We start from the raw sequence: 56,110 nt of genomic DNA, 5'->3' as shown, positions 1-56,110 counted from the left end.
CGCGTCCTCGATCTGGGCGCGCACGAGGGCGGCCTTCGCGTCGACGTCGAGGCCGGTGAGGACGAACACGACCTCGTTGCGGTGCCCGCCGACGCGGGTGAGCCCGGCCTTGAGGGTGGGCGGCGGCGCCTCGCCCCGCACCCCGTCGACGCGGACGCGGTCCCGGCCGACCTGGGTGAGGCGGACGGTGTCGAGGCGGGCGGTGACGTCGGGCCCGGCGTAGCGGGCGCCGGACGTCTCGTACAGGAGCTGCGCGGTGACCGTGCCGACGTCGACGACTCCGCCCGTCCCGTCGTGCTTGGTGATGACGCAGGAGCCGTCGGCGTGCACCTCGGCGAGCGGGAAGCCGGGGCGGAGCAGGGACTTGGGGTCGAACTCGTGGAAGAAGGCGTAGTTGCCGCCGGTGGCCTGGGTGCCGCACTCCAGGATGTGACCGGCGACGACGGCGCCCGCGAGCCGGTCGTGGTCGCCGGGTCCCCAGCCGAAGTGGGCGGCGGCGGGCCCGGTGACGAGGGCGGCGTCGGTGACGCGGCCGGTGACGACGATGTCGGCGCCCGCGCGCAGCGCCTCCGTGATGCCGAAGCCGCCGAGGTAGGCGTGCGCGGTGAGGGCGTCGCGGAAGCGGGGGCCGAGGTCGTCGCCCTCCACGTGGGCCACGCGCACGTCGAGGCCGAGGCGTTCCGCCAGCTCCCGCAGCTGCTCCGCGAGGCCCGCCGGGTTGAGGCCGCCCGCGTTGGCGACGACCCGCACGCCCCGGTCGAGGGCCTCCCCCAGGCACTCCTCCATCTGCTTCAGGAACGTCTTCGCGTATCCCCGGTCCGGGTCCTTGAGGCGGTCCCGGCCGAGGATGAGCATCGTCAGCTCGGCGAGGTAGTCGCCGGTGAGGACGTCCAGGGGGCCGCCGGTGAGCATGTCCCGTACGGCGGTGTGACGGTCGCCGTAGAAGCCGGAGGCGTTGCCCACGCGGAGGGGTTCTCGGGTCTTGGCCGGACGGTGGGCGTCTCCGGCACCGCCCCCAGGCCGACGGCCCTCGTCCCCGGCCCTCACGCCCCGCCCTCCTCGGCGTCCTTCGTGCTCGCCCGCCCCTCCCCCGGCGGCCCCGCGAACGCCTGGGCGATGGTGAGCCAGTGCTCGGCGTCGGGGCCCTCCGCCCGTAGCGCCAGGTCGTCGGGGTGGGCGCGGCGGGTGGCGAGGAGGCAGAAGTCGAGGGCGGAGCCGGTGACGCGCTGGGCCGCTTCTTCCGGCCCGTACGTCCACACGTCGCCGCTCGGCGCGTGGAGTTCGACGCGGAACTCCTCTGCGGGCGGGGTGAGTCCGCGTACCGCGTACGCGTAGTCGCGTGCCCGGACGCCGATGCGGGCGACGTGCCGGAGGCGGTCGGTGGGGGCGCGCCGGACGCCGAGGGTGTCGGCGACGTCCTGGCCGTGGGCCCAGGTCTCCATGATCCGCGCGGTCGCGACGGAGGCGGCGGACATGGGCGGCCCGTACCAGGGGAAGCGGGCCCCGGCGGGCGCCGCCCGCAGCGCGCCCTGCAACGCCTCCCGCCCGTCCCGCCACCGCGCGAGCAGCTCTCCCGGGGGCACCGCGGCCCCCTCCCGGGCGCCGTCGTCGACGAAGGTGTCCGGCGACTTCAGCGCGACGGCCGCGTGCACGGCGAAGGCGTCGGCGTCGGTCACCGCGAGCAGCGCGGCCCGGTCGGTCCAGGCGAGGTGCGCGATCTGGTGGGCGATGGTCCAGCCGACCGCGGGGGTGTCGAGCGTCCAGCTCGCCTCTCCCAAGTCCCCGACCAGCTGGTCGAGTTCGTCGCTCTCGGCACGCAGATCGTCGAGCACGGCACTGACGTCGGACACGGTGCGCTCCCCTCCGGGCAGGGCGGTGTGCCAGGGAGCATGGCAGCGCTACGAGAAACAAGCAAGCGTGCTTGGTTATTTTCCGGCCGTGTGGACGGGGGCCGGGGGGTGACCGTCGACCGGCCCCTCGGAGCGTCAGGGGGCCCAGGGACCGGGAGGACCCAGAGACCCGGAGGACCCAGGAGCCCGAGGCCCCAGGAGCCCAGAAGGCCCAGGAGCCCGGAGGACTCAGGGAGCCGTCTTCGCCTTCCCCCGCCCCACCTGCGTCCGCACCGCGCCCATGCTCGCCGCGATGACCAGGGTGATCGCGAGGGATTCGACGAGGGTGAGGGACTGGTCGAGGATCAGGAAGCCCGCGATGGCGGCGATGGCCGGTTCCAGGCTCATCATCACGGCGAAGGTGGAGGCGGGCAGGCGGCGCAGGGCGAGGAGTTCGAGGGTGTAGGGCAGCACGGAGGACATGACGGCGACCGCCGCCGCGAGGCCCAGGGTGCTGGGGACCGTCAGCTTCGAGCCGGACTCGATGATGCCGAGGGGAAGGACGAGGATCGCCGCGACGGCCATCGCGAGGGCGAGGCCGTCCGCCTGCGGGAAGCGCCGCCCGGTCCGGGCGCTGAACACGATGTACGCCGCCCACATCGCCCCCGCGGCGAGCGCGAACGCCACGCCGACCGGGTCGAGTTCGCCGAAGCCGCCCCCGCCGAGCAGGAAGACGCCGCACAGGGCGAGCCCCGCCCAGACCACGTTCACCAGGCGGCGCGAGGCGATCACGGACAGGGCGAGCGGGCCGAGGACTTCGAGGGTGACGGCCGGGCCCAGCGGGATGCGGTCCACGGCCTGGTAGAAGAGGCCGTTCATCGCGGCCAGCGTCGCGCCGAAGGCGAGGACGGTGCCCCAGTCGGCCCGCGAGTGCCCGCGCAGCCGGGGGCGGCAGACGACGAGGAGCACCAGCGCGGCGAACAGGAGGCGCAGCGTGACCACGCCGAGGGCTCCGGCGCGCGGCATCAGGCTGACGGCGATGGCCCCGCCGAACTGGACGGAGACGCAGCCCGCGAGGACCAGGCCGATGGGCGCGAGGGCCGCGCGGCGACCGCCGCCGGCACCGGGGCCCGCCGCGTCCTCGGCCACCGCCCCCGCCACCTCGGGCTGCCCGACCGTGACCGGCGCCTCGGCGGCAGCCACACCCTCGGGCGCCGCCGCCCCGTCCGTACGAGAGATGTTCACGCCACGCCTTTCCCGCCGTCGCCGCCGCGACGACCAGCCGTACAGTCCACGCTCATGGACTTCATCGTCCAAGGTAATGGACTACGTCAGGGATGTGAAACCCTTTCGCAGCTTACGGAGACCGCATCGCGACGTACACCCGGAAAAGTCCCCTTACACCCCACTCCTCACCTTTCCTCCAGCGCCTCCGCGAGGACCTCCGCCAGGTGCCGCCCCCGCACCCCCGCCAGCTGCTCCAGCTGGGTGCGGCAGGAGAAGCCGTCCGCCAGGACCTCGGCGCCGGGCGGGGCCTGCCGCACGGCGGGCAGCAACTGCTCCTCGGCGCAGGCCGTCGACACGTCGAAGTGCCCCTTCTCGAAGCCGAAGTTGCCCGCGAGGCCGCAGCAGCCGCCGGACAGTTCGCCGTCGAGGCCCGCGGCGGCGCGCAGTCGGCGTTCGGCCGCGTCGCCGAGGACGGCGTGCTGGTGGCAGTGGGTCTGGCCGACGACCGCGCGGTCCAGGCGCGGCGGCCGCCAGTCGGGGGCGTACTCCTCCAGGGCCTGCGCGAACGTGACCACCGACGCGGCGAGCTCCCGCGCCCCCGGCTCGTCCGGCGGGGCCAGCTCGACCAGGTCCGTCTTCAGGGCGGCCGCGCAGCTCGGTTCGAGGACGACGAGGGGCGTGCCCGCGGCCAGGAGCGGACGCATCAGCTCCAGGGTGCGGCGCTGCACGGCGCGGGCCTGGTCGAGCTGGCCGGTGGAGACGTAGGTGAGCCCGCAGCACACGCCGTCGGGCGGCAGCACGACGGTGAGACCGGCGGCTTCGAGGACGCGGACGGCGGCGCGGGCGACGGCGGGCGAGAGGTGGTCGGTGAAGGTGTCGGGCCACAGGACGACGGTGCCGACGGCGGCCTTGGTGGCCGAGCCCCCGCGCGTACGCCGACGCCACCACTGCCGGAACGTCACCGGCGCCACCCGTGGCAGCGCCCGCCGGGGCTCGATCCCGCCGAGGCGCTTGGCGAGGGCGGCCAGCGGGCCGACGGCGGCGAGGAGGTTGGCGACGCGGGCCGTGCGGGTCGCGGCGACGGCGCGGAGCCAGCGCGGCAGGCGGCCCATCGCGTAGTGCGCGGCGGGCCTGCGCCGCCCCGCGTAGTGGTGGTGCAGGAACTCGGCCTTGTACGTGGCCATGTCGACGCCGACCGGGCAGTCGGAGCGGCAGCCCTTGCAGGACAGGCACAGGTCGAGGGCGTCGCGCACCTCGGTGGAGCGCCAGCCGTCCGCGACGACCTCCCCGGCGAGCATCTCGTGCAGGAGCCGGGCGCGGCCGCGCGTGGAGTGCTCCTCCTCGCCGGTGGCGCGGAAGGACGGGCACATCACGCCGCCGCCGGACGCGGCCGTCGTCGTACGGCACTTGGCGACGCCGACGCACCGGCGGACGGCGGCGGAGAAGTCACCGCCGTCGTGCGGGTAGCCGAAGGCGACATCGACGGGCTCGCGGGGCAGGGGCGTGAAACGGAGGTTGGTGTCGAGGGGGGCGGGGCGGACGAGCATGTCGGGGTTGAGGAGGCCCGCGGGGTCCCAGAGGTCCTTGGCGCGCTCGAAGAGGCGGACGAGTTCGGGCCCGTACATCCTCGGCAGCAGTTCGGCGCGGGCCTGCCCGTCGCCGTGCTCGCCGGAGAGGGAGCCGCCGTGGGCGACGACGAGGTCGGCGAGGTCCTCGGAGAAGCGTCGGAAGCGGGCGATGCCGGGGTCCGTGAGCAGGTCGAAGTCGATCCGCACATGGATGCACCCGTCGCCGAAGTGCCCGTACGGGGTGCCGCGCAGGCCGTGCTCGGCGAGGAGGCCGCGGAAGTCGCGGAGGTAGGGCCCGAGGCGGGCGGGCGGCACCGCGCAGTCCTCCCAGCCGGGCCACGCCTCCGTGCCGTCGGGCATGCGGGTGGCCGTGCCGGAGGCGTCCTCGCGGACCCGCCACAGGGCGCGCTGCCGCGCGGGGTCGGTGACGACGACGGCGTCCCCGCAGTCCGCGCCCCGCACGACGGCCTCGGCGCCCGCCTTCGCCTCCTCCGGCGTGCCGCCGCCCGTCTCCACGAACAGCCAGGCGCCGCCCTTGGGCAGGCCGCGCGGGTCGCGTACGAGGTCGGCGGCCATGCCCTCGACGGTGAGGGGGCGGAGCGGGAGCAGGCCGGGGGCGGCCTCGGCGGCGGCGCTCTCGTCGGCGTAGCCGAGGACGGCGAGGGCGCGGGCGCGCGGCGCCTCGACGAGGCGGACCGTGGCCTCGGTCAGGATGCCGAGGGTGCCTTCGCTGCCGCAGAAGAAGCGGGGAAGGTCGGGGCCGTGCTCCGGCAGGAGGGCGTCGAGGGCGTAGCCGGAGATGCGGCGTGGGAGGTCGGGGAAGCCGGTGCGGAGCAGGGCGAGGTCGCCTTCGACGAGGGCGCGCAGGCCGTCCGGGGCACCGTCCCAGGTGCCCCGCTCCAGCACGCGGGGGGCGCCCGTGGCGTCAGTGGCGGTGACGACGGTCAGCCCTCGAACATTGTCCGCGGTCGTGCCCCAGGCCACGGAGTGGGAGCCGCACGAGTTGTTGCCGATCATGCCGCCGAGGGTGCAGCGGCTGTGCGTGGAGGGGTCGGGGCCGAACGTGAGGCCGTGCGGGGCTGCGGCGCTCCGCAGGGTGTCCAGTACGAGGCCGGGCTGCACCCGGGCCGTGCGGGCGTCCGGGTCGAGCTCCAGGACTTCCGCCATGTGCCGGGTGAAGTCCAGGACGACTCCTGTCCCGGTGGCCTGACCGGCGATGGACGTCCCGCCGCCGCGCGCCACCACCGGCACGTCGTGCTCCCGGCAGGCGGCCAGGACGGCGGCCACGTCGGCCGCGTCGCGCGGGGCGACGACGCCCACCGGGACGCGCCGGTAGTTCGACGCGTCCATCGTGTTCAACGCCCGCCCCGTCACGGAGAAGTCCACGTCCCCCCGGACCGCACGCCGCAGCACCTGCTCCAACTCGTTCCCAGTACCCATGCCCCAGAGGTTGCCCACGCCCACGCCCCTAGTCACCGCCAACATCAACACCAACGTGGTCCGGGGCTGCCCCCGCGCGGTAGCGCGGGGGAAGAACCCACCCACCCCGCCGACGCCGAACGACCGAACCCGCCACCGGGAGGCACGGCCGACCTGAACCGGAGGTCGGCGGGGGGCCGGACGGGGGCGCGGAGCTTACGGCCGACTGGAAACGGGTGGGCGGGTGGGAGAGAAACCCGCGCGGTAGCGCGGGAAAACCCCCACCTCCCGGCACCGGGCAACGTCTCGCGGGATGGACGAGCCCGCCCCCCACGTCCCGAAACAGCTACGCTCCCTACGTGGCTGAGATCCAGATTCCCGCTGACATCAAGCCCGCCGACGGCCGTTTCGGCGCGGGCCCCTCCAAGGTGCGGACGGAGGCCCTCGACGCCCTGGCCGCGACCGGCACCTCGCTCCTCGGTACGTCCCACCGCCAGGCCCCGGTGAAGAACCTGGTGGGCCGGGTCCGCGAGGGCGTGCGCGAGCTGTTCCAGTTCCCCGAGGGCTACGAGGTGATCCTCGGCAACGGCGGCTCGACCGCGTTCTGGGACGTGGCGACGCACGGCCTGATCGAGAACAAGTCGCAGCACCTGTCCTTCGGCGAGTTCAGCTCGAAGTTCGCGAAGGCGGCGAAGCTGGCCCCGTGGCTGGCGGAGCCGACGGTCGTCGCGTCGGACCCGGGCACGCACCCCGACCCGGAGGCGGAGGAGGGCGTGGACGTGTACGCGTTCACGCACAACGAGACGTCGACCGGCGTGGCCGCCCCGATCCAGCGGGTCGCGGGCGCCGACGCGGGCTCCCTGGTCCTGGTGGACGCGACGTCGGGCGCGGGCGGCCTGCCCGTGGACATCGCGCAGAGCGACGTGTACTACTTCGCGCCGCAGAAGTCCTTCGCCTCGGACGGCGGCCTGTGGGTGGCCGCGTTCTCCCCGGCGGCGATCGAGCGCGCCGAGCGGATCCACGCGAGCGGACGGCACGTACCGGAGTTCTTCAGCCTCCCCACGGCGATCGACAACTCCCGCAAGAACCAGACGTACAACACCCCGGCGCTCGCGACCCTGTTCCTGCTCGCCGAGCAGCTGGACTGGATCAACGGCCAGGGCGGCCTCGACTGGTCGGTGCGGCGCACGGCGACGTCGGCGCGGACGCTGTACGGCTGGGCGGAGGAGTCGAAGTACGCGACTCCGTTCGTCACGGACCCGGCGAAGCGCTCGCAGGTCATCGGCACGATCGACTTCGCCGACGAGATCGACGCGGCGGCCGTCGCCAAGGCGCTGCGCGCGAACGGCATCGTGGACACGGAGCCGTACCGCAAGCTGGGCCGCAACCAGCTGCGCGTGGCGATGTTCCCGGCGATCGACCCGGCGGACGTCGAGGCGCTGACGAAGTGCGTGGACTACGTGATCGAGAAGCTGTAACGCCCCGTAGAAACCACAACACCCCGTACGAGCACGGCCCGGGCACGCACCAAGCGCACCCGGGCCGTCCTCGTACCCAGAGCCCCTCAACGGCTGAGCCGCTTGAACCTCCGCACAGCCATCGGCAGGAACACCGCCGTCAACACCAGCGGCCACACCACCGCCATGAGCACCGCGTTCTGCTCGATCCAGCTGGATCCGCCCGCGCCGGGGTTGCCGAAGAGTTCACGGGCCGCCGTGCCGGTGGACGACACCGGGTTCCAGGCGGCGACGGGCGCCAGCCAGTCCGGCATGAGGGACGGCGCCACGAACACGCTGGAGATCATCGTCAGCGGGAACGCCACCGCGTAGAGACCGCCGGCCGCCTCCGCGCTGGGCACGATCAGACCGAGCCAGACGCCCACCCAGATCAGGCTGAAGCGCAGCAGCAGAAGCAGCGCGAACGCGGCCACCGCGTTGAGGACGCCGTTTCCCGGCCGCCAGCCGATCGCCAGGGCCGTGAGCGCGAGGATCGTCAGCTCCGCGCAGGCCACGACGAGGTCGGAGAGACCGCGTCCGGCCGACACCGCCGAGGGCGCCATGGGCATGGAGCGGAAGCGGTCGATGACGCCCTTGGAGGCGTCGGTGACGACGCCCATCGCGGTGTTCATGAAGCCGAAGGCCATGGTCATCACGAACATGCCGGGCATCAGGAACTGCTTGTAGTCGCCTTCGCCGCCGGGCACCTTCATGGCCTCGCCGAAGACGAATCCGTACAGGAGCACGCTGATGATGGGGAAGCCGAGCTGCCAGGCGATCATGATGGGCTGGCGCTGGAAGTGGGTCAGGTAGCGGCGGGTGACGTTGAGGGTGTCGGCGACCGCCCAGTACGCCCGCCCGCGCTCGGCGCCCACGGCGAGGTCGCCGCCCCCGGCGCCGCCCCCACTCGTCGTCGTTCTCGTCATCACGTCACTCATGCCGCGGCTCCCGTCCGGTCCAACCCCTGTGCCTGCCCCTGCCCTTGCGCCTGCCGCGTCTGCTCGTCCGGATCCCCCGCGGGCCGCCCCCCGGTCAGCCGCAGGAACACGTCGTCCAGGCTCGGCCGCCGCAGCCCGATGTCCTCGACCGCGATGCCCTCGTCCTGGAGGGTGCGCGCGACGTCGGTGAGGGCGCCCACCCGGTCGGTGACCGCGGCCTGCACGCGGCGCTCCGCGTCGATCGTCTCGGGCACGCCGTCCGCGACGCGGGCGACGGCCTTGACGGCGGCGGGCAGGTCGGCGGGCTCGGCGACGACGACTTCCAGATGGCTGCCGCCGACGGTCGCCTTGAGGCCGTCGGGGGTGTCGTCGGCGATGGCGCGGCCCTGGTCGATGACGGTGATGCGGGAGGCCAGCTTGTCGGCCTCCTCCAGATACTGCGTGGTGAGCAGCACGGTGGTGCCGCGGCCCACCAGGTCCCGTACGGAGTCCCAGACCTCGCTGCGGCCGCGCGGGTCGAGGCCGGTCGTCGGCTCGTCCAGGAACAGGACGGACGGGGCGAGGATCATCGAGGCGGCGAGGTCGAGGCGGCGCCGCATGCCGCCGCTGTACGTGCCCGCGCCCTTGTCGGCGGCGGCCTCCAGGCCGAACTGCTCAAGGAGTTCCTCGGCGCGCCGCGCGGCCCGCCTGCCGCCGAGGTGGAAGAGGCGGCCGAACATCTCCAGGTTCTGCCGTCCGCTGAGGATCTCGTCGACCGCGGCGTACTGACCGGTCAGGCCGATGCGGCCGCGTACGACGCGGGCGTCGCGCCGGACGTCCGCGCCGCCGACCGTGGCGCTGCCGCCGTCGAGCCGGATCAGCGTGGACAGGATCCGCACCGCCGTGGTCTTGCCCGCGCCGTTCGGACCGAGCAGCCCGTGCACCGTGCCGTGGGCCACGGTCAGGTCGAAGCCGTCCAGGGCCTTCTTGTCGCCGTACCGCTTCTCCAGGCCGCGGGCCCGGACCGCGTATTCGCCGGCGTCGTCGCGCCCGTCGTCGCGCCCGCCGAAGTCACTGTCGCTCACTGCCCCTCCAACTCCCGTTCCCGATCCGTGTGCCGCGTCCGCGCGGATCGGGCCACTGCCGCCCGCACCGCACGGGCACCCTTGTGAGTACACCGTACCCAATTAAGAGTACACCGTACTCAGTTTCACCCCAAGGGCTTATCGTGAGATCCATGGCGACCACGGAGACCAGCGGCAGCGGCGACATCACACGCAGCCTGGAACTGATGTGGGGCGGCGGCGAGCGCCCCACGCGCGGACCGAAACCGGCCCTGACACTGGACCGGATCGTCACCACGGCCGTGCGGCTCGCCGACGCCGAGGGCATCGCCGCGGTCTCCATGCGCCGCCTCTCCACGGAGCTGGGCACGGGCACGATGTCCCTCTACCGCTACGTCCCCGGCAAGGCCGAGCTGCTCGACCTGATGCTCAACCACGTGCAGGCACCCGGCGACGACGAGGAGGCCTTCCACGGCGGCTGGCGCACGGCCGTCGCGGCGTACGGACGCTCGACGCTGGCGCAGTACCAACGCCACCCCTGGCTGCTCCAGGTCAACCAGGCGCGCCCCGTACTCGGCCCGAGCGCGGTCGGCGGCCTGGAGCGGGTCCTCACCTACATCAAGCCGATGGGCCTGACCGACCCCGAGCTGATCTCAGTCCTGATCATGGTCGAGGGATACGTCTCGGGCGTCGCCCGCAACCACGTACACGCGGCCCAGGCCGAGGCCGACTCACAACTCACGGACGAGGCCTTCTGGGAGGCCCAGCGCCCCGTCCTCGAACGCATCATGGAAAGCGGCAAGTTCCCCCTCCTCGCAGGCCTCTCGGAAGACGCCTTCGGCTCGGACTTCGACCACTTCGAATTCGGCCTCCAGCGAATCCTGGACGGCTTGGAGGTATTGGTGGAGAGCCGGGGGCGGGAGGCGGCGAGGCCGCACGGGAAGTGACGGGCGAACTTCGCCTGGCGCTAGCTCTTCCGGAAGACCCGCTTCAGGCCGAAGAAGGCGAGGACCACGGCCGCGACGACAAGAACCCCGCTCTTGTAGCCGCCGCCACCGAGACCGTCGCCATCGTCGCCGTCGGCGCCTCCGGTGGACGACGAACCGCCGGGTGCCCCCGCCCCCTCGACGTCCCTCGGCTCGACGTCGCTCTCCTGGCCCTCGGTGCCGAACATGAGGCGGGTGCCGTCCGGGCTGTACGTCACCGACTCGCCCTGGCGCTGGAGGGGCACGCTCAGGCGGCCCTCGCGCTTGATCTTGCCGTCGCCCTCCCACCGGTAGGAGACGCCGCCGAAGTAGCCGCGCAGGGCAAGCTGTTTGCCGTTGGGTGAGAAGGCGCCGTCGGTCGCCCACAGGTCGACGTCGGCGACGCGCTCGAAGACGTTGGTCCGGGACGTGGACATCCGCGCGGGCGGCGGTCCCTGGTAGAGGCTGGCCTCGCCGTCCTCCTTCTTGTCCACGATGTAGACCCGCCCCGTCTTCGGGTGGACCATCATCGACTCGGCGTCGCGCGGCCCGTCCGAGTACTTCACGACGTACTGCTTCGCCCGGATCGACTGGTCCTTGAGCTGCTTGGGCTCGGGCAGCTTGTAGATCCACACGAACGACCACTTGCCGCCGAGGTTGTCGCCGATGTCGCCGACGTACAGATCGCCGTCAGGCCCCATCGAGATCGCCTCGACATCGCGCGGCCTGCCGACGCCGGTCATCGTGATCGTGGCGACGGTCTTGCCGGTGGCGCTGTCCACCGCGTACAGGAACGCGCCCTTGTCCTGGTCGTTGTGCGTCCAGTACACGCCGGGGTGGGCGCGGGACGCGACGAGGCCGCTGGACTCGGTGATGCGGGGGTCCTTGATGCTGAACCCGTCATTGCCCTTGCCGCCGTCGGCGTGGGCCGCAGGAGCGGTCAGGACCGTGAGAGCGAGCGCCGTGGACACGGCGACGGCGGCGGTGGCGGCACCGGGGACCACAGACGGAAGCGAGCGCATGCTCCCAAGCGTGCCATCCGCGCGGCGGAGGCGGCCCCGGGGTCGCACGGCGTGCTCAGCCTCACACGCGGCGGGGCGGCCGGGCACCCCTCGGTACCGCGATGATGAGCGGATGCTCAGGTTCATGTTCGTCGGCGACTCGATGACCATCGGAAGCGCCGGGGAACACACCTGGCGCTACTGGATGTGGCGCCACCTGTGCGCCACCCACGGCGCCCCCTTCAAGATCGTCGGCCCCCGGGAGACCTTGTACGACAAGGCGACCGAGGCCCCCACGTCGTACGAGTACGCCGAACCCGACTTCCCGCGCCGCCACTTGGCCGGCTGGGGCGAGGGCTGGCAGCACCTGACCCCGCTGATCGCCGACGCCGTCCGGGCCGACCGCGCGGACGTCCTCCTCGTCTCCCTCGGCCTCATCGACCTGGGCTTCTACACCAACGCCGAGCAGACCGCCGCGAACGTGGCCCGCTTCGTCGCCGAGGCCCGCGGCGCCAACCCGCGCGTCGCCCTCGCCGTCCTGCCGGTCATACCGAACGTCCGCGCCGAGGACGACCCCGACTTCGCCGCCGAGGTCACCCGCTTCAACGAACTCCTCGCCAAGACGGTCGCCGACCTGGACACCTCCGCCTCCGCCCTGCTCCTGGCCTCACCCCCGCCCGAGTACGACATCCACCTCGACACCTACGACGGCACCCACCCCAACGAGCACGGCGAGCGGAAGCTGGCGGGGGCGTTCGCGGCGGCGATGTGGGAGGCGTGGGGCCTGGGCGGTCCGCCGGAGTAGCCGCCCCACGAGGCTTGGTCGGCCCTCTCGCCCAGGTGTCCCCTCCCCCGCGGAGCCCAGGAGCCCACAGAGTCCAGGTGCCCGCGCGGAGCCCAGGAGCCCGCGCGGAGCCCAGGAGCCCGCGCGGAGCCCAGGAGCCCGCGCGGAGCCCGCAGTGCGCAAGCGGCCCTCAGCTCCCGCAGAACTCGGCCTCGACCACCGCGTCCTCCCCCTTCTGCTCGCCCCAGTCCCCGTTGCGGTTCATGGTCAGCACATGCCGGCCGTCCGCCGAGGCCACCGTGCGGCTCGCCGATCCGGGGATCATGCCGCCGTGGCCCCAGGCCCAGCAGCCCTCCTTCAGCTTGAAGTGACGTATGCCGAGGCCGTAGACGTCCTCCGGGCCGCCGTGGCCCTTGTCGCCGTCGACGGGGACGGCGGCGAGCAGGGCCCGCTGCTGGGCGGGCGGCAGGAGTCGGCCGCCGAGAAGCTTCGCCATGAAGGTGTTCACGTCGGCCGTGGTCGATATGAGCTGCCCGGCGGCGAAGGCGACCGTGGGGCTGAACTCGGTGACGTCGCGCACCTTCGCGTGCGGTGGGTCCTCGAAGAGCGTGGAGTAGTGCGTCGCGTGCGGCCGGGGCAGCTTGGGCGAGTGGCCGGGCACGCTGGTGCCGCGCAGGCCGAGCGGGTGGATGATGCGCCGGTCGACCGCCTCCTTGTACGTGTCGCCCGTCGCCCTCTCGATGATCATTCCGGCGAGTATGTAGTTGGTGTCCGAGTAGTCCCACTCACCGGCGGCTCCGGGCTTGCTGCCCTTCTCCGGCTGGAAGTTGGGCGGGTGGGCGAGCGCGATGTCGACCAGTTGCGCGGGCTTCCACCGGGTGTAGCGGTTCTTGTCGAACTCGTCTCCCGCGTACTTGGCTCGGAAGCCCTCGTCCATGTTGTAGTCGAAGATCCCGCTCGTGTGGTTCAGCAGGTGCCGGACCGTGATGGCCTGCGGCCTGTACCCCTTGCCGCGCACCACGCCCGGCAGCCACTTCTCGACGCTGTCGTCCAGGGACAGGCGTCCCTCGGCCTCCAGCTTGAGCAGCACCACGGACGTGAAGGTCTTGGTCAGGCTGGCGATGCGGAACTTCTCGTGGCTGTCGCGCTGGTCCCCGGTCGTGAGGTCGCGGACCCCGGCGCGGCCGTGCCACACCCGGCGCCCCTCCCGGACCTGGGCTATGACGCCGGGCGTGCCCTGCTCGACGATCCGGTCGAGGGCGGCCTGGGTCGGGGCGTGTGCCGGGGGCCGCGCGTGTGCCGGGGACGGCGGCGGCCGGTGCGGCTTGTCGGCGGGGGCAGCGAAGCCCGGCGCGGCGGCGACGAGCGCGCACACGGCACCGAGGACCACACCGAGGACGGCCGGGCGACGACGGGAAGGTAAGCGCAGCGAGCTGTGATTCATGGATCCAGCTCACCAGCCAGGCCCACCCCGCTCCATCAGGAATCCCCCGGAGATCGCTCAGGGGAACACACTAGGGGCCCTACGCCCCCACCCCTGATCCCCGCCCGCTCCCGGCACCCTAGCCCTGCTCCCCCCACCCCCGAATCCCGAACTTCCCACCCTCCCGCCGCACTTCAGCCACCCCGGACCCCCCGAAGTGCGCGGGCACGAACAACTCCCGCTCATCGGCAGCCCGTTCCAGCACCCGCCGCCGACTGACGGCCGCCCCCTTCGGGTCCTCGCACAGACAGCTGCTGCACTCCGGCTCCAGGATCTGCACCGGGGTGTGCAGCAGATCGCCCACGAAGACGGCCCGGTCCGTGCCGGAGGCGAGCCGCAGCACGGAGGAGCCCGGGGTGTGGCCGGGGGCGGGTTCGAGGGTGAGCTGCCCGTCGATGCGGTGGCCGCCCTCCCACAGCACGGCCTGCCCGACCCGCACCACCGGCTCCACGCTGTCCGCGAAGATGTTCCGCTGCTCCTCCCGGCGGGCGCGCGAGGCGTCGTCAGGGGGCGCGGGCCGCGCCGCGACACCCTCCGGCGAGAGGTACGCGTGGTCGGCGGCGGGCATGAGGTACGAGGCGTTCGGGAACGTGGGCACCCAACTGTCGCCCTCAGCCCGGGTGTTCCAGCCGACGTGGTCCCCGTGCAGATGGGTGTTGACGACGACGTCCACGTCCTCGGGGCGCACGCCGACGGCCGCGAGCCGCCCGAGGTAGTCCGTCTCCAGCTGGTCGAAGTGCGGCGAGCCCGGCCGCCGCCGCCCGTTGCCGACCCCCGTGTCGACGAGGACCGTACGCCCCTCGCTGCGCAGCACCCACGTCTGTACGACGCCCACGACCTGGTCGTCCTCGGGCTCCCAGAAGTCCGGCTCCAGCCACTCCCGGTGGGCGTCCCACACCTCGGGCGGACAGTCGGGCACGAGCACCCGCCCGGAGCCGAAGCGCCCCCGCAGCTCCTCGACCCGCAGGACCTCGACGTCCCCCAGCATGAACCGCTCCATAGCTCCACCCTCCATCGGCCTCGCGTGGACCTTCGACCCCGTGCGGCCATCGACCCCGTACCGGCCATCGACCCCGTGTCGGCCGTCGACCACTGCACCCCCACGCTAGGAGGCACCTATGAGCGCCTCAATGCGCGACAGCTTCACCCGAATACGCAAACGCCTCACTCTCCACGTACGCTGACCGCATGGACGTGGTGAGCGACGCGATCGCGGCGGTGCGGGTCGGGGACCCCTCGGCGAACCGGGTAGGGGCGGCGGGTAGTTGGAGCGCCAGGCTGTCCGCGTACGAGGGGGCGGGCTTCCACGTGGTCCTGGCGGGCAGCTGCCAGCTGCTGCTCGACGAGGGTCACCGGCCGGTCCCGCTGGGCCGGGGCGATGTGGTGCTGCTGCCGCACGGCTCGGAGCACGTGCTCGCGGACGCGGCGGCGGAGGGGCCGGAGGCGGCGAGACGGGCGCTGGATTTCGAACGCTGGTCGATCCGGCGCGAGCAGAACGCCTCCGCCCCGAGCACCCCCGACCCGAATCCCCTCGAACCGAACCTCCCCGACCCGAGCACCCCCGGACCAAGCACCCCTGAACCAAACACCCCCACCGCAGAGCTGATGTGCGGCAAGTACCGCCTGGACCGGGCCCGAGCCCACCCCCTCCTGGCCGAGCTGCCCGACGTGGTCCACCTCCCGGCGGCCCCGGACCGCCACCCCGAACTGCACGCGGCCCTCGGCCTGTTGGCGCACGAGACGACGGGTACCCGCCCCGGCAGGGACATCGCCGTACCGGGCCTCCTTGACCTGCTCCTCGTCTACTTGATCCGGGCATGGCTGGCCGACCGGGCGGAGGCGGGGACGCCGGGCTGGGCGTGCGCGCTCGGCGACCCGGCGGTGGCGACGGCCCTGCGCCTGCTGCACACGGACCCGGCCCACCCCTGGACGAACGAAGCCCTCGCGGCCCGCGCGGGTGTGTCCCGGGCCACCCTGGCCCGCAGGTTCACGACCTTGGTCGGCCGCCCGCCGATGGCGTACCTGACCTGGTGGCGGATGATGCGGGCGGCGGCGCTGCTGCGGGACGGCGAGGCGCCCTTGGACGCGATCGCGCGCCGGGTGGGCTACGGCTCGCCGTACGCGCTGTCGCACGCGTTCAGCAGGGAGTTCGGGGTGACGCCGGGCCGCTACCGAAAGCGAACCGTCGTCTAAGGCCCTAGAGCCCTAAGGCCCTGCGGACCTGCGGCCCTAAAGCCCCTTCTTCACCAGGAAGTCCACGAATTTCTCAAGGACGTTGGAGGCGTCGCTACGGGGCTGCCCCTCCACGTACAGACAGGCGACGAGGGCGGTCTTGGACTTGGCGGCGAGGAAGCCGTTGAAGCCGTTCGAGCCGTAGAGCGTACGGACTTCGTGTCCGAGGTTGGCGTATTCGTGGCCGCCGATCCGCACGGACCGGGAGCCGAGGTTCTCCGGTTCGTCGACGAGGGCGCCGAGGAGATAGCCCTCCTTCTCGGTGACCTGGATGTCGTAGGAGGTGGCGAGGGTCCTGCCCTCGAAGTCGAGGATGACGCCGCTGGAGAAGGCGCCGCTGCCCATCAGGTAGTAGTCCATGTACTGCTGCCACTCGTCCCCGGGCTTGGTCGACCACTGCCCGCCGGGCCGCTGGTACTGATCCCCGAAGTCGTCGCCCTGCCCCAGGTATTTCTGCCAACGCTCACGCACAGGTGCCTCCTAGCCGACCGTTCCACTGCTTCTGACGGCGTCCCCCGAGAGGATCTCTCCTGGGAAACGTAGTGTCCGCGGGCCGAGTTCCGATATGGAGATCCCGGCCACGGCGGCCGGTTCTGGCGCAGACCGATGGGCCACTCCTGCGGGCTTCGCCGACGCGGCCCCGATGAGGACCCCTCCCCCGCGCGGCGGAGGACTTCCGGCCTCGCGGGCGATCCCTCGCCCCGCCCACCCCCCGAAGCTGAACCCATGGCCCCGAAGATCTTTCACACGCCCCCGCCGGCCCCCGACACCGAGCGGCCGGTTCCGCGCTGGGCGACACGGCTCGCGTACGCGCTTCCGCTGATCCTGCTGCCGTCGTGTCTGTGGCGGCTGCCGTTCGCGCTGCACTTCGAGATGGGGCAGGTGCAGGAGCTGGGCATGCCGTCTTACTGGGTGAGCGTCCCGTACGTGTTGGCGCTCAGCGTGCTCACCGAGGTGGTCGCGATCCTGGCCATCGGGCTCGTGCGGGGGTGGGGAGAGGTGGCGCCCGCCTGGATCCCGGTCATCGGCGGGAGGCGCGTGCGGCCCCTGGCTGCCGTCGTCCCCGCCGTCGTCGGCGGTCTGATCCTCACCGTGCTGTTCACCAGCGTGCCGATCGGCGGGCGCCGCAGGCTCACGCTGTTCGGTGTCACCGAAACCGTCGAGTACTCCAACAGCGCCTGGCACGCGCTCGCCACGGTGTGCGTGTCGCCGACCGCCGTGTGGGGGCCCGCCATCATCGCCCTCGCCGTCGCGTACTACCGCCGCCGTCGCCCCGGCGCCACCCCCGCCGGGGAGCGCGAAGGCGCGCGCCTCAGCGCGCGGGCGTGTGAAGGATGCCGTTGATCAGGACGTTCAGGTGCCACGTGTTGCGGTCGCCGTGGGCGAACAGGGACGCGCGGAGTGCGGTGATCATGGGGTACTTGTCGGCGGGCAGGGACGCGTAGCGGCGGTCCGCCGCGGTGATGGCGTCGACCTTCCCGATGTCCTTGGTGTTGTGCACGCTCCGCTCTGCCGCCGCCGCGGCGACGTGGAGGAAAAGCAGGTCGACGGCCCACCCGGCCGTGGTGTCGTCGAGGCCGCCCTCCTTGAGCAGCGCGAGCATGCGGTCCAGGACGAGCAGCGCGTTGTCGCCGGTGGGGATCACCCCGAGGGCCACGGCCGCCAGGCCCTCGTGGCGGCTCATCGCCTCCGTAGCGGCGGCCATCAGCGCCCGGAGCCGCTCCTGCCAGGTGCCCTCCGCGGCGACAGGGACCTGCGCGAGGGCCGCGTCCAGCATGGCCGTCATGAGGTCGTCGCGATTGGCTACGTAGACGTAGAGCGAGGCCGGGCCAGTGTCGAGTTCCTTGGCCACGCGGCGCATCGTCAGGGCGTCCAGGCCGTCGCGGTCCAGGATCTCCAGGCCGGTCCGCACGATGACGTCGCGACTCAGGGGCGCCTTGGCGGGGCGCGCGCGGCGGCTGGTCGGCGGCGTGGTCATGGGGGAAGCGTAGCCGCGGGCGAACGCCGTTTGACACGAACAGCGTTCGTTACCTAGCTTGGACGTATCGAAACGAACGCCGTTCGTGACGAACGCCGGTCGTCAGCGGTTTTCCCTGACGGCGGTACGACGACGGCACTCGTTGGCCTCACGGCCCTCATGGCCCGCCCGACTCACCCGGCCCGTCCGACTCGCCTGCCCGGCCCGCTCGGCCTACCCAGGCCCGGCCTGCCCGGCCCCACCTGGCCCTCACCACCCCGAAGGACCCGATCCCTCATGATCCTCATCACCGGCGCCCGCGGCGCCGTGGCCACCCGCCTCACCGCCCTCCTCCACGCCGACGGCCTCCCCCTCCGCCTCGGCTCGGCCCACCCCGACGACCTCGCCCCGCCGTCCGACGTCCCCACGACCCGCCTGGACCTCACCGACCCGACGGACTTCCCCACCGCCCTGACCGGCGTGAAGACCGTCTTCCTCTACGCTTCCCCCGACCGCGTCACCGACTTCATAGCCCACGCCGACCAGGCCGGAGTCGAGCACATCGTGCTCCTGTCCTCATCGAGCGTGCTGGGCCCGGCCCCCGAGGACGACCCGCTCGCCGCGTCCCACCTGACCGTGGAGAACGCCCTGTTGGCGTCCCCGATCACCACGACGATCCTCCGCCCCGGCTCCTTCGCGTCGAACGCCTCCGCCTGGGCGTGGCCCATCAAGGCCGGCCGCCCGGTGAACCTGCCGTTCCCGGACGCGCACACCGACCCGATCCACGAGCTGGACGTGGCGGAAGCGGCCCGAGCCGTCATCCGGGAACTCCGGCACCACGGCGGCACGTTCACCCTGAGTGGCCCGGAGTCGCTGTCGTTCACCGAGCAGATCGACCAGCTCGCCGAGGTCACGGGCCGCCCGGCCTCGGTCGAGCGGGTCACGCGCGAGCAGTGGAAGGAGGAGATGGCGGACTACATCCCCGCCAAGTACGCCGACGCGCTCCTGAACTGGTGGGAGTCCAACGACGGCAAGCCGGTCGCGCTGACGCACGCGGTCGAGGAGCTGACGGGTCACCCGGCACGTCCGTTCGCGACGTGGGTCGCCGACCATGTCGCCGAGTTCACGGCCGGTTGAGCCTGGTTGAGACGGGTCGGGCCGACCACCGCAACCTCCATGCGGAACAGGCTGGTTGGTCACACCAGGCACACCAGGCACACCAGGCACACGAACGGATCCACACTCTCCTGGTCCGGATGCCTGGAGCGTGCGGGCCGTCAGGGCCTGGACAGTGCCAGGCCGGGCATCTGCGGGTGCCGCAGCTGCTGCCTGCCGTCGTGGACATGCAGCGTGAATGCCTCCGGTCCCGGCCGGTCTGCTACGTCGTAGGCGTCGAGGACGCGCTCGATCCGTTCCCACAGCCTCACTGGGCCGCCCTCGCGCACGGCCCATCCACTGTCACCGGAGGTGAGGGTGGCGGCTGAGCCGGTGACGACGTCGACCAGATGGACAACCTCACCCACGGTCGTCATCTGCGCGTCGGGCACCGCGCTCTGGGCGAGGAATCGAAGGTGGAATGCCTCCTCGGTCGCGGCGCTGATCCGCTCCGGGCTGTGCGCGGTGTTCCGCGGCTTGTCCGGCAGGCCGGCAGCCCAGTGGGCGGGGTTGCCGAACACGGGCGCCGCGTGCGTACGCGCCGACATGAACGACACCGTGCCACCGAGCAGCTGCCCCTCGGCGGTGCCGTCCTCGGCCACCGTCAGCAGGACGCGGGCGTAACCATAGAGCCAGCCCGACAGGGTGAGCAGGATCTTCCCGCCCGGACGTACTTGCGCAAGTAGGGCGGGCGGGACCGCGCGGAACGAGCAGGCGGCCACGATCCGGTCGAACGACGCTTCGGGCCAGTAGCCGTACAGGCCGTCCGCCACTGCCAGGGTCGGCGTGTAGCCGCACTCGTACAGCGCGCTCGCTGCCTGCTCCAGCCGACGGCCGTCGACCTCGATCGACGTGACGTCGGCGGAGCCGAGCCGTTCGCAGACGAGCGCGGTCGAGTAGCCGGTCCCGGTGCCGATCTCCAGCACCGTGTGTCCCTCGGCGACCTCGGCATCCGCCCACATGCGCACGACGAGCGAAGGCAGCGTGGAGGAGGAGGTGGGCGCCCCACCGTGCCGTACGGCAGGAGCCTTCCAGTCGGTTTCCTCACCGTCGAACTGCGTGATGAGCGTGGTGTCGGAGTACGCCGCGGCCAGCCACCGGCCGTGGTCGAGTTCGGCAGTGACCGGCTCCCAGACGGTCAGGCCCTGCCCGTCGCGTGCGTCGGCGGGCAGGTAGAAGCCGGGCACGAATCGGTGCCTGGGCACGGTCTCCACCGCTTGGCGCCAGGTCGGATCAGCGAGCGTGCCGTCCTCGACGAGGGCCTGCGCCATCGTCTCACGCAGGCGTACGGCTTCGGGCTCACCGTCAGCGGGCATCCTCATGTCACTTCCTCCTTCCGGTCAAGGATGTCGGCGAACGCCTCGGTGATGGTCGGGGCGTCCGGGAGCCAACCCCACTGGCCGTTCGGATTGCACTCGATCGCCGTCCAGTGCCCCGGGTCGTCCCCGTCACCGGTCAGCGCGAAATCGAAGCAGCCGAAGACCAGACCGAAGGCGGCCAGGTAGCGGTGCAGTGCGACCTCGATCGAGGCCGGGACGGCGATGGGGGCGTGGATCAACCGGTCCCAGTCGCCACGGCGCCAGTCCAGGGCAGCGTCCGGGGCGGCAATCCGCTGGGCGAACACTCGGACGCCGACCACGGTGACCCGTACGTCGCCGGTCTTGGGGATCTCGGCCTGAAACAGGTGTGCGGTCACCGCGAGGGCGTCGTCGAAGGTGTCCGGGTGCACACGCTGGGCCCAGATGGCCCCCGCATGGCCGTCCTCGCCGGGCGGCAGGCCACGGAAGGGCTTGTAGATGACGTGCTCGTGTTCGGTGGCGAACTTCCGTACCTGCTCGACGTCGTTGGTGACCAGCGTCGGCGGGATCGTGAGGCCGAGTGCGGTGAACCTGGCCAGCTGGGCGGGCTTGAAGTCCGCGCGGGTCACAGCGGCGGGATGGTTTACGTACAGCGCGCCGTGCAGATTGTTCAGGATGCCACCGAGTCCGTGCCTCGCCTCGGCGACGCAGAAGTCCCGCTGCTGGCCCGGAAGATGCCCGTACCGGGCGGCGTAGGGGGTGGGTCGACGCCAGTAGACCGCCGCCACCTCCCCCAGCTCCACCTCCCGGCTCGCCGTACGCAGTCGCCCGCTCCAGACGGGGCTGTTCGCCCCTATGTCGAACCCGAAGGACAGGGTGGGCCCGATATCAGCGGGGTCGACCCGGACGACGGGCACCTCGCGCTCGTTCAGCGCGGCGATGACCTTGTCCGCGGTGACGTCTTCCAGCGCTGTGACGACCAGGACGGTGGAGGCCATCGGCTCAGTCCGACTCGTAGTCGGTGGTGTTGTCGTCCTGGGTCTGCGGTTGCGGGTTCTGGCCGTCGCCGCCTCCGGACATAGACGCGGTGCCGGTCGTCTTCGACGTGCCGTGCTTGCCCATCTCTACGACGCGGCCTGCGGTGTCGGTGTAGCGGGCGGTCTGCGAGAGCGGGTCGAGCGTCACCGCCGCGTACGGTGGCGGTCCGACCGGGAGCCGGTCGGTGACCAGCCGCATCACCCACGGAGCGTCGGGTCCAAGCGTCGCCATACGAGATCCCTTCCCCGGTACCGAAAGCGGCCAGTCGGTCAGCCGCCGCTTCTAGCAGAATCGGTGCCCGCCAGATGCCCTGATCAGTACCGCAGAGGTCGCGAACCACCAGGCGCTCAGGAATTCGCGGCCGTGCGCCCGACGACGATCGCGGCCTGAGAGCATCGGGCTCATGGGCAAGCACCGTCGACCCGGACCGCCGAACCAGCCGTCGCGCGCCATCCCGCGCGCCGACGCCGACAACCCGCTGGCGCCGTACGACAAGCGGCGCCGTCCACCGATGGACATCTACCGGCGCCACCGGCCCGCGCACGGCGGTGCCGGTCATCTCCGGCCCCAGGAACCACGCGTCCTGGAGGAGTGGGACGACTTCACCTATCAAGTCGTCGGCACCGCCCCGGACCTCGCGGCAGCACAGGAGTGGGTGAACGGACTCCAGAGTTGAGCCGCCGACCTCGATCTCCCTGCGGAACAAGGCGTTTCGGACTGTGCCCAGGACTACCGTAGGCAGGCATGACGGGCGACAACCACATCTCCGGCGGCGAGCAGCGCGACGTCATCCAGGCGCAGTCGATCGGATCCGTCACGTTCGGCGGGGAACGGGCGGGGGCGTCGCGGCAGCGGTACTTGCAGGACCCCGACCGCTGGCCGGTCGCCGGGGACTGGGATGCCCTGACCGCTGGGGCGCATCGGGCGCGGCCCGGGGAGGACGGCAGCAAGTTGCCGCCGTACGTCGCGCGGGACGTCGACGGGGAGTTGCGGGAGCGGGTCCGGGAGGCGGCCGAGGAGGGCGGCCTCGTGCTGGTCGTGGGCGACTCCACGGCCGGGAAGACGCGGGCGGCGTTCGAGGCGGTTCGGGAACTCCTGCCGGAGTATCGGGTGTTGGCGCCCCCGGCGGGGGCGAAGCTGCGGCCTGCTCCGGAGGTGCTGGAGGGCTGCCCGCACCTGCGGTGTGTGGTGTGGCTGGACGACCTGGAGCAGTACCTCGGGCCGGAGGGGCTTGAGCCGGAGGTGCTTGCGGAGTTCGTGCGGCTACGGGTGCCGGTCGTGGCGACGATGCGGTTGAAGCCGTACGAGACGTTCAGTGCGGTCGGCGACGACGGCGCCGATGCTGAGGGAGCCGCGCAGAGTTGGACCGGGCTCGGGGCGCGCGTGTTGCGGATGGCGGAGGTCGTGGATCTGGACCGGCTGTGGAGTGAGGGTGAGCTGTCCCGTGCCGAGGACTGCGACGACTCACGGATCGCAGATGCTGTTATGCACCACGGGATTTACGGGATCGCCGAGTACATGGCCGCCGGGCCGGTGCTGTTGCGGGAGTGGCAGCGTGCACGACGGGCGTGCGGCCACGCGCGTGGGGCGGCGCTCGTGACGGCGGCCGTTGATCTGTACAGGTCCGGGTTGAGGGGGCCGTACTCGCGAGGACTGCTGGTGGAGGTGCACGAGCGGTGCCTGGCGGACGCGGGCGGTTCGGTGCTACGGCCGGAGGGGCTTGAAGAGGCGTTCGCGTGGGCTTCGCGGGTGCGGCTGGGGGTGACGAGTCCGCTGGTGCCGGTGGGTGAGGGGTGGTGGTCGGCGTTCGACTATCTCGTGGACGGGGCGGAGTCGGAGGTGCCGGACTGGGTACGGGAGACGGCGCTGGCGCAGGCGGCCAACGATGACGAGCGCGCCACTGTCGCGACGAGCGCGTACCGGGGCGGCGCGCTCCACGTCGCGGAGGAAGGCGTACGGCCGCTGGCCGACAAGGGCGACAGGCGAGCCATGTACAACCTCGGGGTCCTGCTGGGCAAGTCCGGCCGCACCGAGGAAGCCGAAGCCCTCTACCGCCAAGCCCACGGTCTGGGCCACCGCAGCGCCACGAACAACCTCGCCGTACTCCTGAAAAGGACCGGCCGCACCGACGAAGCCGAAACCCTCTACCGCCACGCCCACGGCAAAGGCAATCTCATCGCCACGAACAATCTCGCCACACTGCTGCACCGGTCCGGCCGCGCCGACGAAGCCGAAACCCTCTACCGCCACGCCCACGACAGAGGCCTCCTCTCCGCCACGTACAACCTCGCCATCTTGCTGGCCGAGACCGGTCGCCTCGAAGAGGCGGAGAGCTTCTACCGCCACGCCCACGGCAACGGCTTCCTCACCGCCGCGAACAACCTCGCCACACTGCTGGCCAAGTCCGGGCGTACCGAGGAAGCCGAAGTCCTCTTCCGCCAGGCCCACGGCCTGGGCCACCACCACGCCACGAACAACCTCGCCGTACTCCTGACCCAGACCGGCCGCCCCCAAGAAGCCGAAGCCATCCGCCGCGAAGCCAGCCCCGAAAACCCCCCGGAGTAACGGCTTGTGCCCAGTCGGGGAGCATCACCCCTCACCGGCTCTCCCCTCACTCCACTTCCCCGACGACCCCCAAGGCCACCCCCGCGACCCGCTCCCTCCACGACACCCCGTGCGCAGCCCACACCTGCCCGGTGACGCCCGCGTCCGCCTCAGCCCGCTCCACCCGGCAGCGCCCGCATTCCCGTTCCTCGCCCACCCGCCGGAACACGTGCTCGTCCCCGGGGCCCTCGCACGTCACGAGCACCCCAACCCCAGCTCGGGGCGCCATCTCCGCCACAGCCGGAAGCTTCCGCTCCAGCCGATGCCGTACGAAGCCGACAGCCGACCGCACGCCCTCCACGGGTAACCCGGCCGTCAGCACCACCCGCAACTCCGCCGCCGAAACACCCCTCCGTAGCCACTCCGCCGCCGCGTCCGCGAGGCCCCGGGCCTCCCGCACCCCCAACAGCAGCTCCCGACTGGCGTGCCGCAGCGACAGCAACACCCGCTCCGCCTCCGCGACTTCCGGCTCGGACGACGGCGACGACCCGTCCGGCTCAGCGGTCGGCTCCCCTTCGGGTGGGAGGTGGGAAGGATCTTCCCCCACGTTCTTGTCCGGGTAAGAGCCACCGACTTCCCGACCCCTCGGCCGACCGACCGTCCGTCGCTGCGTACTCGGAGGCACGGACGGCACGGGCGACGCCAACGGCTCCGGCTGCTCCGGCTGCTCCGGGCAACCCCCCTCCCGAACCACCCCCGCCCCCTCACGCGTGAGAGTGACGTTCGCCAGCAACTGGTCCGTGATCCAGCGCCCCCGCTCCCCCTGCCAACGCCACTCGTGCAAATAGCCGCCGTCGGCGAGGAGTTGCTTGGCCCGCTGGTAGGCCCGTCCCGTGATCCCGAGGCGAGCCGCGTGCTCGCTCAGCGACCTGGCCGACGCGTCCGCGTCCGGGAGCCCCTGCACGTACAGGAGCAGGATCTTCGCGTCGCTGTTCAGGTACGGATGCCGTACGACGTCGTGCGAAGCCTTCGTGTAGCGCCGCGAGGGCGCGATAGCATGCCTGAGCATCCCGATGGACTCCATGATCCAGTCGGTGGTGAAGGTCCTCGGGTGGTGTTGCTAGCACCTCCGAGGACCGCTCCATGCGCGCTACTGCACAGAGCGTGATGACGCGGTCACCGTACCGTAGCCAACACCCGCTCCACCATTTGTTGCAGCAACTCCCCCTCCACGAACGGCGCTTCCCACGTCGGCAGCGAGCGCCAGTCAAGTGGCCAGGTGTTGCCGTCCAGGGCGGGTACGCCGACGAAGGCGACGCCCCGGCCGTCGCGGCCAAGGACCCGGGCCCCACCGCGCCAGACGTGCAGCGCCGCCGTGCCCGCGCGCAGCACGAAGTACATGTTCCGGGCGCCCGCCGCCTCGCGGATGATCGGGCCCGCCTTGAAGTCGGTGAACTGGATCAATTCGTACGCGACTTGGTCGCCCAGCGCGCCGGGGATCCGGATCGCGTCGAAGTGGATTCCGGTGTGGCGCAGGGCGTGGCCGTGGGCCGGGATCCAGGGGTGGACGAGGGTGGGGGGATTTTCCAGGTTCATGGAGCAAATGCTTACGGCTGCTCACATACTGTGACCAGGGCCTGGTAGAGGCTGTGCTCTGCTGTGCACCCGAGGAGGTCGCTGTGCACTCCGGTGAACGAGGTTCGGGGAACCTCAAGATGTTCGGCGCGTTGCTGCGCTTCTTCCGGGAGCGGGCCGGGATGACCCAGGACGGCCTCGGGGCGTACGTGAAGTACTCCAAGTCGCAAGTGGCCATGGTGGAGCGGGGAGAGCGGCCGCCGAAGGGACAGTTCGTGGAGATCGCGGACGATGTCCTGGGTGCACAAGGTGCACTTTTGGCTGCCGCCAAGGAGCTGAAGGTCGAACGGTTCCCCTCATGGTTCGAGGAGTACGCGGCCGAGGAGTCTCAAGCCACGGCGATCCACATGTACGCGACCCACGTAATTCCAGGGCTGCTCCAGAGCGAGGTATACGCAAGGGCGATCTTCAACTGTCAGTGCTGCCCGCCGAGGGAGGACGAGCAGGTGGAAGCGCGCTTGGCTGCCCGGTTGGAGCGCCAGCGAGTCTTACGACGCAAGCCCGCGCCGGTCGTGAGTTTCGTACTGGAAGAGGCCACGCTCTCCCGACCGCTCGGCGGCCCCAAGGCGCTCAAGGAGCAGCTGCACCACATGCTTGACGTCAGCCGCTTGTGCAACGTCGAGTTGCAGGTGATGCCGCACGCTCGCCAGACCCATGCAGGGTTGAGCGGTCCCATGATTCTGCTGGAGACCATCGAGCACCGCCAACTCGCCTACCTGGAAGGACAGGGCCACGGCTTCTTCGTGGCCGAACAACCAGACGTGAGTCACCTGTTCGGCAAATATGGGATTCTGCGGGCTCAGGCTATGACGCCTGACGAGTCCGCAGATCACATCGAACAGGTGGCACGCGAGCTATGAGCGCTGACCTGCAGTGGTTCAGGAGCACCTACAGCAGCGAACAGGGCGGCGAGTGCGTGGAGGTGGCCAGAGCAATTGCCACGATCCACATACGCGACTCCAAGAACCCAACCGGTCCGATCCTCCACCTCCACCCCGCCACCTGGACCGCCTTCCTCACCGCACACTCACCTTTGGGTACCCGTACATAGCCGATCGGCTGACGCCAGGCCCAGGGGCCAGCCATAGCGTCGAAGCATGACGTCCGACACCGCTGCCGAGACCGCCGCCGACGAGGCGACCCGTCCCGTGGCCCCCCGCCCGACAGGGGTCCGCGCAACCGAGCGAGCCCTGGCACCAGACCTGGCCCGGGGCCTGATGCTGTTGTTCATCGCGATGTCGAACACGGCGTTCCACCTGTGGAACGCGGAGCACGGGCCGTCCGGGTGGCAGCCGGTGAACGGCGGCTGGCTGGACCACACGGTGCAGTTCGCGATGATCGTGGGCCTGGACCTCCGGATCTATCCGCTGTTCGCGTTCCTGTTCGGGTACGGAATGATGCAGCTGTATCTGCGCCAGACGGCGAGCGGCACGTCGGAGCGGAAGGCGGCCGCGCTGCTGCGCAAGCGGAGCCTGTGGATGATGGTCATAGGGCTGACGCACGCGGGCTTGCTGATGGCGGGCGACATCGTCGGGTTCTACGGGCTGCTGAGCCTGGGCCTCGGCTGGGTGTTCCTGCGGCGCGGGGACCGGGCGCTGAAGTGGTGGATCTGGCTATCCGTGACGGTGACCGTCGCGGCGGCGCTGCAGCCGGTCGTGACGGCGGCGTTCCAGGGCGAATTGGGCTCGCTGGGGGACGCGGGGGCCGACGCGGGCAGCGAGGCGTACGGGGCGGGCGAGGAGAGCTGGCTCGCGGCGGCGGGCACGCGCATGACGACCGCCTTCTACCTGGTGGGCCTGGCCGCACCACTCGTGTTCGTGACCGGCGGTGGCTTCATCTTCCTGGTGGGCTTCTGGGCGGCTCGGCGCCGGATCCTGGAGGAGCCAGGCAAGCACCTGAAGCTGCTGCGGGGCACGGCGGTGATCGGGATCGCGGTCGGCTGGCTGGGTGGACTTCCCTCGGCCCTGGCGCACGTGGGCGCGCTGGACGTACCGCCGGACGCGGAGAGCGAGACGGGCGCGCTGACGGCGCTGCGGGACGTCACGGGCAGCGCGGCCGGTCTGGGCTATGTGGCGGTGGTGGCCCTGTTCGTGCACTGGTGGACGCGGCGGCAGGAGCGGCAGCGGGGAGCGAAGCCGGGCCCGGCGACAGCGGCGGCGACGGCTGCGGCGGACACAGCGGCTGCGGCGGACACGAAGGCGACGGCCACGGCTGCGACGGTCACCTCCACCCCGGTCGCCACCGCCATCACAGCGATCTCCGCCGTCGGCAAGCGCTCCCTCTCCTGCTACCTCACCCACTCCCTCCTCTTCGCCCCGATCCTCGCCGCCTGGGGCCTCGGCCTCGGCGAGCACCTGACCAGCGCGACCATGGCGCTCTTCGCCTTCGGGGTGTGGCTGGTGACGGTCGCGGGGGCGTACGCCCTGGAGATACGGGGGAAGCGCGGCCCCGCGGAGACCCTGCTGCGGCGCCTGATGTACGGGAAACGGACGTGAGCGTTCCCGCCCATCTCCGCTTATCATCTGGCTGGATTTGATCTTTTGGCGGCTATTCCGGGCAACCGGACCTCCGGTTCGCCCGGTCCGCCATGGGAAGTGGGGGGACCACATGCGCCGCAGAGCGCTCACCGCGGCCGCCGTCTGCGCGGCCGCCCTCGTCGGAACGACAGGACTGGCATCCGCCGCCCCGGCCGCACCGACGGCAGACGTACAGAAGAAGCAGAGCCAGCAGGCCAAGCCGGAGCGGCAGGCCACGCAGGGGGGCGACAAGGCCGACTTCAACGGCGACGGTTACCAGGACCTCGCCATCGGCGCCCACACCGCCACCGTCGGCGACATCAAGCGCGCGGGCGTCGTCACCGTGGCGTACGGCTCGGCGACGGGCCTGAAGTACGAGACGGCGGGCATTCTCAGCCAGGCCACGCCGGGCGTCCCGGGCGAGCCGGTCGCGGACGCGAAGTGGCGCGAGGTCAGCGCCGCGGGCGACCTGGACGGCGACGGGTACGACGACCTGGTCGTGCACTGGCTCCAGAAGAACATGGTGCTGTGGGGGAGCAAGGACGGCATCACCGGCGAGGGCACCGAACTGCCGCCCGGCAACTACACCTCGGCCTCGCCGAAGCTGCTCGGCGGCGGCATGGGCGTGGGTGACGTCAACGGCGACGGCGTCGACGACTTCGTGAGCCGCGCGGCCGACGGCCGTTCCTACGGCGTCACGGCCCTGCTCGGCCCGCTGAACCGCACCACGGGCAAGCCCGCCGGGGTGTGGCACCGCGCCGTGGACAAGGAGGACAAGCTCGTCATCGGCACGGTGTACGTGGGCGACCTCACGGGCGACGGCATCGACGACGTCGTGGCCAGCGGCGGCGTCGTCCTCGGCAGCGGCAAACCGGGCGGGTTCGTACTGAAGGGCTCCGCCGACGGCTGGGTCAAGGGCAGCGAGTTCGGCGGCCCGTACCGGCGCGAGGACTCCATGCCCTCCGCGTTCGGCGACCTGAACAAGGACGGCTACCAGGACCTGGTCACCGGCTACGCCGGCCAGAACAAGGTCTATGTGACGTACGGCGGCAAGGACGGCGTCAGCACCACCCTGAAGTCCCGCGAGTACACGCAGGCCAGCGCGGGCGTCCCCGGCGTCGAGGAGGCGGGCGACAAGTTCGGCTCGTCGCTCGCCATCGGCGACACCGACCGCGACGGCTACGGAGACCTGATCATCGGCGCCTCGTACGAGACCGGCTCCGACCCCGCCGCCACGGGCTCGGGCGCCATCACGGTGCTGCGCGGCGGCGCCGACGGGATCACCACGACGGGCGCCGCGTCGTTCACGCAGAACTCCCGTGGCATACCGAGCACTTCGGAGAAGGACGACCACTTCGGCGCCTCGGTGGCCGTGGTCGGCTCGGGCACCGACGGCGCCACGGAGCTGTACGTCGGCGGCAACGGCGAGGACGGCTTCAAGGGCCGCGTCTGGAAGCTCGCCACCGGCGCGACCGGTGTCACCGGCGAGGGCGCCACCAGCTTCCACCTCGGCACGGTCGGCGGCCCCGCGACCGGCGGCAACTTCGGCTACCGGATGGCGGGCTGACCATGACCAGCAGATCCAGCAGAAGCGACAGATCCAGCGGGGGCGGCAGCGTCACCAAGGTCGGCGGCACGGCCACCTCGGCCCTCCTGGGCGGCGCCCTCATCTCCGCCCTCGCCCTGGGCGCCGCCGCACCGGGCGCCCAGGCGGCCACGCCCACCGCACCCACCACCACCGCCACCAAGGCGCCCACGCCAGCGAACGCGCCCACGTCGGCGAACGCCGTCCCGGCCGGACCCGGCCCCTGGGCCGCGCCCAAGGAACTCCCCGGTGTCACCGGCGTCGTCGACCTGAAGGCGACCTCGGGCGGCACGGTCGCCGGGCTGTTCACGCAGGACGGCAAGACCGTCCTCGCGGTGCGGCCCGCGGGCAGCACCACATGGGGCACCGCCGTCGCCGCGCCGGGCGGCGCCACGCTCCAGCGCACCGACGACGGCGCGGTCTCGCTGCTGTCGTGGACCGACGCGGGCGAGGGCGGCAGCCGCACCCTGAAGCTGTCCCGGCTCGCCGCCGACGGCAAGGACTTCGGGCCCGCCGAGGACGTCACCACCGGCACGCTCGCCCGCGACTGGGCGCACGCGCGCACGCAGTTGACCACGTTCGCCACCAACGCCAAGGGCCACCAGGCCGTCGCGTGGATGGACGCCGAGCACCGCCTGACGGTCGTCGACCGCACCGGCCCGGACGGCGAGTGGTCCGCGCCGAAGACGCTCGACCAGCTCCCCGACCCGATCGTCCGCGAGGACAACGTCTACAACTACGTCCTGTGGGACCTGCGCGTCGCCGTCGACCCCACGGGCACCGTCGGCGTGATCTGGGGCGGCAACAGCTACTACACCGGCGACGGCGTCGACCCGGACCCGTCGGCGTACAAGTGGCACTACAAGTTCCTGGAGAAGCCCGCGGCCGACGGCTCCTCCTGGAGCGCGCCGCGCGACCTGCCGCAGCTCGGCGAGAAGCCGAAGAAGGTCGCGTTCGCCGCCCACCCGAAGGGCGGGTTCCACCTGCTCGCGGGCGGCGACTACGCCCGCAAGACGGCCGGGGCGGCCGAGTGGGGCACGGTCGAGCAGACCGGGGTGGGGGCACGGGCGTACGCGCCCGCCGAACTGCTCACCACCCCCGACGGCGACGTCACCGCGGTCGGCTTCATCGGCAAGGACACCCCGGGCGTCGCCACCCGCCCTGCCGACAAGGGGAGTTGGGGCGCGACCCGCAAGCTCGCCCCGTACGTCGACGCCGACTCGCTGGGCGCCGCGGCCACGGCCGACGGCACGGCCGTCGTCACGTACACCCAGCGGCGTTTCGAGCTCGGCCGCACGGTCCGCAGGGACTTCGTCGCGCAGACCGTCAAGGACGGCGACCTGTCCAAGCCGCGCACGCTCAGCGCGCAGACGAAGGACAGCACGAGCACGGGCTCCGTGGCCGTCGACGACAAGGGCCGCCCGGTCGCGGTGTGGGCGCAGCAGACCGCCGACGGCAAGCGCGCCGCGTACACGGCGACCACGGGCACCCGCGCCGAGCCGAAGTGGCACGACTACGCCGACGACTCCCGAGGGGACGTCGTGGGCCTGTCGCTCAGCGACTCGATGAAGCTGTACACGGGTGACACCACCAACCCCACGGAGACGTTCTACGCCTCCCCGTGGGACGACAAGGCGCGCGTCGTGCCGTTCGGCGACGCCGACGGGGACCGCTGCAACGACCTGATCGTGCGGCTGCCCGACGGCGAGGCCCGCCTCTACACCCCGGTGTGCGGCGGCCTGCCCACGCCGGACTCGCCGTACAAGCGCCTCGCCCGGGACTGGAGCAAGTACGACACGCTCCTCGCGAGCGGCGACCAGACCGGCGACGGCCGCCCGGACCTGCTGGTTCGCGACAAGGCCACCGGGGACGTGTACCTGTACGCCCACGACGGCACGGACGGCGCGGGCGCCTTCAAGCCCCGGGTGAAGATCCGTTCCGCCTGGACCGGCTACACCCGCGTCATCGGCGCGGGCGACCTCAACGGCGACGGCATCGGCGACGTCCTCGCCCGCGACAAGTCCGGCGAGCTGTGGCGCTACGACGGCCTGCGCACCGGCAAGCTCAAGGACCGCGTCCGCGTCTTCAAGGACTGGGGCGCCTCGTACAAGGACGTCATCGGCGCAGGTGACGTCAACGGCGACGGCAAGCACGACCTGCTGGCGCGCGACACGAGCGGCCGCCTGTGGCTCAACGCGGGCAAGGGGAACGGGACGTTCGGCAACCGGGTCGCGTTCGGCGAGGCGCAGTACTGGAAGCAGTGGGCCTCTCTGGGCTAGCCCGTTTCGTGACGGTCCCCGCCCTGAGGCATGACGCGGCCGGGGCCGTCCTCCCACCCCCCGTGGCGGGAGGACGGCCCCGGCCGCTTCCGGTGGCCGCCCCCGCTTCCGGTGGCCGTCCCTGCTTCCGGTGGCCGTCCCTGCTTCCGGTGGCCGCCCGGTCAGTACAGCTTGTTGACGGCCGTGCTCGTGGTCTTCTTGAAGGCGGTCACGGGCGCGTCCCCGAAGTCGCCCATCTGTCCCCACTGCACGACGGTGACGGTCCTGCCGTCCCGCCCGACCGACAACAGAGCGACGTCGGTGGCGCCCCCGGACGACTCGGTGTGCAGGCCGCGGACGCGGGCGCCCTCCTCGACCGGCAGCTTGCCGTAGTCCCGGCCCTTGGCCTTGACGTCGGGCGAGCCCTGCTCGATGCGGTCGGCGCAGGTGCGGATCAGGTCGTCGTAGTGCTTCGCCAGGGCCTTGGCGTGGGCGGCCGTGTCCGCCACGACGGTCAACTGCACGGCGTTGGTGTCCAGGTCGGTGCGGAACTCCCGGTGCCGGTAGTCGTAGGAGGGCACGCCCTCCGTGCTCACGCAGACGCCGAGCCCCTCCGGGAACCCGTCCTTGACCGGCCCGGCGGTCCACGACGACGTCGGGTGCGGCGGCAGCTGGGACGCCGACAGGAACTTGGGCGCGGCGGCCTTCGGCGCGGCGCCGGCGGCCGGTGCGGTGAGGACCGCGCCCGCCGCGAGGGCGACGACGGCGAGTGCGGAGCAAGCGCCCGTTCGGATGCGCATGGACATGGGTGTTCCCCCGAGGGTGAGTGCGTGGACGTGGATGCCGCGACGAGGTCGACCGGTCGGCGCGGGCCTGATCGGTACGGGCCTGATCGGTACGGGCCTGATCGGTACGGCACCAAGAGCATCAGCGGTCACGGCGGCCGAGCGCAACAACCTGCGGCCGATCGGGCACGGTGGAACCATCCCAGCCCGTCTGACGTGCAGGTACATGGGTGCCTGGGATGCCGTCCCGGGCCGGGTGGGGGTCGTACGAGGACGGGGGACCCGTGTCGGCACAGGACGACGACGGCGGCGGCGACGGCATCGACAAGGTGGCGGAGTTCGCGGCGCTGCTGCGGGCGCTGAAGGAGCGCACGGACCGGAGCTACGGCTCGCTGGCCCGCCGCCTGGGCATGAACACCTCGACGCTGCACCGCTACTGCGCGGGCGACGCGGTGCCGCTCGACTTCGCCCCCGTGGAACGCTTCGCGGCCCTGTGCGGGGCGTCCGCGGAGCAACGCCTGGAACTCCACCGCCGTTGGCTCCTGGCCGTGGCAGCCCGCCGTCGGCCTCGTACGGCGGGAGCGGCGGAGAGCGCGCCCGACGCCACGGCGGCACGAGCCGTGAACGAAGCGGCGGACGAAGCGGACACGGAAGTGGAGGGCACCGCCGAACCGGAGGCGGAGCCGAAGGCCGACGGCGCCCCGGTCACCACGCCGGACGCGGAGCCGAAGGCCGAAGGCGGCCCGGTCACCAGGCCGGACGCGGAGCCGAAGGCCGACGGCGGCCCGGTCACCACGCCGGACGCGGAGCCGAAGCCCACCGGCAGCCCGGTCGTCGAAACGGCCCCCACGCCCGGACCGTCCGAACCGCCCGGCGCGCCCTCGCCCTCGCCCCCGCGCCGCCCCTGGTACCGCCGCAGACGTCTCGTGGTCGGGCTGGCCTCAGCCTGTGCCGTACTCGCGACGCTCGGGGCCTTCTCCGTACTGCCGGACGCGCGGCGGGCTTCCGCCGACGGTCCTGACCGGGCCGCCGGTACGACGGAGGCCGCGGCGCCGGAGCGACGGGGCGCCTCACCCGGCCCGAGCGGCACCGCCCCCGCCACCGAGCGGCCTTCCGACTCCGGCGACCCGGAGAACTCGAAGGCCCCGAAGAACTCGAAGAAGAAGCCGGGCACCTCGCGCCCGCCCGGCGCGACATCCGCCCCGCCCCGCGGCCAACAGCCTGCCGGACAGCCGCTCACCTGGACCGTCAACTCCCAGGCCTGGATGCTCGGCTGCGATCACGACTACGTCGTCACCAAGCCGCCGAGCCAGGTCCCCCCTCCCCCCGTCCCGCAGGACGCGGCGCCCTGGGCGGCGACACAGGGCGCGGTGCACGGCGGCGAGACGCTCGTCCAACTGTCGGTGCAGGGCCGCAGCGACACGGCCGTCGTACTGGAGGCGCTGCGCGTGCGCGTGGTCGGCCGTACGACGCCGGTCGAGGGCAACGTGTACGCCATGGACCAGGGATGCGGCGGCGCGGTCACCCCCCGGTCCTTCGCCGTGGACCTGGACAAGGACCGTCCCATCGCCCGCGCGGTCCCCGGGAGCGACTCCGGCACGCCGATCCCGGCCGTGCGCATGCCCTACCGCGTCTCGGCGAAGGACCCCGAGGTGTTGCTGGTCACGGCCACGACCAGCTCGTGCGACTGCCGCTGGTACCTGGAGCTGGACTGGTCCTCCCAGGGCCGCAAGGGCACCGTGCGCATCGACGACGACGGCCGCCCGTTCCGCACCAGCGCCATCGAGGGCCTGCCCCGGTACATGTACAACACCGCGGGGCGCCGGTGGGGGGCCATCAGCTGAGGAGGGGGCACGTCGCGGAGGGGCCGCCTCAGTTGACCGCCGTCTTGACGAGCTGCCCGATCCGGGCCTCGTCGGCGGCCGTCAGCGTCGTCAAGGCGAACACGGTCGGCCACATGGTGCCGTCGTCGAGCCCGGTCGCCTCGTCGCTGAAGCCCAGCGTGGCGTAGCGCGACTTGAACTTGTGCGCGGCCTGGAAGAAGCACAGGACCTTGCCGTTCCTGGCGTAAGCGGGCATCCCGTACCAGAGCTTGGGCGTCAGCTCCGGCGCGTTCGCCTTGACGATCTCGTGGACGCGGGCCGCGAGGACGCGGTCCGCCTCCGGCATCTCGGCGATCTTCGCCAGCACATCGCTCTCACCGTCCGCCTTGGCCGACTTGGCCGAGCGGGAGCCGCGCCGCGAGGACGCCTTCAGCTCCTTGGCGCGCTCCTTCATGGCCGCGCGCTCCTCCTCGGTGAACCCCTCGTGCTTCTCGGCCACCTCGGTCGTCCCGGTCGCCTCGGTCGTCCCGGTCTTCCCGATCTTCTCGGTGGCGGCGGTGCTCACAGCGGGGCTCTTGGCGGTCTTCTTCGCGGCAGCCATGACGGTTCCTCTCTCACGGATCTCGCTGATGTCACTGATCTCGCTGATCTCACGGGACTCGCTGGTCTCGCTTGCGACGTACGCGGCGGTCAGCGCGCGTGCCCACTCGGGACGGCACATGGGGGCAGCCCCTCTCAGCCCTGGAGTTCCTGGATGCGGATGAGGTTGCCCGCGGGGTCGCGGAAGGCGCAGTCGCGCACGCCGTAGGGCTGTTCGGTGGGCTCCTGGACGACCTCGGCGTCGGCCGCCTGGACCTTCGCGAAGGTGCCGTCGAGGTCGTGGGTGGCAAGCAGGATCCAGCCGTACGTGCCCTTGGCCATCATCTCGGCGATGACGCGACGCTCGTCCTCGGTGATCCCGGGGTCGGCGGCGGGCGGCGCGAGCAGGATGGACATGTCGGGCTGGCCGGCGGGGCCGACGGTGATCCAGCGCATCGTGCCCTGGCCGACGTCCGTGCGGACCTCGAAGCCGAGGGCGTCGCGGTAGAAGGCGACGGAGGCGTCCGGGTCGGTGTGCGGAAGGGCCGTGGTGTGAATGGTGATGTCCATGTCCGTCATTTAACTGCGGCCCCGGTGACCGGCGCTTCTCGAATCCTGACCGGTTGCCGGTCGCCGGTCACCAGTCACCGGGGCCGTGGCGGGGCCGTGGCTCAGACGGCGCCCGTCAGCCGGTTCGCGAGGGTCGACATCGTGTACGTACCGATGCCCATGACGACCTCAAGGGCGTTGCGCTCCGTATAGCCGTGCGCCAGGAACGCCTTCACGTCGGCGTCGTCCACGCCACCGGCGCGCTCGACGACCCGAAGCGTGAACTGCCGTACCGCTTCGAGGCGTTCGTGCCCCTCGGGCAGCTCCCCGCCCTCCCGGAGCGCGGCCACGAGCGCCGCGTCGGCGCCGAGCTTGCGCAGCTTGCCGGTGTGCAGGTGCACGCACACATGGCAGTCGTTGCGCACGGCGATCGTCATGACGACGGTCTCGCGGGCCAGCGGGTCCAGCGTCGTGCACTCGAACTTCTCGCTCAACTCCAGGAACCCGGTGAGCAGTTCGGGCGAGGCGGCGAGCTTGGCGACGGCGTCCGGCAGCACGCCGAAGGCGCGTACGACGTCCTCCATGGCGGCCCGGGAGTCTTCCGGCGCGGTCTCCACGGTGTGTGCGGTGAACATCCCGCCCCCCTAAAATAGACAACATGGTTGACGACAAGAAGGTAAACCAGGTTGTCGAAAAAGGGAAGGGGTCACCCCCTGACCGCCCCGGCTACGAGCTGCCCCTCCTCCTCTTCGCCGGGTTCCGCACCCTCATCGACCGCCTGCACGCCGAGCTGGCCCGCCAGGGCCACCCCGACCTGCGCCCGGCGTACGGCTTCGCGATGCAGGCCGTCGGCGCGGGCGGGGCGAGCGCGAGCGAGATCGGGCGGCGGCTCGGCGTCACCAAGCAGGCCGCGGGCAAGACCGTGGACCGCCTCGTCGCCCTCGGGTACGCCGAGCGCGCCGACGACCCGGCCGACGCCCGCCGCAAACTGGTCCGCCTCACCCCGCACGGCCTGGACGCCCTGGCCCGCTCGGCGGCGGTCTTCGACGAGCTGCGGGCGGAGTGGACGCGGACGCTCGGCCCGGACCGCGTCCACGCCCTGGAGGACGACCTGCGCACGGTCGTCCCCCCGGAGGCGTTCCGGCTGGACGCGGCGGGGTGGCTGGGCGGGGCGTGACGTTGGCTCCGTGCGTATCGTTGTACTGCGCGGCCGCACTCGACAGGAGGCGGCAGGGGAGGAGCGCCACGATGACCGTCGTAGAGACCGACAGGATCGAGATGGCAGAGCGCGGCGACAAGGATGACTTGGACCGGTTGTTCAAGGCGTTCGGACGAGACCACTTCCTCGAAGGCTTTCGAGTAGAGATCGTCGAGGGAGCCGTCTTCATGACGCCGCAAAGGAGCACTCACTGGCACATCATTCGCAGGATCACCCGAGCACTGGAAGACAGGTTCGGGATGGATGTGCAGACCTTGTCCGATGTGCGCATCGACTTTCCCGGCGAACAGAACGCGTTCTGTCCGGACGTGGCGAAACTACGCGACGGGGCGAAGTGGAGTCTCAAGCGCGGCTGGGACTACAGGGACGTCGAATTCATCGCCGAGGTCATCTCCAGGGGCACCGCACTGAACGACTATGGCCCCAAGAAGGCGACATACGCAGAAGCCGAGGTCCCTGCATATCTGATCGTGGACCCGTACAAGGGCGAGTGTCACCTCTACACCCAGCCCAAGGAAGGCAACTACGCCAGCGACCTCACGTTCGCCTTCGGCTACGACGTCGACCTGACCGGCACGCCCGTCGACATGCTGTTGAGAACGGACGGCTTCCCCCGCGACTGACCACCCCCCTCCCCCATAACCCCTTGCCTAGAGCACACTCCACCCCGTTGCCTTGACCCCCATGAAGTACACACAGCTCGGCCGCACCGGACTCAAGGTCAGCCGCCTCACTCTCGGCACGATGAACTTCGGGCCGCAGACCGGGGAGGCGGAGAGTCACGCGATCATGGATGCCGCGCTCGCCGCGGGCATCAACTTCTTCGACACCGCCAACACCTACGGCTGGCACGAGAACAAGGGCCGCACCGAGGAGATCATCGGCACCTGGTTCGCGCAGGGCGGCGACCGCCGTGACAAGGTCGTCCTCGCCACGAAGGTGTACGGCAACATGACGCCGGACGGCGTCGCCCCCTGGCCGAACCACGACAAGCTCTCGGCGGTCAACATCCGCCGCTCCGTGGAGGCCTCCCTCAGGCGCCTGCAGACCGACTACATCGACGTCTACCAGTTCCACCACATCGACCGGAACACCCCGTTCGAGGAGATCTGGCAGGCCGTCGACGTCCTCGTCCAGCAGGGCAAGATCCTGTACGCGGGCTCCAGCAACTTCCCCGGCTACAAGATCGCCCAGGCGAACGAGCTGGCCGCCCGCCGCGGCAGCTACGGCCTGGTCACCGAGCAGTGCCTGTACAACCTCGCGGAGCGCCGCGCCGAGATGGAGGTCCTGCCCGCCGCGCGGGACTACGGCCTCGGCGTCATCCCCTGGTCCCCGCTGCACGGCGGACTGCTCGGCGGCGTCCTGAAGAAGGAGGTCGAGGGCTCACGGCGCGCCTCGGGCCGGGCCGCGTCGGCCCTCGCCGACCCCGCGACGCGCGAGCGGGTCCAGGCGTACGAGGACCTGCTCGACAAGCACGGCCTGCACCCCGGCGAGGTCGCCCTGGCCTGGCTGCTCACCCGCCCCGGTGTCACCGGACCGATCGTCGGCCCGCGCACCGCGGAGCAGCTCGACTCGGCCGTGCGGGCCGTCGAGCTGAAGCTGAGCAAGGACGTGCTGCTGGCGCTCGACGAGATCTTCCCGGGCCCGGGCCCGTCCCCGGAGGCCTTCGCCTGGTAAGGGGATCGTCGCCCCGGTGAGAGGCCCTCACCCCGGTGACAACAGCAGGACGCACGCGCGCCCTCGCGGCGGCCTCGGCTATTGGCCGAGCGCCGCCGCGAGCGCCACGACGACGAACATCAGCACGAGCACACCGGCCATGATCCGGTTCCTGGTCTTGGGGTTCACGTCATCGAGGTTAACCGGCCGCGTCCGCGTCCTTCGCGGCGCCTCCCAGCGGCCACCGCCCCACCGCCTCGTACCGGGGCCGCTCCCCCGGCACTCCGCTCGTGGGCAGGTTGCTGCGCACGAGCACCAGCTCGGGCACGGTCCAGGGGGTGCCCGCGAAGGTGCTCAAGGCCGCCACGTACGGCGTGAAGTCCGCGTCGCCGCGCGAGCGCGCCAGCGTCAGGTGCGGGCGGTAGGGCCGGTGCTCGGTCATCGTGACGCCCGCCTTCCGCGCGGCCGCCTCCGCACGGCCCGCCAGGATCCGCAGCTCGGCGACCGCGCCGCCCGCCCCGGCCCACAGCGCCCGGCCACCGAAGTGACCGCCGCCACGAAGGGAGAGCGCGAACGGCGCCGTGCGCCGCGCCGCCCGCTCCATGCGCTCGCACACCCCCGGCACCACCTCGTCGTCCACCTCGGCCAGGAACGCCAGCGTGAAGTGCCAGTTCTCCCGGCTCGACCACCGCACCCCGGCCGGGCCCGGCAGCTCCCTCAACCCCGCCACCACACCCTCCAGTTCGTCGGCCACCGGCTCCGGGGGCAGCACCGCCGCGAAAAGTCTCATACGACTAGCCTGCCTCCATGGACGATTTGGATCACTCCGATTCCGTACGCATCCGCGCCGCCGGACCCAGCGACGTCCCCGCCTTCCTCGCCATCCTCGACAGCGCCGTCGCCTGGCTGGTCTCCCAGGGCCGGACGAAGCAGTGGGGCACCGAGCCGCTGTCGCGGAACCCGAAGGTCGTCGAGGCGATCGAGAAGTACGTGGCCACCGGCTCGCCGTGGATCGCCGAGGTCGGCGGGGAGCCCGCGGGGATGCTGATGCTCACCGACGGCCCCGGCTCGTACGTTCCCCCGGTCGACGAGCCCGAGCAGTACGTCCACTACCTGGCCACCGACCACCGCTTCCGCGGCCTGGGCGTGGGCCGCGCGCTCCTCGCCCACGCCGCGGCCGAGACCCGGAGGAAGGGCATCTCCCTGCTCCGGGTCGACTGCTACGCGGGCAACGAGGGCCGCCTTGTCGCGTACTACGAGAGCAACGGCTTCGTGCGGACGGAGTCCTTCACGGAGAAGGACGGCACGTGGCCGGGCCAGGTCCTGGAACGCCGCGTCTGACCCCGACCCGAGTGGGGCCCCGTAAGGGGCGCGGGGAACTGCGCGACCAGCCCCCACAGACCCGCGGCCCGGGTGAGACAGAAAGTCTCCGCCCGGGCCGCCCGGGCCACCGCCGAGTCACGCGACAGCGGTCAGCTCCCGCTCGGCCTCCGGCACCCTCCGCGGGACGAACAGCACATGCTGGTGCCCCCGCCGCAGGTCCACCTTCAACCGGAGGTTGGCCGCGCGAGCCAGCATCAGGCCGACGCCGAGCGCGGCGACAGCCACGATCAGCCCGCCGAGCGCAAAGCTCACACGCACTCCGTACGCGTCGGTGAGCCACCCGAACAAGGGCCCGCCGAGGGGCGTACCGCCCACGAACACCATCATGAACAGACTCATCACCCGCCCCCGCATCTCAGGGTCCGTGGCCATCTGCACCGAGGAGTTGGCGGTGACGTTGACGGTGAGCCCGATGGCGCCGACGGGCACGAGCAGCGCCGCGAAGACGTAGGCGTTGGGCACCGCGGCGACGGCGATCAGCGCGACACCGAACAGACCGGCCGCGCCCGCGAGCATCCGCAGCCGGGAGGAGCGCCGCCGCGCGGCGAGCAGCGCCCCGATCAGGGACCCCGCCCCCATCAGCGTGGTGAACAGGGCGTACATGCCGGAGCCGCCGTGGAAGACGTCGTCGGCGTACGCGCTCAGCCAGATCGGGAAGTTGAAGCCGAACGTGCCGATGAAGCCGATGAGCACGATCGGCCAGATCAGCTCCGGGTGCCGGGAGACGTAGTTCAGGCCCTCGCGGAGCTGGCCCTTGCGGCCGCGCGGCGCGAGCGGGCTGCGGGTCAGCTCGGCGGTGCGGATGAGGAGGAGTCCGGTCAGCGGCGCGAGGAACGACAGGCCGTTGGCGAGGAACGCCCAGCCGGGGCCGACGGCAGCCGTGACGAGGCCCGCGACGGCCGGGCCGATGAGCCGCGCGGACTGGAAGTTCGCGGAGTTCAGCGAGACGGCGTTGCGGAGCTGGTCGGGGCCGACGAGCTCGGACACGAAGGACTGCCGGGTCGGGTTGTCGACGACGGTCACCAGGCCGGTGAAGAACGCGGTGACGTAGACGTGCCACACCTGGACGTGGCCGGAGAGCGTCATCGCGGCCAGGAAGAGGCCGCCGAGGCCCATGGCGCCCTGGGTGACGAAGAGCAGGTTCCGCTTGGCGAACCGGTCGGCGATGACGCCGCCGTACAGGCCGAAGAGCAGCATCGGCAGGAACTGCATCGCGGTCGTCACACCGACGGCCGCGGACGAACCGGTGAGGCTGAGCACCAGCCAGTCCTGGGTGATGCGGGCCATCCAGGTGCCGGTGTTGGAGACGGCGGCTCCCGCCGCGAACAGCCGGTAGTTCCGGATGCGGAGGGAGCTGAACATCGAGGTCTTGTGGGGGCGGGCGGTGGTGTCGAGGGCGGTTGGTGCGGGGGCGGAGTCTGCTCCGGATCCCGTACTCAAAAGGGTTCGCCTCCTTGGCGTCGGATCAGAGGTGGGCCAGCTTCTCCAGGACCGGAGCGGCGGCGCGCAGCGCCTCCCACTCGTCCTCGTCGAGGTCGGCGGCGAGGCCTGCCAGCCACGCGTTCCGCTTGCGGCGGCTCTCTTCGAGCATGGCCTCGGCCTGCTCCGTCTGGGTCACCACCTTCTGGCGGCGGTCCTCGGGATGCGGTTCGAGCCTGACCAGGCCCTTGGCTTCCAGGAGCGCGACGATGCGGGTCATCGACGGCGGCTGCACATGCTCCTTGCGGGCGAGTTCACCCGGTGTGGCGCTGCCACAGCGGGCGAGGGTGCCGAGCACCGACATCTCGGTGGGGCTCAGCGACTCGTCGACCCGCTGGTGCTTGAGTCGACGGGAGAGGCGCATCACGGCGGAGCGCAGCGAGTTCACGGCGGCAGCGTTGTCGCCATGGGAGAGGTCCGGCATGTTCTTTAGCGTAACTCATTACCCTAACTAAAGACCACTCGGTTACCGGACGGAGAAGCCCGGGTTGCCCGTGATCTGGCACACAGAACCCTTTAGTCACCCAAATGAGTGAGCTGGATTCGGAAAGCCGGGCGTCCCCCACGAGAGGGCCGCAACGCTGTCCCTCATGGGATCGACAGTGCTCAGCCTGCGGATAGACGGCGATCTGCTCGACCGGATCCGGCAGCACGCCGCAAAAAGGGGAATGAGCGTCCAGGACTACGTGGCCCGGACGCTCATCCGTGATGACTTCGACGAGCGGTTCAAGTCGTCCGTCGAGGCGACGGAGAAGTTCTACGCCTAGGGGGCGCCCAGGGGCACAGCCGGGGCCCCACCCCCGGCCCGCGCCCCTTCGGGGTGCTACGTGAGATCTTCGGGGCGCTACGTGAGACCGAGCGCCGGCATCAGGTAGTAGAAGGCGAACACGGCGGACACCGCGTACATGGCGACCGGCACCTCACGGCCCCGCCCGGCCGCTAGCCGCAGCACGGTGAAGGCGATGAAGCCCATGCCGATGCCGTTCGTGATCGAGTACGTGAACGGCATCATCAGCATCGTCACGAACGCCGGGATCGCGATGGTGTAGTCGCTCCAGTCGATCGCGCCGATCGAGCCGGACAGGATCAGGAAGCCGACCGCGAGCAGCGCGGGCGTGGCCGCCTGCGAGGGCACCATCGTGGCGAGCGGCGTGAGGAACAGCGCCACGGCGAAGAGACCGCCGGTGACGACGTTGGCGAGGCCGGTCCGCGCGCCCTCGCCGACGCCCGCCGTGGACTCCACGAAGCAGGTGGTGGCCGAAGCGGAGGAGGCGCCGCCCGCGGCGACCGCGATGCCGTCGACGAAGAGCACCTTGTTGATGCCGGGCATGTTGCCCTTGTCGTCGGTCAGATGGGCCTCGTCGCCGATGCCCATGATCGTGCCCATCGCGTCGAAGAAGCACGACAGCAGCACGGTGAAGACGAACAGGACGCCGGTCAGGACGCCGACCTTGTCGAAGCCGCCGAACAGACTGATCTCGCCGACCAGGCCGAAGTCGGGCGTGGAGACCGGGTTGCCGGGCCACTCCGGCGTCGTCAGGCCCCAGGACGGCACGTCCGCGACCGCGTGGATGATCATGGCCAGAATCGTCATGACGACGATGGACAGCAGGATCGCACCCGGCACCTTGCGCACCAGGAGCGCCAGCGTGAGCAGCACGCCGAGGACGAAGACCAGGACCGGCCAGCCGTTCAGGTGACCGTCGCCGCCGAGCTGCAGCGGCACGGTGGTGTGCGCGGCGTCGGGGATGCGCGAGACGAAGCCCGCGTCGACGAGGCCGATCAGCATGATGAAGAGGCCGATGCCGATCGCGATGCCCTTGCGCAGGCCGAGCGGCACGGCGCTCATCACGCGCTCCCGCAGCCCCGTGGCCACCAGGAGCATCACCACGAAGCCCGCGAGGACGACCATGCCCATGGCGTCCGGCCAGGACATGCGCGGCGCGAGCTGCAGGGCGACCACGGTGTTCACGCCGAGGCCCGCGGCGAGGGCGATCGGGACGTTGCCGATGACGCCCATGAGCAGGGTGGTGAACGCGGCCGTGAGGACGGTGGCGGTGACCAGCTGCTTGTTGTCGAGCTGATGGCCGTACATGTCCTTGGCGCTGCCGAGGATGATCGGGTTCAGCACGATGATGTAGGCCATCGCGAAGAAGGTGGCGAAGCCGCCGCGTACTTCCCTGGCCAGGGTCGAGCCCCGCTCCGAGATCTTGAAGAAGCCGTCGAGCCCGCCCTGCGGGGAGTTCGGGGGCTGCTTGGCGTCGACCGGAGCGCTGGCCGAGGGGGACATGCGGGACCTCATGACCTCTGTTGAACGGGAAGAGCCGGGCTTGTGCGAGATGTTGTCTTCGCTTGCGCGAGATTGTGTCTTCGTACGAAAGCAACTGGCCATTAAGAAGCCGTTTCAGTATGAATACATGAACGAGAAATGGCCATCTCCGCGCGTAGAGCCTTGTGGCACAAGGGGTCCGAGCGTCCCCCGAAGGCCGGAACCGGCCCCGACTAAGCTGGGGGTCATGGCGAAGTGGACACCCAAGCACGAGGCGCCGGAGCCCCTGGAGGGCCCGATCGTCGCCACCATCACCGGCGGCACGATCCTCTGGTTCGTCCTCTTCGTCGTGCAGATGCCGTTCTACGGCTGGTTCGACGACCGCGACATCACCTGGTGGGTGTGGACGTGCCTCGCCGGCGGCGGCCTCGGCCTCATCGGCATCTGGTACGTCCGCTCGCGCGACGCGGCGATCAAGCGCGCGCAGGCCGCGGCCGCGGAGACCGCCGATCCGGAGCGGCCGGACGCCGCCGAGCCGACGCGGTCGGAGGCCTCCGGGCCGGTGTAGTACGTCGGCAGTACGGCATGCGACCTGAGGGCAAACCCCGTCCTACCGAGGTCGGATCTTTCCGGTACTCAAGGGGTGAACCCCCCACTCCCCCCGTACCGTCGTCTGCATGACGCATATCGACGCGGGCGCCGAGCTGGACCCGGTCCACCCGGTCGCGCCGCCGACGGCACGGGCCACCGGCCTCACGGCGGCCGAGGTCGCCGAGCGGGTCGCCCGCGGCGAGATCAACGACGTACCCGTCCGCAGCAGCCGGTCCACCACCGAGATCGTCCGCGCCAACGTCTTCACCCGCTTCAACGCCATCATCGGCGTGCTCTGGGTGATCATGCTGTTCGTGGCGCCGATCCAGGACAGCCTCTTCGGCTTCGTGATCGTCGCCAACACGGGCATCGGCATCATCCAGGAACTGCGCGCCAAGAAGACCCTCGACGGCCTCGCGGTCATCGGCGAGGCCAAACCCACGGTCCGCCGCGACGGCGTGGCCGCCGAGATCTCCACCTCCGAGATCGTCCTAGGCGACCTCGTGGAGCTCGGCCCCGGCGACAAGATCGTGGTCGACGGCGAGACGGTCGAGGCCGACGGCCTCGAAGTCGACGAGTCCCTGCTCACCGGCGAGGCCGACCCGGTCCTGAAGAAGCCCGGCGACAAGATGATGTCGGGCTCGTTCGTGGTCGCGGGCGGCGGCGCCTTCACGGCCACGAAGGTGGGCCGCGAGGCGTACGCGGCGCAGCTCGCTGAGGAGGCGAGCCGCTTCACGCTCGTCCACTCCGAACTGCGCTCGGGCATCTCCACGATCCTCAAGTACGTGACGTGGCTGATGGTCCCGACCTCGATCGGCCTGATCATCTCCCAGCTGGTCGTCAAGGACGACAACTTCAAGGAGTCGATCGCCTACACGGTCGGCGGCATCGTCCCGATGATCCCCGAGGGCCTTGTCCTGCTCACCTCCGTGGCCTTCGCGATCGGCGTGATCCGCCTCGGCCGCAAGCAGTGCCTGGTGCAGGAACTCCCCGCCATCGAGGGCCTCGCCCGCGTCGACACCGTCTGCCTCGACAAGACGGGCACGCTCACCGAGGGCGGCATGGACGTCACCGAGCTGCGCCCTCTCAACGGGTCCGACGAGAGTTACGTACGCAAGGTCCTCGGCGCCCTCGGCGAGTCCGACCCGCGCCCCAACGCCTCCCTCCAGGCCATCATCGACGCCTACCCCGACAGCGACGAGTGGCGCTGCACGGAGTCGCTGCCGTTCTCCTCCGCCCGCAAGTACAGCGGCGCGAGCTTCAGCGAGGGCGACGGCGAGAACTCCACCTGGCTGCTCGGCGCCCCCGACGTGCTGCTGCCCACCGGCGACCCGACCCTCGACGAGATCGAGCACCTCAACCACCAGGGCCTGCGCGTCCTGCTCCTGGCCCGCGCCGCGGGCGACCTCGACGCCCCCGACATCGCGGCCGGCGCCCACGCCACCGCCCTCGTCGTCCTCGAACAGCGCCTGCGCCCCGACGCCGCGGACACCCTGCGGTACTTCGAGGAGCAGAACGTCCAGGCGAAGGTCATCTCCGGCGACAACGCGGTCTCCGTCAGCGCCGTCGCGGGCAAGCTCGGCCTGCCCGGTGCCGAGAACACCGTCGACGCCCGGCAGCTCCCCACCGACCAGGACGAGATGGCCGAGGCCCTGGACGCCAACTCCGTCTTCGGGCGCGTCACCCCGCAGCAGAAGCGGGACATGGTCGGCGCGCTGCAGTCCAAGGGCCACACGGTCGCGATGACCGGCGACGGCGTGAACGACGTCCTCGCCCTGAAGGACGCGGACATCGGCGTCTCGATGGGCTCGGGCTCGGAGGCGACCCGCGCGGTCGCCCAGATCGTCCTCCTCAACAACAGCTTCGCGACGCTGCCTTCGGTGGTCGCGGAGGGCCGCCGCGTCATCGGCAACATCACGCGCGTGGCGACCCTCTTCCTCGTCAAGACCGTCTACTCGGTCGTCATCGCCCTGCTGGTGGTCTGCTCCCAGGTGGAGTACCTCTTCCTCCCCCGCCACCTGACCCTGCTCTCCACCCTCACCATCGGCGTCCCGGCCTTCTTCCTCGCCCTGGCCCCCAACAAGGAGCGCGCGAAACCGCACTTCGTCCGAAGGGTCATGCGCTACGCCCTGCCCGGCGGCATCATCGCGGCGGTCGCCACCTTCGCCACGTACCTCCTGGCCCGCCACCACTACACCGGCGAGGGCGCCCGCGAGGCCGAGACCAGCGCGGCCACCCTGGCCCTCTTCCTGGTCTCCCTCTGGGTCCTGGCGATCATCGCCCGCCCCTACACCTGGTGGCGCATCGCCCTGGTCGCCGCCATGGGCTTCGGCTTCCTGCTCGTCCTCGTCATCCCCTGGCTCCAGGACTTCTTCGCCCTGAAGCTGGTCGGCACGACGATGCCGTGGGCGGCGGTCGCGATCGCGGCGGTCGCGGCGGCGGCGATCGAGTTCGCCTTCCGCTGGGTCGACCGCCGCTTCGCGGCCTAGCTCGGGCCCCTGGGCCTTGGGCGGTTCTTCCCCGCGGGCCGGTGGGGGCTTGTCACGCAGTTCCCCGCGCCCCTTTTGGGGCGCGGGGCTCAGCGTACGTCGACGGAGTCCCCGGTCGACGTGACGGCCGGGGTGGTCGACGTCCCCGCGAAGACATAGCGGAAGGTGCCGTCGGCCGACGCCTTCACCGTCGTCTTCAGGTTGCCCTTCGTGCCGGACGCGACCGTCTTGACGGTCGTGTAGGACGCGGCGCCCTTCTTCTTGAACTGCAGCTTCACCGGCTGCTGCGTGTAGCCCGCGTACTTCTTCGTGTCCCAGTTCGCGCGCGTCAGCGCACCGGCCACCGTGATCGTCTTGCCCTTCTCCACCGGCTCCGGGGACGCGTTGACCGTCAGCTTCGCGGCGCGCTGGAGGCGGACCTTCGTCGGGTACGAGTCGACGACGGTCATGTCGTCGTCCTCGGACTGCGCGTAGGCGAAGACCTTCCAGTCGTCGGCCAGGGAGTTCTTCTTGAGGTTCTTCTTCGGGTCGGCGATGACGGTGCCCGTGCAGGTGGCGGTCTCCCCGTCCACCTCGGCGCACGCGAGGCCCGAGGCCCCGTCGAAGACCAGCTGGCCGTCCTTGTTCGCGACGTTCGGGCCGTGCCACAGCGCGGCGGCGGCCACCCTGATGCCGGACGGGTCGGTCGCGGTGACCGAGACGGTGAACTTCTTGGCGGAGGTGCCGACCACCACGTCCTTGCCGCCGTTGACCACGACCTTGGTGATCTTGATGTCGCCGTCGGCCTCGTCCGCGTGCGCGGCCGGGACGGCGAGGGCGGAGAGGGCAAGGGCGCCGGTCAGCGCGCCCACAGTGGCACGTATGCGCATGTGATTCCCCAACTGGAAAGCGGGGCCCCGCGTGCATGGATCGTCACGCGGGGCCCCGGTGATCGAGGAGCCTGTTGGCTCACAGGATCAGACATGCGACAGGCATCACGGGTTGTACGCAACCACTTCACCGGCTGCGCACACTTCGCGATGGCCAAGTGTGGCGTCAGCGCACGTCGATGGCGTCGCCCGCGGAGGTCACGGCCGGAGTCGTCGACGTACCCGCGAAGACAAAGCGGAACGTGCCGTCCACCGACGCCTTCACCGTGGTCTTCAAGTTGCCCTTGCTGTCCGACTTCACCGTCTTCACGGTGGTGAAGGCGCTGGCGCCCTTCTTCTTGAACTGCAGCCGCACGGACTGCTTCGTGTAGCCCGCGTACTTCTTCGTGTCCCAGTTCGCCCGCGTCAGGGCGCCCGAGACCGTGATGGTCCGGCCCTTCTTCACCGGCTCCGGCGACGCGTTGACCGTGAGCTTCGCGGCGCGCTTGAGGTTGATGCCGGGCTTGAGGGTGGTCTTGACGACGTAGTCGTCGTCCTTGCCGCCCGCGGCGGCGAGCAGCTTCCAGCCGCCGCCCGCGAGGTGGTTGCCGAGGCCGTTGTTCTCCAGGGACGCCTTCGGGTTCACCGTGATGGTGACCGTGCAGGTCGCCGTGGTCGCGTTCGCGTGGACGCACTTCTCGTCGTCGACCGGGGTGAGCATGCCGTCGAGGTAGCGCTCGTTCAGCTTCTCGCCGTGCCACAGGAGGCCGCCGGAACCGGCGACGCCCTTCGGGTCGGTCGCGGTGACGGCGATGGTGAACTTCTTCTTCGCCGTGGTGCCGACCACGAGGTCCTTGCCGCCGTTGACGACGAACTTCGTGATCTTGGTGTCGCCCTGCTGGGCGTCCTTCAGCGGGAAGCCGGGGTCGGCGAGCGGGGCGACGGGGGCGGCCTGGGCGCTCGGGGCGACGAAGGCGGAGAGGGCGAGGGCGCCGGAGACGGCGGCCACGGTGGCGCGGATGCGCATGGTGGTTCCTTGGGGGTGAGAACGGAGAGGTGCGGTGCGGCGCCGGAGGCGGAAGGTCAGCGGACGTCGATCGCGTCGCCCGCGGAGACCACGGACGGGGTCGTCGACGTGCCCGCGAAGACGTAGCGGAAGGTGCCGTCGACCGACGCCTTGAGCGTGGTCCTCAGGTTGCCCTTGCGGTCGGACTTCACCGTCTTGACCGTCGTGTAGGCGCTCGCACCCTTCTTCTTGAACTGCAGCCGCACCGGCTGCTGGGTGTAACCCGCGTACTTACGGGTCTCCCAGTTCGCCCGGGTCAGGGCGCCCGAGACGGTGATCGTCCTGCCCTTCCTCACCGGCTCCGGGGACGCGTTGACCGTGAGCTTCGCGGCGCGCTTGACGCTGACCGTCTTGTACGACGGCTTGATGACGCGGTCCTCGGCCCGGCCCTTGGCCAGCAGACCTGCCATCACCTTCCAGCGGCCCGCGTTGCTGTTCGCGAGCTCGCGCGGGGAGGCCTCGAGGGAGACCTTGCACGTCCCGGTGGTCGCGTCGACCTTGGTGCACTTGGCGTCGTCCACCGGGGCAAGGACGCCCTTCAGGAGCCCCGGCTCGAACTTCTCGCCGCGCCACAGGATGGCGACGCCGTCCTTGATCCCCTTCGGGTCGGTACCCGTCACGGTGATCGTGATCTTCTTCGTGGACGTGCCGACCACGATGTCCTTGCCGCCGTTCACGACGACCTTCGTGATCTTGGTGTCGCCCTGGACCGTGTCGGCGGCCTGCGCGGCCGGGACGGCGAGGGCGGACAGGGCGAGGGCGCCGGAGACGGCGACGACGGTGGCACGGGTGCGCATGGTGTTCCTCAGGTGGTGCGGGCCCCGCGGCACGCCGGGGTGTCGGCGTGCCGCGGGGCGGGGTGAGCTGGGGCCTTCGGTGGCCCGGGAGAGCTGAGGGCCGCTGGGACCCTGTTGAGCTGAGGGCCCGCCGGGGCCCGGGAGAGCTGGAGGGCTCGGGTCAGCGGACGTCGATGGCGTCGCCCGCGGAGGTCACGGCCGGAGTCGTCGACGTACCCGCGAAGACGTAGCGGAACGTGCCGTCCACCGAAGCCTTCACCGTGGTCTTCAGGTTGCCCTTGCTGTCCGACTTGACCGTCTTCACGGTCGAGTAGGACGAGGCGCCCTTCTTCTTGAACTGCAGCTGCACGGACTGCTTCGTGTAGCCCGCGTACTTCTTCGTGTCCCAGTTGGCGCGGGTCAGGGCGCCCGAGACCGTGATGGTCTTGCCCTTCTTCACCGGCTCCGGGGACGCGTTGACCGTCAGGCGGGACGCGCGCTTGAGGCGGATGTCCGACTTGAGGCCCTGCGGCTTGACCAGCTCGTCGTCGTTGTTGCGCACGGCCGCGTAGACGTTCCAGCGGACACCCGCGGCGACGTTGCCGAGGCGCGCCGGGTCGGCGGTGACGTTGAGCGTGCAGGTGGAGGTGGTGTCGTCCACGTTGACGCAGGTGGGGTTGTACTCGGCCTGGGTCGCCGGGGTGATCAGGGAGGCCGTGTCGAGGTCCGGGCCGAGCCACAGGAAGCCGCTGGAGACCTTGATGCCGACCGGGTCGCTGGCCGTGATGGCGAGCGAGAACTTCTTCTTCTCGGTGGTGCCGATCACGACGTCCTTGCCACCGTTGACGGTGACGTCCTTGACGGTGACGTCGGCCGCGGCGCGCCGCACGCCCTGGGCACCGACCGCGTCCCCGGCGTCGGCGACGGCGGCGGACGGCTTGGGGGCGACCGGCTCGTCACCCGCGTGGGCGGCCGGAACAGCGAGAGCGGACAGAGCCAGGGTGCCGGACACAGCGGCCACGGTGGCACGGATACGCATGGTGTTTCCCCAGGTGGAGAAGGGGGCCGCGCGGTGTTGAAGCCCCCCACGCGAGGTCCCGGTGATCTAGGAGTCTGTTTGACTCGGCAGATCAGACCCACAACCTTGGCCAGGGGTTGTACGGGGAGTCAATTCGATACCGAGGACTCCGCGCCGGACCACCAGGTCACCAGGCCACCGAACAGAACCTGCCCGGCCCACCGGCCAAGCCCCCGCTAGTCGAACCACCGGTCCCGGGCCAGCTCCTCCGTGCGCGACGGATCCTCGAGCAGCGCCGCCACCTCGAACCGCCGCGGCCACTGCCGTGCCGCCCACGCGAGTCCCGCTGCCACGCCCTCCACGGTCGCCGCGTGCACGACCCCGTCGGGGGTGCGGCGCCACTCCAGGTCGACGCCGTCGGCCACCAGCTCCTCGTACTCCCGGTACGTCGCCGGGGTCGCGGGCCCGAGCAGCACCCGCACGGACTCCGGCACCGCGTGCTCCACCCCGCCCTCGGGGTCGACCTCCGCCGCCACCCGCTCGCTCAGGCGCCGCACCTGGAACAGCTCGGCCAGGTCGGCCGCACGGGACGGGGCGACGGGGAGCAGCGGCACGCCGGAGGCGAACGGCAGCAGGTCCGGCGCGTCGGCGACGACCGCGTCCGCCGCGTCGACGATCACGATCTCCCCCGCCTCGCCGTCCGGGCCGCCGCCCAGGACCGCCCGCACCTCGTCCGGCAGCGTCACCTGCTCCGGGTCGAGGTCCGCGAGCGCCCCGTACAGCGCGTGCAGTTGCGCCGCGGAAACGGTCCGCTCCGGGTCCGCGAGCCGGTCGAGCAGCTCGGCCGCCCCGCCCGGCTCCGCGAGCAGCGAGCCGACCGACGTCCGCACGCCGAGCGCCCGCAGGACCTGCTCGTCGTCGAACCCGGACGCGTCGGCGTCGTCGTACAGACCGTCGAGCAGCGGGTCGCCGCCCGCGGCCCGCAGCCCCGCCGGGCGCCGCCCGCCGAGCACCGGGTGGCCGCGCAGCCACCACGCCGTGTACGACCGCACGCTCTCCGTCGTGCCGTCCGGAAGGAGCACCCGCACCGGCTGGGTCAGCGCGTCGCGCAGCGGCGGCCGGGACAGCAGGGCGAGGGCCCGCGGCCAGGCGTCGTCGTCGACGAGGTCGAGGTCGCGCACGGCGACGACCTCCGTCGCGACCGGCGGCACCGGCGTGTCCGGCAGCCGGTCGAGGATGTCCTCGCACCACACGTCGACGGCGTCGAGCAGCCCCGCGTCGTCGGGCTCCGCGAAGTCGCCGTCGCGGGGCTCCAGTTCGTCGGGGTCGAGGACGACGTCGGTGGCCCGTACGAGCGCGAACGAGGCGAGCACTCCGCACGCGGCGAGCGGCTGCTCGCCCCACCGCTCCGCCAGATCGGCGTCCACCCCGGCGAGTTCGCCCTCCCGCATGACCGCCTCGAACGCGCTGCCGGGCAGCACCAGCTCCCCGGCGGGCGCCGGTTCGCCGTCCTCGTCGGGCAGGGCGAGCGCCCCGAGCCAGGGCTCGTCACCGGGCGCGAGCTCCGCGTCCCGTACGAGGGTGAGGACCAGGTCGGCCAACTCCTCGGCGTCCAGGGCCCCGTCACCCTCGGGCCCGTCGCCGTACCAGCTGTCGTCGTCCAGCGACGCCGCGACGGCCGCCCGCACCTGCGGGGTCGTCAGGACCGCGCGGGGCGTGGCGGGCAGGGCGCCCAGCTTCTCCAGGAGCGGATGGGCCGCGTCGGCGTGCGCGACCTTCAGGCCGAGTCGGGCGAGGGCCGCGGAGCCGCTCTCGTCGGCCGTGCTGGTGCCGGGGGCGGGCAGCAGGACCTGGCGGGGGCCGATGGTGGTGCGGCCGTCGGCCAGCGGCACCGGCAGGCCCGAGAGCCGGTCCGGGTCGACCCCGGCGAGGGTGTCGTAAAGGCGCCGCCACCAGGACGGCTCCCGCTCCAGGCCGGCGAGCCGGTCGACGGCCTCCGTCAGCGGGACCCGGGCGACGCCGAGCGTACGCAGCTCGCCGCGCCGCTCCAGGCCCGCGGGCAGCAGGCTGGGCAGCACCTCGGCGAGGACGCGCACGGTGTCGGCGCCCGCGCCCTCCACCACCTCCGCGTCGCGCGGCCGCAACGTCTCCGGGACGGCGGCGGCCTCCGCGTCCAGCCACTCGTCCCCGCCCGCGTCGGCACCCCCGTCCCCGTCCGTCCGCGCGGGCGGCACGGCGGGAGGCAGGAACGCGGTGCGCGGCAGCCGGTCGAGGACGGCGCCCCGCAGCGCCCCGTCCAGCTCGCTCCGGCCGAGCGGCCCCGGCACGAGGCCGATGACGCCCTCGGCCACCGGCCGCCAGGAGGCGAGGAGTTCGGCGTACGCGTCCGCCGCGCGCTCCACCAGGAAGTCCGTGAGCGGGCCCGGAGCGGCGTGGCGGCGGCTGGTGTCCAGCGGGAACGACGCGATGAGCAGGGCGGGTACGCCGAGGGGCTCGTCGCTGGGGGTGGGCGCGTGCACGACCGCGCTCGTACGCGGCCGCTCCGGGGCGCCGTCCGGGGCGACGGGCACGGCCCACGTCAGATGCCAGTACGGACGCCGGCGCTCCTCCACGGGCCGCCCCGCGAGCAGTTCCGGGGCCAGCGCGCCCTCCCGGCTGACGGTACGCCAGCGGGTCGTGCCGTCACGGCTGTCCGCCACGACGGTGTACGGACCGTCGGCCGTGCGGCGCATGGTGCGCGTCGGGCCGCCCGGCGTCGTGACGGTGACCTCTTCCAGGCCCGGCAGGGCGAGCAGCAGCGCGTCGTCCACGCCCTCCAGGAGGCGGGCCACCAGGTCCTCCGCGGCGGCGTCCCGCAACGGCAGGATGACGACGGTGTCGTACCCGTCCGGGGCGGTGCCCTCCGCGGGCAGCGGCAGCCGCAGCAGCGGTACGTGACCCTCACGGCGCCGGATCTCGTCCCCGAGCCCCGGGCTGAACCTGGCCGTCTCCTCCGCCAGTTCGCGGGCCTCCGCGAGCGAGTACCGGACGCCGCCGGTGCGGCCGACGACGGCGGGGGCGTCGGAGACGGCGAGGACTGCGGCGAAGCCGACGCCGAAGCGGCCGGTCGTCCGCCTGGTGGCGGGGTCCCCTTCGGCTTGGCCGGCGTCGGCCGCTGCGGTTCCGGTGGCCCCGGCGGCTCCAGCGGCTCCCTCGGTCCAGCCGGACCCGGCGGACCCGGCGGACCCGGCGGCCTGCGGCCCGTTCTGCCGATCCAGGCGGTTGTCGCGGTCCTCCCGCTTCGCGGAGGCCCGCAGGGTGGACAGCGACTCGACGCCCGTCGCGTCCAAGGGGGCGCCCGTGTTCGCCGCGGCGAGGACTCCGTCCTGAAGGGTGAGGGCGAGGCGTCCCGGTACGCCCGCGCGGGCGGCGGCGTCCGAGGCGTTCTGGGCGAGTTCCACGACCAGGCGGTCGCGGTAGCCGCCGAGAGCCATGTCCTCCTCGGCGTTCGCGTCCTCGCGGAACCGGGCCGGGCTCGCCGCCCAGGCCTCCAGGACTGAGCGGCGCAGGCGGGCGGTGCCGAACGGGTCGGTGCCCTCGTCGGCCGGCCGCACGGTCTTGCTCACGTGGTCGCTCTCCCTCTGCCTGCGGATGCGGGGCCTGCGGCCGCGGGCTGTGGTGGTCGTGGTCGTCGTCGGGGGGCGACGGTATCGCGTCCCGCTGGGGGGTGGACTTCGGGTGCGGCCCGGCGGTCGCTTTTCGCCGCGCTGCGCGCGGCGTGCGTCCCACCCGCCCACCCGTTCACCCGGAACATTCCGTCCAGGAGCTTCGCGTGCGGGTCCGGTGGGTGGTGTCCACCGCGCTGCGCGCGGCGGCGCGCCCACCCACCCGTGACTCGGAACCGGACGATTCGGGTACGGAACAGTTCTTGGGCAACTGTCGGGTTCGGGGAGGGCGGGAAGGGCGGGGCGGACGGGGAACTCGGGGAGGACGGGGAACTCGGGGTACGGGTTGGGCGTGCGGGAGCTCACCGGCCCGCACGCGAAGCCCCCGAGCCCTGACGTCAGGGGCAAACGGGTGGGCGGGTGGGACGCACGTCGCGCGGAGCGCGGCGTCACCACCCACCGGACCTGCACGCGAAGCCCCCGAGCCTTGACGTCGGGGGTGAACGGGTGGGCGGGTGGGAGCAAGCGCCGCGCGCAGCGCGGCGTCACCACCCACCGGCCCGCACACGAAGCCCCCGGACGGCGCGGCGCCGGGGCACGGCCAGGCCCCGGGGCGCACCCGGGTCCCAGGAACCGTAGAGGCTAGGAGTGGCCGAGGTCCTCGCCGACCCCGACCGGCAGCACCGAGCCGGAGTCGGGCGCGGGCCGCAGCGGCAGCACGTCGACCTTGGTCTCATCGAGCACCGGCGGAGCCGGCCGCGGCGGCTTCGGCATGACGGCGGCCTCGGAGTGCCCCCCGCACCCGTACGAGAGGGACACGACCCGCCCGTCGGCGGGCCCGAACTCATTGGCGCACACCCCGAACGCCTGCCCGAGCGACCCCCCGATCGGCACGAGGAACCCACAGCTGACGCAGGGCGCGGGCGCGGCCTGCGCCATGGCGGTCTTCGGGCCGTACGCCTCCTCCCAGCGGTCGGCCGCGGTGTGCAGCCCGTACCGGGAGAGGACACGGGCGCGCCGCAGCCCCAGCTCGTCGGCGATCGACGCGAGCGACCCGCGGGCGGGCGCGACGGTGAGGTCGGCGGGCGACCCGTCGGTGACCTCGGCGTCCTCCGCGTCGACGCGCTCGGCCATGTCCTCGGACAGGACGGAGTTGGGCGGCGGCTCGTCCTCACCGGAGTAACCGGGTTCGAGCCGCAGGTCCTCGGCGTCGGTGGGCAGCAGATCGCCGGGACCCATGTCGCCGGGCCGCAGCCGCTCGCTCCAGGGCACCCACTCGGGGGCGAGGAGGGCGTCGGGTCCGGGCAGCAGGACAGTCTCGTCGAGGGTGACGACCTTCGCGCGGGACGCGCGGGCGACGGTCACCGCCCAGCGCCAGCCCCGGTAGCCCAGTTCCTTGCACTCGAAGAGATGCGTGACGACGCGGTCGCCCTCGACGACGACCTCGACGTGCTCACCGACCACGCCGGGTGCGGCGGCCTCCTCGGCGGCGGCGCGGGCCAGGCCGATCGCCTCGGCGCAGAGACGGTCGGGGGTACGCGGGGTGCGCTGGGTACGGCTTCGCGTTGTCGCTGCGCTCACAGGTATCGCTTCTCTCCTACGCCGTCTCACGAGTGCGCCACTCTTACGCGGCGGCACGGACGGAGCGGACCAGTGGGCCGCGTCGACGTCCGCGCCCGACGTCACCGGGCGCACCTACGCCATCCATTCTGCGGGATGGCCGGCAGGCGCGCGGCCGAGGACTGCTGCCGCAGGCGCGTTACGCACGCTACCTTCTCCTGGCCCCTGGGCCCACACCGGCGTACCGGGCGGCTGCTCGGGGGTGGGCCCCCGTGCCCCCGATTTCCGGGCCTCCGGCCCCTGTCCTCAAGCGCCGGACGGGCTTTTTCTCCCACCCACCCGCCCGAACTTGCACCAGCTGAGCAACAGCCCGGCACATCCCAGCCCGTCCGGCGTTTGAGGACG

At 71.8% G+C, this 56,110-nt stretch carries 51 protein-coding genes (1 of these 51 cut by a window edge); 21 read left to right on the top strand and 30 right to left on the bottom strand.

Features of this window, described 5'->3' with window-relative positions; translation table 11 throughout:
• The 4 genes from ACFVHO_RS18230 to ACFVHO_RS18215 all read right to left on the bottom strand — a co-directional run.
• A protein-coding gene (locus ACFVHO_RS18230; protein WP_385715166.1) for an acyclic terpene utilization AtuA family protein crosses the window boundary here: on the bottom strand, positions 1–963 show its 5' portion. It extends 720 nt beyond the left edge of the window; only the first 963 of its 1,683 coding nucleotides appear in the window; it begins with the start codon at positions 961–963; its stop codon lies off the left edge, out of view.
• 80 nt (positions 964–1,043) lie between these two features.
• Positions 1,044–1,850 carry a TIGR03084 family metal-binding protein gene (locus tag ACFVHO_RS18225; RefSeq protein ID WP_385715128.1) on the bottom strand — a complete coding sequence of 269 codons (807 nt, stop codon included), beginning with the start codon at positions 1,848–1,850 and terminating at the stop codon, positions 1,044–1,046.
• Between the two features lie 228 nt (positions 1,851–2,078).
• The gene (locus ACFVHO_RS18220; RefSeq protein WP_385715163.1) at positions 2,079–2,978 is read right to left on the bottom strand and encodes a DMT family transporter; all 900 of its coding nucleotides are present in this window, start codon (positions 2,976–2,978) and stop codon (positions 2,079–2,081) included.
• Between the two features lie 263 nt (positions 2,979–3,241).
• The gene (locus ACFVHO_RS18215; RefSeq protein ID WP_385715126.1) at positions 3,242–6,064 is read right to left on the bottom strand and encodes an FAD-binding and (Fe-S)-binding domain-containing protein; all 2,823 of its coding nucleotides are present in this window, start codon (positions 6,062–6,064) and stop codon (positions 3,242–3,244) included.
• A 338-nt stretch (positions 6,065–6,402) separates the two neighbouring features.
• Between ACFVHO_RS18215 and serC the strand changes: the two genes are divergently transcribed.
• Positions 6,403–7,521 (top strand): phosphoserine transaminase, encoded by a 1,119-nt coding sequence (gene serC / locus ACFVHO_RS18210; protein ID WP_385715123.1) that lies wholly within the window; start codon positions 6,403–6,405, stop codon positions 7,519–7,521.
• Positions 7,522–7,607: 86 nt separating this feature from the next.
• On the opposite strand, the gene ACFVHO_RS18205 is transcribed toward serC, so the two are convergent.
• A complete protein-coding gene (locus ACFVHO_RS18205) occupies positions 7,608–8,477 on the bottom strand; it encodes an ABC transporter permease (RefSeq protein WP_385715120.1) in 870 nt (289 codons plus the stop codon).
• Entirely contained in the window at positions 8,474–9,541 is a 1,068-nt protein-coding gene (locus ACFVHO_RS18200) for an ATP-binding cassette domain-containing protein (protein ID WP_385715117.1), read from the bottom strand. Before ACFVHO_RS18200 ends, ACFVHO_RS18205 begins: the two co-directional genes overlap by 4 nt.
• Positions 9,542–9,693: 152 nt before the next feature.
• On the opposite strand from ACFVHO_RS18200, the gene ACFVHO_RS18195 reads away from it, so the two are divergent.
• Entirely contained in the window at positions 9,694–10,467 is a 774-nt protein-coding gene (locus tag ACFVHO_RS18195; protein ID WP_385715114.1) for a TetR/AcrR family transcriptional regulator, read from the top strand.
• Between the two features lie 20 nt (positions 10,468–10,487).
• Here ACFVHO_RS18195 and ACFVHO_RS18190 read toward each other — a convergent pair whose 3' ends face one another.
• Positions 10,488–11,507, bottom strand: a complete 1,020-nt coding sequence (locus tag ACFVHO_RS18190) for a WD40 repeat domain-containing protein (protein WP_385715111.1) — start codon at positions 11,505–11,507, stop codon at positions 10,488–10,490.
• 112 nt (positions 11,508–11,619) lie between these two features.
• Between ACFVHO_RS18190 and ACFVHO_RS18185 the strand changes: the two genes are divergently transcribed.
• Positions 11,620–12,291: a GDSL-type esterase/lipase family protein gene (locus tag ACFVHO_RS18185; protein WP_385715108.1), complete on the top strand. Its 672-nt coding sequence runs from the start codon at positions 11,620–11,622 to the stop codon at positions 12,289–12,291.
• Positions 12,292–12,460: 169 nt separating this feature from the next.
• On the opposite strand, the gene ACFVHO_RS18180 is transcribed toward ACFVHO_RS18185, so the two are convergent.
• Positions 12,461–13,714, bottom strand: a complete 1,254-nt coding sequence (locus ACFVHO_RS18180; RefSeq protein WP_385715105.1) for a serine hydrolase domain-containing protein — start codon at positions 13,712–13,714, stop codon at positions 12,461–12,463.
• A gap of 118 nt (positions 13,715–13,832) precedes the next feature.
• Complete coding sequence (locus ACFVHO_RS18175; protein ID WP_385715102.1) at positions 13,833–14,753, bottom strand: MBL fold metallo-hydrolase; 921 nt, start codon at positions 14,751–14,753, stop codon at positions 13,833–13,835.
• A 188-nt stretch (positions 14,754–14,941) separates the two neighbouring features.
• Between ACFVHO_RS18175 and ACFVHO_RS18170 the strand changes: the two genes are divergently transcribed.
• Positions 14,942–15,946 (top strand): AraC family transcriptional regulator, encoded by a 1,005-nt coding sequence (locus ACFVHO_RS18170; RefSeq protein ID WP_385715099.1) that lies wholly within the window; start codon positions 14,942–14,944, stop codon positions 15,944–15,946.
• Between the two features lie 36 nt (positions 15,947–15,982).
• Here the strand turns inward: ACFVHO_RS18170 and ACFVHO_RS18165 are convergent, their stop codons facing one another.
• Entirely contained in the window at positions 15,983–16,456 is a 474-nt protein-coding gene (locus ACFVHO_RS18165) for a profilin (protein ID WP_385715097.1), read from the bottom strand.
• Between the two features lie 255 nt (positions 16,457–16,711).
• Here ACFVHO_RS18165 and ACFVHO_RS18160 point away from each other — a divergent pair, with 255 nt between their 5' ends.
• On the top strand, positions 16,712–17,329 hold the full coding sequence (locus ACFVHO_RS18160; RefSeq protein ID WP_385715095.1) for a hypothetical protein: 618 nt from the start codon (positions 16,712–16,714) through the stop codon (positions 17,327–17,329).
• Here ACFVHO_RS18160 and ACFVHO_RS18155 read toward each other — a convergent pair.
• On the bottom strand, positions 17,298–17,963 hold the full coding sequence (locus ACFVHO_RS18155) for a TetR/AcrR family transcriptional regulator (RefSeq protein ID WP_385715092.1): 666 nt from the start codon (positions 17,961–17,963) through the stop codon (positions 17,298–17,300). The genes ACFVHO_RS18160 and ACFVHO_RS18155 overlap by 32 nt on opposite strands.
• A 276-nt stretch (positions 17,964–18,239) precedes the next feature.
• On the opposite strand from ACFVHO_RS18155, the gene ACFVHO_RS18150 reads away from it, so the two are divergent.
• Positions 18,240–19,079 carry an SDR family oxidoreductase gene (locus tag ACFVHO_RS18150; protein ID WP_385715089.1) on the top strand — a complete coding sequence of 280 codons (840 nt, stop codon included), beginning with the start codon at positions 18,240–18,242 and terminating at the stop codon, positions 19,077–19,079.
• Between the two features lie 140 nt (positions 19,080–19,219).
• On the opposite strand, the gene tgmC is transcribed toward ACFVHO_RS18150, so the two are convergent.
• The 3 genes from tgmC to ACFVHO_RS18135 are packed head-to-tail and all read right to left on the bottom strand — an operon-like array spanning position 19,220 to position 21,664.
• A complete protein-coding gene (gene tgmC, locus ACFVHO_RS18145) occupies positions 19,220–20,419 on the bottom strand; it encodes an ATP-grasp peptide maturase system methyltransferase (protein WP_385715086.1) in 1,200 nt (399 codons plus the stop codon).
• A complete protein-coding gene (tgmB, locus tag ACFVHO_RS18140) occupies positions 20,416–21,393 on the bottom strand; it encodes an ATP-grasp ribosomal peptide maturase (protein WP_385715083.1) in 978 nt (325 codons plus the stop codon). The genes tgmC and tgmB overlap by 4 nt, the downstream gene beginning before the upstream one ends.
• A 4-nt stretch (positions 21,394–21,397) precedes the next feature.
• On the bottom strand, positions 21,398–21,664 hold the full coding sequence (locus ACFVHO_RS18135) for a putative ATP-grasp-modified RiPP (protein ID WP_385715081.1): 267 nt from the start codon (positions 21,662–21,664) through the stop codon (positions 21,398–21,400).
• A gap of 172 nt (positions 21,665–21,836) precedes the next feature.
• Between ACFVHO_RS18135 and ACFVHO_RS18130 the strand changes: the two genes are divergently transcribed.
• Together ACFVHO_RS18130 and ACFVHO_RS18125 are read left to right on the top strand one after the other, a co-directional pair.
• Positions 21,837–22,109 carry a DUF6087 family protein gene (locus ACFVHO_RS18130; protein ID WP_385715078.1) on the top strand — a complete coding sequence of 91 codons (273 nt, stop codon included), beginning with the start codon at positions 21,837–21,839 and terminating at the stop codon, positions 22,107–22,109.
• Positions 22,110–22,177: 68 nt separating this feature from the next.
• Positions 22,178–23,998 (top strand): tetratricopeptide repeat protein, encoded by a 1,821-nt coding sequence (locus ACFVHO_RS18125; protein ID WP_385715076.1) that lies wholly within the window; start codon positions 22,178–22,180, stop codon positions 23,996–23,998.
• A gap of 46 nt (positions 23,999–24,044) precedes the next feature.
• On the opposite strand, the gene ACFVHO_RS18120 is transcribed toward ACFVHO_RS18125, so the two are convergent.
• Both ACFVHO_RS18120 and ACFVHO_RS18115 read right to left on the bottom strand, forming a co-directional pair.
• Positions 24,045–25,046, bottom strand: a complete 1,002-nt coding sequence (locus tag ACFVHO_RS18120) for a hypothetical protein (RefSeq protein WP_385715073.1) — start codon at positions 25,044–25,046, stop codon at positions 24,045–24,047.
• A gap of 107 nt (positions 25,047–25,153) precedes the next feature.
• On the bottom strand, positions 25,154–25,573 hold the full coding sequence (locus ACFVHO_RS18115; RefSeq protein WP_385715070.1) for a hypothetical protein: 420 nt from the start codon (positions 25,571–25,573) through the stop codon (positions 25,154–25,156).
• Positions 25,574–25,656: 83 nt separating this feature from the next.
• Between ACFVHO_RS18115 and ACFVHO_RS18110 the strand changes: the two genes are divergently transcribed.
• The 5 genes from ACFVHO_RS18110 to ACFVHO_RS18090 all read left to right on the top strand — a co-directional run bounded on the left by ACFVHO_RS18110 (position 25,657) and on the right by ACFVHO_RS18090 (position 31,992).
• Positions 25,657–26,472 (top strand): helix-turn-helix domain-containing protein, encoded by an 816-nt coding sequence (locus ACFVHO_RS18110; protein ID WP_385715068.1) that lies wholly within the window; start codon positions 25,657–25,659, stop codon positions 26,470–26,472.
• Positions 26,469–26,663, top strand: coding sequence for a DUF397 domain-containing protein (locus ACFVHO_RS18105; RefSeq protein ID WP_385715066.1), 195 nt, complete (start codon positions 26,469–26,471; stop codon positions 26,661–26,663). Before ACFVHO_RS18110 ends, ACFVHO_RS18105 begins: the two co-directional genes overlap by 4 nt.
• A 46-nt stretch (positions 26,664–26,709) precedes the next feature.
• Positions 26,710–28,107, top strand: a complete 1,398-nt coding sequence (locus ACFVHO_RS18100; RefSeq protein WP_385715063.1) for a DUF418 domain-containing protein — start codon at positions 26,710–26,712, stop codon at positions 28,105–28,107.
• A 112-nt stretch (positions 28,108–28,219) separates the two neighbouring features.
• Complete coding sequence (locus tag ACFVHO_RS18095; protein ID WP_385715061.1) at positions 28,220–29,695, top strand: FG-GAP repeat protein; 1,476 nt, start codon at positions 28,220–28,222, stop codon at positions 29,693–29,695.
• 2 nt (positions 29,696–29,697) lie between these two features.
• A complete protein-coding gene (locus ACFVHO_RS18090) occupies positions 29,698–31,992 on the top strand; it encodes an FG-GAP repeat domain-containing protein (RefSeq protein WP_385715059.1) in 2,295 nt (764 codons plus the stop codon).
• A 161-nt stretch (positions 31,993–32,153) separates the two neighbouring features.
• Here the strand turns inward: ACFVHO_RS18090 and ACFVHO_RS18085 are convergent, their stop codons facing one another.
• On the bottom strand, positions 32,154–32,777 hold the full coding sequence (locus tag ACFVHO_RS18085; RefSeq protein WP_385715056.1) for a hypothetical protein: 624 nt from the start codon (positions 32,775–32,777) through the stop codon (positions 32,154–32,156).
• A 218-nt stretch (positions 32,778–32,995) separates the two neighbouring features.
• On the opposite strand from ACFVHO_RS18085, the gene ACFVHO_RS18080 reads away from it, so the two are divergent.
• Positions 32,996–34,600 carry a helix-turn-helix domain-containing protein gene (locus ACFVHO_RS18080; RefSeq protein ID WP_385715159.1) on the top strand — a complete coding sequence of 535 codons (1,605 nt, stop codon included), beginning with the start codon at positions 32,996–32,998 and terminating at the stop codon, positions 34,598–34,600.
• 28 nt (positions 34,601–34,628) lie between these two features.
• On the opposite strand, the gene ACFVHO_RS18075 is transcribed toward ACFVHO_RS18080, so the two are convergent.
• The 3 genes from ACFVHO_RS18075 to ACFVHO_RS18065 all read right to left on the bottom strand — a co-directional run bounded on the left by ACFVHO_RS18075 (position 34,629) and on the right by ACFVHO_RS18065 (position 36,342).
• Positions 34,629–35,078, bottom strand: coding sequence for an iron chaperone (locus tag ACFVHO_RS18075; protein WP_385715156.1), 450 nt, complete (start codon positions 35,076–35,078; stop codon positions 34,629–34,631).
• Between the two features lie 236 nt (positions 35,079–35,314).
• Complete coding sequence (locus tag ACFVHO_RS18070) at positions 35,315–35,728, bottom strand: VOC family protein (RefSeq protein WP_385715053.1); 414 nt, start codon at positions 35,726–35,728, stop codon at positions 35,315–35,317.
• Positions 35,729–35,829: 101 nt separating this feature from the next.
• Positions 35,830–36,342 carry a carboxymuconolactone decarboxylase family protein gene (locus tag ACFVHO_RS18065; protein WP_385715050.1) on the bottom strand — a complete coding sequence of 171 codons (513 nt, stop codon included), beginning with the start codon at positions 36,340–36,342 and terminating at the stop codon, positions 35,830–35,832.
• A 23-nt stretch (positions 36,343–36,365) separates the two neighbouring features.
• On the opposite strand from ACFVHO_RS18065, the gene ACFVHO_RS18060 reads away from it, so the two are divergent.
• The 3 genes from ACFVHO_RS18060 (at position 36,366) to ACFVHO_RS18050 (ending at position 38,603) form a co-directional block, all read left to right on the top strand.
• Complete coding sequence (locus ACFVHO_RS18060; protein ID WP_385715047.1) at positions 36,366–36,884, top strand: MarR family winged helix-turn-helix transcriptional regulator; 519 nt, start codon at positions 36,366–36,368, stop codon at positions 36,882–36,884.
• Positions 36,885–36,955: 71 nt separating this feature from the next.
• Entirely contained in the window at positions 36,956–37,549 is a 594-nt protein-coding gene (locus ACFVHO_RS18055; protein WP_385715044.1) for a Uma2 family endonuclease, read from the top strand.
• Between the two features lie 61 nt (positions 37,550–37,610).
• Positions 37,611–38,603, top strand: a complete 993-nt coding sequence (locus ACFVHO_RS18050) for an aldo/keto reductase (protein WP_385715040.1) — start codon at positions 37,611–37,613, stop codon at positions 38,601–38,603.
• A 178-nt stretch (positions 38,604–38,781) separates the two neighbouring features.
• On the opposite strand, the gene thpR is transcribed toward ACFVHO_RS18050, so the two are convergent.
• Positions 38,782–39,372 (bottom strand): RNA 2',3'-cyclic phosphodiesterase, encoded by a 591-nt coding sequence (gene thpR, locus ACFVHO_RS18045; RefSeq protein WP_385715037.1) that lies wholly within the window; start codon positions 39,370–39,372, stop codon positions 38,782–38,784.
• 17 nt (positions 39,373–39,389) lie between these two features.
• On the opposite strand from thpR, the gene ACFVHO_RS18040 reads away from it, so the two are divergent.
• Positions 39,390–39,923 carry a GNAT family N-acetyltransferase gene (locus ACFVHO_RS18040; RefSeq protein ID WP_385715034.1) on the top strand — a complete coding sequence of 178 codons (534 nt, stop codon included), beginning with the start codon at positions 39,390–39,392 and terminating at the stop codon, positions 39,921–39,923.
• Positions 39,924–40,040: 117 nt separating this feature from the next.
• Here the strand turns inward: ACFVHO_RS18040 and ACFVHO_RS18035 are convergent, their stop codons facing one another.
• Both ACFVHO_RS18035 and ACFVHO_RS18030 read right to left on the bottom strand, forming a co-directional pair.
• The gene (locus ACFVHO_RS18035) at positions 40,041–41,405 is read right to left on the bottom strand and encodes an MFS transporter (protein ID WP_385715031.1); all 1,365 of its coding nucleotides are present in this window, start codon (positions 41,403–41,405) and stop codon (positions 40,041–40,043) included.
• Positions 41,406–41,430: 25 nt separating this feature from the next.
• A complete protein-coding gene (locus ACFVHO_RS18030; RefSeq protein ID WP_385715028.1) occupies positions 41,431–41,868 on the bottom strand; it encodes a MarR family winged helix-turn-helix transcriptional regulator in 438 nt (145 codons plus the stop codon).
• Between the two features lie 166 nt (positions 41,869–42,034).
• Between ACFVHO_RS18030 and ACFVHO_RS18025 the strand changes: the two genes are divergently transcribed.
• Positions 42,035–42,211 carry a ribbon-helix-helix protein, CopG family gene (locus ACFVHO_RS18025; RefSeq protein WP_289949335.1) on the top strand — a complete coding sequence of 59 codons (177 nt, stop codon included), beginning with the start codon at positions 42,035–42,037 and terminating at the stop codon, positions 42,209–42,211.
• Between the two features lie 77 nt (positions 42,212–42,288).
• Here ACFVHO_RS18025 and ACFVHO_RS18020 read toward each other — a convergent pair whose 3' ends face one another.
• A complete protein-coding gene (locus ACFVHO_RS18020; RefSeq protein ID WP_385715025.1) occupies positions 42,289–43,734 on the bottom strand; it encodes an NCS2 family permease in 1,446 nt (481 codons plus the stop codon).
• A 226-nt stretch (positions 43,735–43,960) separates the two neighbouring features.
• Here ACFVHO_RS18020 and ACFVHO_RS18015 point away from each other — a divergent pair, with 226 nt between their 5' ends.
• Positions 43,961–44,281: a DUF2530 domain-containing protein gene (locus tag ACFVHO_RS18015; protein ID WP_385715023.1), complete on the top strand. Its 321-nt coding sequence runs from the start codon at positions 43,961–43,963 to the stop codon at positions 44,279–44,281.
• A 109-nt stretch (positions 44,282–44,390) separates the two neighbouring features.
• Positions 44,391–46,793, top strand: a complete 2,403-nt coding sequence (locus ACFVHO_RS18010) for an HAD-IC family P-type ATPase (protein WP_385715020.1) — start codon at positions 44,391–44,393, stop codon at positions 46,791–46,793.
• A gap of 89 nt (positions 46,794–46,882) precedes the next feature.
• On the opposite strand, the gene ACFVHO_RS18005 is transcribed toward ACFVHO_RS18010, so the two are convergent.
• The 6 genes from ACFVHO_RS18005 to ACFVHO_RS17980 form a co-directional block, all read right to left on the bottom strand.
• The gene (locus ACFVHO_RS18005; protein ID WP_385715018.1) at positions 46,883–47,662 is read right to left on the bottom strand and encodes a calcium-binding protein; all 780 of its coding nucleotides are present in this window, start codon (positions 47,660–47,662) and stop codon (positions 46,883–46,885) included.
• A gap of 166 nt (positions 47,663–47,828) precedes the next feature.
• Positions 47,829–48,668 (bottom strand): calcium-binding protein, encoded by an 840-nt coding sequence (locus ACFVHO_RS18000; protein WP_385715015.1) that lies wholly within the window; start codon positions 48,666–48,668, stop codon positions 47,829–47,831.
• 56 nt (positions 48,669–48,724) lie between these two features.
• Positions 48,725–49,504, bottom strand: a complete 780-nt coding sequence (locus ACFVHO_RS17995; RefSeq protein ID WP_385715013.1) for a DUF5707 domain-containing protein — start codon at positions 49,502–49,504, stop codon at positions 48,725–48,727.
• Positions 49,505–49,664: 160 nt separating this feature from the next.
• Positions 49,665–50,522, bottom strand: a complete 858-nt coding sequence (locus ACFVHO_RS17990) for a calcium-binding protein (RefSeq protein WP_385715011.1) — start codon at positions 50,520–50,522, stop codon at positions 49,665–49,667.
• A 215-nt stretch (positions 50,523–50,737) separates the two neighbouring features.
• Entirely contained in the window at positions 50,738–54,106 is a 3,369-nt protein-coding gene (locus tag ACFVHO_RS17985; protein ID WP_385715008.1) for a molecular chaperone Hsp90, read from the bottom strand.
• 681 nt (positions 54,107–54,787) lie between these two features.
• Positions 54,788–55,726, bottom strand: a complete 939-nt coding sequence (locus tag ACFVHO_RS17980; RefSeq protein ID WP_385715005.1) for a DUF3027 domain-containing protein — start codon at positions 55,724–55,726, stop codon at positions 54,788–54,790.
• Between the last annotated feature and the right edge of the window lie 384 nt (positions 55,727–56,110).

The organism is Streptomyces sp. NPDC127108 (assembly GCF_042677545.1).
Taxonomy (GTDB): Bacteria; Actinomycetota; Actinomycetes; order Streptomycetales; family Streptomycetaceae; genus Streptomyces.
Note: the sequence above shows the minus strand (reverse complement) of the source record. Positions and strands in the feature narration are given on the sequence as shown.

Coding starts and splice junctions, on each gene's coding strand:
- ACFVHO_RS18215 (WP_385715126.1), bottom strand. CDS start 6,064: ATGGGTACTGGGAACGAGTTGGAGCAGGTGCTGCGGCGTGCGGTCCGG.
- ACFVHO_RS18205 (WP_385715120.1), bottom strand. CDS start 8,477: ATGAGTGACGTGATGACGAGAACGACGACGAGTGGGGGCGGCGCCGGG.
- ACFVHO_RS18195 (WP_385715114.1), top strand. CDS start 9,694: ATGGCGACCACGGAGACCAGCGGCAGCGGCGACATCACACGCAGCCTG.
- ACFVHO_RS18190 (WP_385715111.1), bottom strand. CDS start 11,507: ATGCGCTCGCTTCCGTCTGTGGTCCCCGGTGCCGCCACCGCCGCCGTC.
- ACFVHO_RS18185 (WP_385715108.1), top strand. CDS start 11,620: ATGCTCAGGTTCATGTTCGTCGGCGACTCGATGACCATCGGAAGCGCC.
- ACFVHO_RS18180 (WP_385715105.1), bottom strand. CDS start 13,714: ATGAATCACAGCTCGCTGCGCTTACCTTCCCGTCGTCGCCCGGCCGTC.
- ACFVHO_RS18175 (WP_385715102.1), bottom strand. CDS start 14,753: ATGGAGCGGTTCATGCTGGGGGACGTCGAGGTCCTGCGGGTCGAGGAG.
- ACFVHO_RS18170 (WP_385715099.1), top strand. CDS start 14,942: ATGGACGTGGTGAGCGACGCGATCGCGGCGGTGCGGGTCGGGGACCCC.
- ACFVHO_RS18160 (WP_385715095.1), top strand. CDS start 16,712: ATGGCCCCGAAGATCTTTCACACGCCCCCGCCGGCCCCCGACACCGAG.
- ACFVHO_RS18155 (WP_385715092.1), bottom strand. CDS start 17,963: ATGACCACGCCGCCGACCAGCCGCCGCGCGCGCCCCGCCAAGGCGCCC.
- ACFVHO_RS18150 (WP_385715089.1), top strand. CDS start 18,240: ATGATCCTCATCACCGGCGCCCGCGGCGCCGTGGCCACCCGCCTCACC.
- tgmC (WP_385715086.1), bottom strand. CDS start 20,419: ATGAGGATGCCCGCTGACGGTGAGCCCGAAGCCGTACGCCTGCGTGAG.
- tgmB (WP_385715083.1), bottom strand. CDS start 21,393: ATGGCCTCCACCGTCCTGGTCGTCACAGCGCTGGAAGACGTCACCGCG.
- ACFVHO_RS18135 (WP_385715081.1), bottom strand. CDS start 21,664: ATGGCGACGCTTGGACCCGACGCTCCGTGGGTGATGCGGCTGGTCACC.
- ACFVHO_RS18130 (WP_385715078.1), top strand. CDS start 21,837: ATGGGCAAGCACCGTCGACCCGGACCGCCGAACCAGCCGTCGCGCGCC.
- ACFVHO_RS18125 (WP_385715076.1), top strand. CDS start 22,178: ATGACGGGCGACAACCACATCTCCGGCGGCGAGCAGCGCGACGTCATC.
- ACFVHO_RS18120 (WP_385715073.1), bottom strand. CDS start 25,046: ATGCTCAGGCATGCTATCGCGCCCTCGCGGCGCTACACGAAGGCTTCG.
- ACFVHO_RS18115 (WP_385715070.1), bottom strand. CDS start 25,573: ATGAACCTGGAAAATCCCCCCACCCTCGTCCACCCCTGGATCCCGGCC.
- ACFVHO_RS18105 (WP_385715066.1), top strand. CDS start 26,469: ATGAGCGCTGACCTGCAGTGGTTCAGGAGCACCTACAGCAGCGAACAG.
- ACFVHO_RS18100 (WP_385715063.1), top strand. CDS start 26,710: ATGACGTCCGACACCGCTGCCGAGACCGCCGCCGACGAGGCGACCCGT.
- ACFVHO_RS18095 (WP_385715061.1), top strand. CDS start 28,220: ATGCGCCGCAGAGCGCTCACCGCGGCCGCCGTCTGCGCGGCCGCCCTC.
- ACFVHO_RS18090 (WP_385715059.1), top strand. CDS start 29,698: ATGACCAGCAGATCCAGCAGAAGCGACAGATCCAGCGGGGGCGGCAGC.
- ACFVHO_RS18085 (WP_385715056.1), bottom strand. CDS start 32,777: ATGTCCATGCGCATCCGAACGGGCGCTTGCTCCGCACTCGCCGTCGTC.
- ACFVHO_RS18080 (WP_385715159.1), top strand. CDS start 32,996: ATGCCGTCCCGGGCCGGGTGGGGGTCGTACGAGGACGGGGGACCCGTG.
- ACFVHO_RS18070 (WP_385715053.1), bottom strand. CDS start 35,728: ATGGACATCACCATTCACACCACGGCCCTTCCGCACACCGACCCGGAC.
- ACFVHO_RS18065 (WP_385715050.1), bottom strand. CDS start 36,342: ATGTTCACCGCACACACCGTGGAGACCGCGCCGGAAGACTCCCGGGCC.
- ACFVHO_RS18060 (WP_385715047.1), top strand. CDS start 36,366: ATGGTTGACGACAAGAAGGTAAACCAGGTTGTCGAAAAAGGGAAGGGG.
- ACFVHO_RS18055 (WP_385715044.1), top strand. CDS start 36,956: ATGACCGTCGTAGAGACCGACAGGATCGAGATGGCAGAGCGCGGCGAC.
- ACFVHO_RS18050 (WP_385715040.1), top strand. CDS start 37,611: ATGAAGTACACACAGCTCGGCCGCACCGGACTCAAGGTCAGCCGCCTC.
- thpR (WP_385715037.1), bottom strand. CDS start 39,372: ATGAGACTTTTCGCGGCGGTGCTGCCCCCGGAGCCGGTGGCCGACGAA.
- ACFVHO_RS18040 (WP_385715034.1), top strand. CDS start 39,390: ATGGACGATTTGGATCACTCCGATTCCGTACGCATCCGCGCCGCCGGA.
- ACFVHO_RS18030 (WP_385715028.1), bottom strand. CDS start 41,868: ATGCCGGACCTCTCCCATGGCGACAACGCTGCCGCCGTGAACTCGCTG.
- ACFVHO_RS18025 (WP_289949335.1), top strand. CDS start 42,035: ATGGGATCGACAGTGCTCAGCCTGCGGATAGACGGCGATCTGCTCGAC.
- ACFVHO_RS18020 (WP_385715025.1), bottom strand. CDS start 43,734: ATGTCCCCCTCGGCCAGCGCTCCGGTCGACGCCAAGCAGCCCCCGAAC.
- ACFVHO_RS18015 (WP_385715023.1), top strand. CDS start 43,961: ATGGCGAAGTGGACACCCAAGCACGAGGCGCCGGAGCCCCTGGAGGGC.
- ACFVHO_RS18010 (WP_385715020.1), top strand. CDS start 44,391: ATGACGCATATCGACGCGGGCGCCGAGCTGGACCCGGTCCACCCGGTC.
- ACFVHO_RS18005 (WP_385715018.1), bottom strand. CDS start 47,662: ATGCGCATACGTGCCACTGTGGGCGCGCTGACCGGCGCCCTTGCCCTC.
- ACFVHO_RS18000 (WP_385715015.1), bottom strand. CDS start 48,668: ATGCGCATCCGCGCCACCGTGGCCGCCGTCTCCGGCGCCCTCGCCCTC.
- ACFVHO_RS17995 (WP_385715013.1), bottom strand. CDS start 49,504: ATGCGCACCCGTGCCACCGTCGTCGCCGTCTCCGGCGCCCTCGCCCTG.
- ACFVHO_RS17990 (WP_385715011.1), bottom strand. CDS start 50,522: ATGCGTATCCGTGCCACCGTGGCCGCTGTGTCCGGCACCCTGGCTCTG.